Annotated in this window: 48 protein-coding genes (1 of these 48 only partly in view); 30 read left to right on the top strand and 18 right to left on the bottom strand. The window is 68.1% G+C overall.

What is annotated here, in order from left to right:
- The 3 genes in view from Q0P60_RS17720 to Q0P60_RS17710 are tightly spaced (at most 44 nt apart) and all read right to left on the bottom strand, a layout consistent with a single transcriptional unit that may run on beyond the window.
- Positions 1-2,211, bottom strand: the 5' portion of a protein-coding gene (locus Q0P60_RS17720; protein WP_294996649.1) for a hybrid sensor histidine kinase/response regulator. It extends 15 nt beyond the left edge of the window; only the first 2,211 of its 2,226 coding nucleotides appear in the window; its start codon is at positions 2,209-2,211; its stop codon lies beyond the left edge, outside the window.
- 1 nt (position 2,212) lies between these two features.
- A complete protein-coding gene (locus Q0P60_RS17715) occupies positions 2,213-4,099 on the bottom strand; it encodes an EAL domain-containing protein (RefSeq protein ID WP_294996646.1) in 1,887 nt (628 codons plus the stop codon).
- A gap of 44 nt (positions 4,100-4,143) precedes the next feature.
- Complete coding sequence (locus Q0P60_RS17710; protein WP_294996643.1) at positions 4,144-4,758, bottom strand: DUF4126 domain-containing protein; 615 nt, start codon at positions 4,756-4,758, stop codon at positions 4,144-4,146.
- Positions 4,759-4,937: 179 nt separating this feature from the next.
- Here Q0P60_RS17710 and Q0P60_RS17705 point away from each other — a divergent pair, with 179 nt between their 5' ends.
- From Q0P60_RS17705 to ampE, 5 genes are all read left to right on the top strand, one after another.
- Positions 4,938-5,681 (top strand): DUF6776 family protein, encoded by a 744-nt coding sequence (locus Q0P60_RS17705; protein ID WP_345780348.1) that lies wholly within the window; start codon positions 4,938-4,940, stop codon positions 5,679-5,681.
- Positions 5,682-5,685: 4 nt separating this feature from the next.
- A complete protein-coding gene (locus Q0P60_RS17700) occupies positions 5,686-6,150 on the top strand; it encodes a polymer-forming cytoskeletal protein (protein ID WP_294996640.1) in 465 nt (154 codons plus the stop codon).
- Positions 6,151-6,181: 31 nt separating this feature from the next.
- Entirely contained in the window at positions 6,182-6,574 is a 393-nt protein-coding gene (erpA, locus tag Q0P60_RS17695) for an iron-sulfur cluster insertion protein ErpA (protein ID WP_005419789.1), read from the top strand.
- Between the two features lie 225 nt (positions 6,575-6,799).
- The gene (gene nudC, locus Q0P60_RS17690) at positions 6,800-7,705 is read left to right on the top strand and encodes an NAD(+) diphosphatase (protein ID WP_294996637.1); all 906 of its coding nucleotides are present in this window, start codon (positions 6,800-6,802) and stop codon (positions 7,703-7,705) included.
- A 134-nt stretch (positions 7,706-7,839) separates the two neighbouring features.
- Positions 7,840-8,727: a regulatory signaling modulator protein AmpE gene (gene ampE, locus Q0P60_RS17685; RefSeq protein ID WP_294996634.1), complete on the top strand. Its 888-nt coding sequence runs from the start codon at positions 7,840-7,842 to the stop codon at positions 8,725-8,727.
- A 227-nt stretch (positions 8,728-8,954) separates the two neighbouring features.
- Here the strand turns inward: ampE and Q0P60_RS17680 are convergent, their stop codons facing one another.
- The 9 genes from Q0P60_RS17680 to Q0P60_RS17640 form a co-directional block, all read right to left on the bottom strand.
- Positions 8,955-9,380 carry a DUF2752 domain-containing protein gene (locus tag Q0P60_RS17680; protein ID WP_294996631.1) on the bottom strand — a complete coding sequence of 142 codons (426 nt, stop codon included), beginning with the start codon at positions 9,378-9,380 and terminating at the stop codon, positions 8,955-8,957.
- A gap of 43 nt (positions 9,381-9,423) precedes the next feature.
- Positions 9,424-9,702: a CD225/dispanin family protein gene (locus Q0P60_RS17675; RefSeq protein WP_019661492.1), complete on the bottom strand. Its 279-nt coding sequence runs from the start codon at positions 9,700-9,702 to the stop codon at positions 9,424-9,426.
- A 34-nt stretch (positions 9,703-9,736) separates the two neighbouring features.
- Positions 9,737-10,024 (bottom strand): CD225/dispanin family protein, encoded by a 288-nt coding sequence (locus Q0P60_RS17670; protein WP_005419784.1) that lies wholly within the window; start codon positions 10,022-10,024, stop codon positions 9,737-9,739.
- A 182-nt stretch (positions 10,025-10,206) separates the two neighbouring features.
- Positions 10,207-12,096: an MFS transporter gene (locus Q0P60_RS17665; protein WP_294996626.1), complete on the bottom strand. Its 1,890-nt coding sequence runs from the start codon at positions 12,094-12,096 to the stop codon at positions 10,207-10,209.
- A gap of 83 nt (positions 12,097-12,179) precedes the next feature.
- Entirely contained in the window at positions 12,180-12,974 is a 795-nt protein-coding gene (locus Q0P60_RS17660) for an SDR family oxidoreductase (RefSeq protein WP_294996623.1), read from the bottom strand.
- Between the two features lie 136 nt (positions 12,975-13,110).
- The gene (gene yccS, locus Q0P60_RS17655; protein ID WP_294996620.1) at positions 13,111-15,288 is read right to left on the bottom strand and encodes a YccS family putative transporter; all 2,178 of its coding nucleotides are present in this window, start codon (positions 15,286-15,288) and stop codon (positions 13,111-13,113) included.
- A gap of 114 nt (positions 15,289-15,402) precedes the next feature.
- The gene (locus Q0P60_RS17650) at positions 15,403-18,525 is read right to left on the bottom strand and encodes an efflux RND transporter permease subunit (RefSeq protein WP_294996617.1); all 3,123 of its coding nucleotides are present in this window, start codon (positions 18,523-18,525) and stop codon (positions 15,403-15,405) included.
- 31 nt (positions 18,526-18,556) lie between these two features.
- Positions 18,557-21,790, bottom strand: a complete 3,234-nt coding sequence (locus tag Q0P60_RS17645; RefSeq protein ID WP_294996614.1) for an efflux RND transporter permease subunit — start codon at positions 21,788-21,790, stop codon at positions 18,557-18,559.
- Between the two features lie 74 nt (positions 21,791-21,864).
- Positions 21,865-23,109 carry an efflux RND transporter periplasmic adaptor subunit gene (locus Q0P60_RS17640; protein ID WP_294996611.1) on the bottom strand — a complete coding sequence of 415 codons (1,245 nt, stop codon included), beginning with the start codon at positions 23,107-23,109 and terminating at the stop codon, positions 21,865-21,867.
- Between the two features lie 186 nt (positions 23,110-23,295).
- On the opposite strand from Q0P60_RS17640, the gene Q0P60_RS17635 reads away from it, so the two are divergent.
- The 11 genes from Q0P60_RS17635 (at position 23,296) to Q0P60_RS17585 (ending at position 35,085) form a co-directional block, all read left to right on the top strand.
- Positions 23,296-24,615 (top strand): M20 family metallopeptidase, encoded by a 1,320-nt coding sequence (locus tag Q0P60_RS17635; protein ID WP_294996608.1) that lies wholly within the window; start codon positions 23,296-23,298, stop codon positions 24,613-24,615.
- 535 nt (positions 24,616-25,150) lie between these two features.
- Positions 25,151-25,969, top strand: a complete 819-nt coding sequence (gene queF / locus Q0P60_RS17630; RefSeq protein WP_294996605.1) for an NADPH-dependent 7-cyano-7-deazaguanine reductase QueF — start codon at positions 25,151-25,153, stop codon at positions 25,967-25,969.
- 213 nt (positions 25,970-26,182) lie between these two features.
- Positions 26,183-26,476, top strand: a complete 294-nt coding sequence (locus Q0P60_RS17625; protein ID WP_294996602.1) for a LysM peptidoglycan-binding domain-containing protein — start codon at positions 26,183-26,185, stop codon at positions 26,474-26,476.
- A 45-nt stretch (positions 26,477-26,521) separates the two neighbouring features.
- Positions 26,522-27,034, top strand: coding sequence for a hypothetical protein (locus Q0P60_RS17620; protein WP_294996599.1), 513 nt, complete (start codon positions 26,522-26,524; stop codon positions 27,032-27,034).
- 320 nt (positions 27,035-27,354) lie between these two features.
- On the top strand, positions 27,355-29,577 hold the full coding sequence (locus Q0P60_RS17615) for an NADP-dependent isocitrate dehydrogenase (protein WP_294996596.1): 2,223 nt from the start codon (positions 27,355-27,357) through the stop codon (positions 29,575-29,577).
- A gap of 350 nt (positions 29,578-29,927) precedes the next feature.
- Positions 29,928-30,893: a hypothetical protein gene (locus tag Q0P60_RS17610; protein WP_294996593.1), complete on the top strand. Its 966-nt coding sequence runs from the start codon at positions 29,928-29,930 to the stop codon at positions 30,891-30,893.
- Entirely contained in the window at positions 30,886-31,434 is a 549-nt protein-coding gene (locus Q0P60_RS17605) for an ATP/GTP-binding protein (protein ID WP_294996590.1), read from the top strand. Before Q0P60_RS17610 ends, Q0P60_RS17605 begins: the two co-directional genes overlap by 8 nt.
- Positions 31,427-31,843: a roadblock/LC7 domain-containing protein gene (locus tag Q0P60_RS17600; protein WP_294996587.1), complete on the top strand. Its 417-nt coding sequence runs from the start codon at positions 31,427-31,429 to the stop codon at positions 31,841-31,843. Before Q0P60_RS17605 ends, Q0P60_RS17600 begins: the two co-directional genes overlap by 8 nt.
- Before the next feature lie 53 nt (positions 31,844-31,896).
- Entirely contained in the window at positions 31,897-32,256 is a 360-nt protein-coding gene (locus Q0P60_RS17595) for a hypothetical protein (protein WP_005419760.1), read from the top strand.
- 146 nt (positions 32,257-32,402) lie between these two features.
- A complete protein-coding gene (gene aceK / locus Q0P60_RS17590) occupies positions 32,403-34,133 on the top strand; it encodes a bifunctional isocitrate dehydrogenase kinase/phosphatase (protein WP_294996584.1) in 1,731 nt (576 codons plus the stop codon).
- 61 nt (positions 34,134-34,194) lie between these two features.
- On the top strand, positions 34,195-35,085 hold the full coding sequence (locus tag Q0P60_RS17585) for an energy transducer TonB (RefSeq protein ID WP_294996581.1): 891 nt from the start codon (positions 34,195-34,197) through the stop codon (positions 35,083-35,085).
- Between the two features lie 38 nt (positions 35,086-35,123).
- Here the strand turns inward: Q0P60_RS17585 and Q0P60_RS17580 are convergent, their stop codons facing one another.
- The 3 genes from Q0P60_RS17580 to trxA all read right to left on the bottom strand — a co-directional run bounded on the left by Q0P60_RS17580 (position 35,124) and on the right by trxA (position 39,220).
- Positions 35,124-36,698: a sensor domain-containing diguanylate cyclase gene (locus Q0P60_RS17580; RefSeq protein WP_294996578.1), complete on the bottom strand. Its 1,575-nt coding sequence runs from the start codon at positions 36,696-36,698 to the stop codon at positions 35,124-35,126.
- Positions 36,699-36,908: 210 nt separating this feature from the next.
- Positions 36,909-38,663 carry a transcription termination factor Rho gene (rho, locus tag Q0P60_RS17575; RefSeq protein ID WP_294996575.1) on the bottom strand — a complete coding sequence of 585 codons (1,755 nt, stop codon included), beginning with the start codon at positions 38,661-38,663 and terminating at the stop codon, positions 36,909-36,911.
- Between the two features lie 227 nt (positions 38,664-38,890).
- On the bottom strand, positions 38,891-39,220 hold the full coding sequence (trxA, locus tag Q0P60_RS17570; RefSeq protein WP_005411275.1) for a thioredoxin: 330 nt from the start codon (positions 39,218-39,220) through the stop codon (positions 38,891-38,893).
- Between the two features lie 511 nt (positions 39,221-39,731).
- On the opposite strand from trxA, the gene rhlB reads away from it, so the two are divergent.
- The 7 genes from rhlB (at position 39,732) to rpoH (ending at position 46,833) form a co-directional block, all read left to right on the top strand.
- Positions 39,732-41,456 carry an ATP-dependent RNA helicase RhlB gene (gene rhlB / locus Q0P60_RS17565; protein WP_294996571.1) on the top strand — a complete coding sequence of 575 codons (1,725 nt, stop codon included), beginning with the start codon at positions 39,732-39,734 and terminating at the stop codon, positions 41,454-41,456.
- Between the two features lie 186 nt (positions 41,457-41,642).
- Positions 41,643-42,386: a class I SAM-dependent methyltransferase gene (locus Q0P60_RS17560; protein ID WP_294996568.1), complete on the top strand. Its 744-nt coding sequence runs from the start codon at positions 41,643-41,645 to the stop codon at positions 42,384-42,386.
- A 96-nt stretch (positions 42,387-42,482) separates the two neighbouring features.
- Entirely contained in the window at positions 42,483-43,169 is a 687-nt protein-coding gene (gene ftsE / locus Q0P60_RS17555; RefSeq protein ID WP_049428993.1) for a cell division ATP-binding protein FtsE, read from the top strand.
- 2 nt (positions 43,170-43,171) lie between these two features.
- Positions 43,172-44,119: a permease-like cell division protein FtsX gene (gene ftsX / locus Q0P60_RS17550; RefSeq protein WP_294996563.1), complete on the top strand. Its 948-nt coding sequence runs from the start codon at positions 43,172-43,174 to the stop codon at positions 44,117-44,119.
- Between the two features lie 7 nt (positions 44,120-44,126).
- Complete coding sequence (locus tag Q0P60_RS17545) at positions 44,127-44,969, top strand: response regulator (protein WP_294996560.1); 843 nt, start codon at positions 44,127-44,129, stop codon at positions 44,967-44,969.
- Complete coding sequence (ung, locus tag Q0P60_RS17540) at positions 44,966-45,679, top strand: uracil-DNA glycosylase (RefSeq protein ID WP_294996557.1); 714 nt, start codon at positions 44,966-44,968, stop codon at positions 45,677-45,679. Before Q0P60_RS17545 ends, ung begins: the two co-directional genes overlap by 4 nt.
- Positions 45,680-45,957: 278 nt before the next feature.
- The gene (gene rpoH, locus Q0P60_RS17535) at positions 45,958-46,833 is read left to right on the top strand and encodes an RNA polymerase sigma factor RpoH (RefSeq protein WP_006473441.1); all 876 of its coding nucleotides are present in this window, start codon (positions 45,958-45,960) and stop codon (positions 46,831-46,833) included.
- 98 nt (positions 46,834-46,931) lie between these two features.
- On the opposite strand, the gene purD is transcribed toward rpoH, so the two are convergent.
- Genes purD through purH form a run of 3 tightly spaced genes read right to left on the bottom strand, consistent with a single transcriptional unit; the run spans position 46,932 to position 50,752 of the window.
- Positions 46,932-48,215: a phosphoribosylamine--glycine ligase gene (purD, locus tag Q0P60_RS17530; RefSeq protein ID WP_294996550.1), complete on the bottom strand. Its 1,284-nt coding sequence runs from the start codon at positions 48,213-48,215 to the stop codon at positions 46,932-46,934.
- Between the two features lie 58 nt (positions 48,216-48,273).
- Positions 48,274-49,152 (bottom strand): hypothetical protein, encoded by an 879-nt coding sequence (locus Q0P60_RS17525; RefSeq protein ID WP_294996548.1) that lies wholly within the window; start codon positions 49,150-49,152, stop codon positions 48,274-48,276.
- Between the two features lie 16 nt (positions 49,153-49,168).
- Positions 49,169-50,752 carry a bifunctional phosphoribosylaminoimidazolecarboxamide formyltransferase/IMP cyclohydrolase gene (gene purH / locus Q0P60_RS17520; protein WP_294996545.1) on the bottom strand — a complete coding sequence of 528 codons (1,584 nt, stop codon included), beginning with the start codon at positions 50,750-50,752 and terminating at the stop codon, positions 49,169-49,171.
- A gap of 183 nt (positions 50,753-50,935) precedes the next feature.
- On the opposite strand from purH, the gene Q0P60_RS17515 reads away from it, so the two are divergent.
- From Q0P60_RS17515 to Q0P60_RS17485, 7 genes are read left to right on the top strand one after another with little or no spacing between them, the layout of a single operon-like run.
- Positions 50,936-51,559 carry a hypothetical protein gene (locus tag Q0P60_RS17515; RefSeq protein ID WP_294996542.1) on the top strand — a complete coding sequence of 208 codons (624 nt, stop codon included), beginning with the start codon at positions 50,936-50,938 and terminating at the stop codon, positions 51,557-51,559.
- 46 nt (positions 51,560-51,605) lie between these two features.
- A complete protein-coding gene (locus Q0P60_RS17510; protein WP_294996539.1) occupies positions 51,606-52,226 on the top strand; it encodes a CDP-alcohol phosphatidyltransferase family protein in 621 nt (206 codons plus the stop codon).
- 38 nt (positions 52,227-52,264) lie between these two features.
- Positions 52,265-54,016, top strand: coding sequence for a bifunctional alpha/beta hydrolase/class I SAM-dependent methyltransferase (locus tag Q0P60_RS17505; protein ID WP_294996537.1), 1,752 nt, complete (start codon positions 52,265-52,267; stop codon positions 54,014-54,016).
- Positions 54,016-55,344 (top strand): phosphatase PAP2/dual specificity phosphatase family protein, encoded by a 1,329-nt coding sequence (locus Q0P60_RS17500; protein WP_294996534.1) that lies wholly within the window; start codon positions 54,016-54,018, stop codon positions 55,342-55,344. Before Q0P60_RS17505 ends, Q0P60_RS17500 begins: the two co-directional genes overlap by 1 nt.
- Positions 55,341-55,778 carry a hypothetical protein gene (locus Q0P60_RS17495; RefSeq protein ID WP_294996532.1) on the top strand — a complete coding sequence of 146 codons (438 nt, stop codon included), beginning with the start codon at positions 55,341-55,343 and terminating at the stop codon, positions 55,776-55,778. Before Q0P60_RS17500 ends, Q0P60_RS17495 begins: the two co-directional genes overlap by 4 nt.
- 13 nt (positions 55,779-55,791) lie before the next feature.
- Complete coding sequence (locus Q0P60_RS17490; protein WP_294996529.1) at positions 55,792-56,421, top strand: lysophospholipid acyltransferase family protein; 630 nt, start codon at positions 55,792-55,794, stop codon at positions 56,419-56,421.
- A complete protein-coding gene (locus Q0P60_RS17485) occupies positions 56,418-57,410 on the top strand; it encodes a phosphatidate cytidylyltransferase (RefSeq protein WP_294996526.1) in 993 nt (330 codons plus the stop codon). The genes Q0P60_RS17490 and Q0P60_RS17485 overlap by 4 nt, the downstream gene beginning before the upstream one ends.
- Positions 57,411-57,453: the final 43 nt, after the last annotated feature.

Here is a 57,453-nt window from a genome sequence, read left to right as displayed (position 1 = left end):
GGCACGATGCTGCGCCAGGTAGCCCGTCAGCGCCACGCGCGCGCGGGCGAATTCCGCAACCAGCAGCGCCACCGCCACTGCGGGGCGCTGCAGGCTGCCACTGCGGGCTTCGTGTTCGATCCGCTGCGCGACTGCCGACAGCGACAGTGCGCCGACGTTCGCACTTGATGACTTCAGGCTGTGCGCGACGGCCTGCAGGCGCGCTTCGTCGCCGCCCTGGGCGGCCTGCTGCAGCTGCTGCACCAGGGCTGGAGCATCTTCCAGGAACACCGAGATGATCTGGATGGCGGTATCGCCGATCACCGCGCGCAGTTCGTCCAGTACCTCGCGATCGAGCACCGGTTGCGTCACCGCTTGGCCTTTCGTCTGCTGCAGAGCCGAGCCCTGCTCGGCTGATGCAGCGCGACTGCTGTCGGCCGCCAGCCGAGCATGGCTCGGCTCTGCAGAAGGCCGTGCAGATGATGCGGCTTTACCGCCCGCCCAGCGCTGCAGCAGGGCGTGCAGGGTGGTGCGGGTGATTGGCTTGGACAGGTAGTCGTCCATGCCGGCCTGCAGGCAGCGTTCGCGGTCACCGGCCATGGCATTGGCGGTCATCGCGATGATCGGCAGCCGCGTGCACCCACGCTCGATTTCTTCCGCGCGCCAGTGGCGGGTGGCGGCATAACCGTCCAGCACGGGCATCTGGCAGTCCATCAGCACCACATCCACGCCGCCCTCGCGCAGGGCGAGCAGGGCCTGCTCGCCATCGGCGGCATTGCGGACCTCGCACTCGAACACGCGCAACAGCTGCTCGGCCACCATCCGGTTGACCGTGTTGTCCTCCACCAGCAGCACGCGCAGGTGCAATGGCGGCAAGGCGGGCGCGGCTTGCCCCTGGTCGGCGTGGGCCAGCAGCGCGGACGGACGCGCCTGCGCGACCGGCGCAGCCAGCAGTGCATGCAGTGCTGCGTCCTCGACGTGCGCAGGCAGCCGGTGCTGGCGCGGCCGCGCCGGAAGCGGATCGTCCTGCAGCCACAGTACCTGCAGCGCGTCGTCCATGCCGCGTTCGGCCAGGGCCTGCTGCAACGTGGCCTCGGCGCCGCGGCGCGCGCGTGCATCGACCAGCAGCCAGGCCGGCGCCGGTTGTCCCGGTCGCGGCACCGCGCGCAGGCGCTCGACCACTGCCTCGGGTTGCGCCAGTACCTGCACCTGCAGCGCATGATGGCCCGCGATGCGCTCGACCCGCGCCTGCAGCAGCGCATCGCTGCTGAACAGCAGCAGCGGGGCCGCAGCGCGCGCGATCGCCGGCAGGTCACCCGGCACCTTCAACAACGGAATCTCGAACCAGAACGTCGCGCCCTGGCCGGGCGTGGACTGCACGCCGATGCGCCCGTGCATCAGGTCGATGATGCGCTTGCAGATGGCCAGGCCCAGCCCGGTACCGCCGTAGATCCGGGTGGTGGAGGCATCGGCCTGGCTGAAGGACTGGAACAGGCGTGCCTGCAGCGTCCCGTCGATGCCGATGCCGGTGTCGATGATCTCGAAGCGCAGCTGGTGCTGCGCGGCACCTTCGCCCAGCCGCTGCACGCGCAGCTGTACCTGGCCACGCGCGGTGAACTTGATCGCGTTGGCCAGCAGGTTGCTCAGCACCTGGCGCAGGCGCACCGGGTCGCCACGCACCGGCAGGCGCACCGAAGGATCCAGCTGCAGGCCCAGCGACAGGCCCTTGGAATCGGCGGCGCGCTGCAACAGCTGCACCACACCATCGAGCAGGTCGCGCAGGTTGAAGCTGGTGATCTCCAGCTCCAGTGCCTGCGCTTCCAGCCGTGAATAGTCGAGGATGTCATCGACGATGCGCAGCAGCTGCTGGGAGCTGGCCGAGGCGGTGGCCAGCATCTGCCGCTGGTCCTCGCCCAGTGGGCCACGTGCGATCAGCTCCAGCATCGGCAGGATGCCGTTGAGCGGGGTGCGGATCTCATGGCTCATCGTGGCCAGGAACTCGCCCTTGGCCAGTACCGCCGCTTCCGCGGCCTGCTTGGCCTGCAGCAGCTGCTGTTCCAGCTGCCCCTGGCGTTCGGTGGTGCGGCGCAGCTGGTCGCGCTCGCTGGCCAGCGTACTGCGTTCGCGCTGCAGCACGGCCAGCGCACGATTGCGCGCGCGCAGGCGCAGCCCCAACAGCAGCAGGGCGACGGCGGCCGCGGCAAGGGCAGCCAGCGGCAGCCACAACGGCACGTCAGAGCACCGCGTTGTGGAAGTCGAAGTTCAGGTCGCTGCCTGCCGACTGCACCATGTTGCCCTGGATGTAGTCGACACCGCCGATCCACATCGCGGCGGCGGCCTGCGGATCCTCGATCTGCTGGCCGATGATCTGTTGCCCGGCCGCGTGCGCGCGCTCGATCGCCCGCCGCAGTTCCTCGCGCGTGGCCGGGTTGGAGTGGCTGCTGGAGAAGCGCGCAGCCATGCGCACGAACGACAGCGGCAGGTGGGTCAGCAGCGCATCGGCTTCGCCCCCCGGCTCGAACTGGCTCAGGCAGAAGCGTACGCCGGCACTGGCCATGCGCTGGCAGAACTGCAGCAGGGGCACGGTGTGGATCAGCGCGTCGGGCAGGCGCACATCGATCACCAGCGCGCTGCCGGGCAGGTCACGTTGCTGCAGCGACTCCAGCAGCCAGTCGGCGAAGGCATCGCGCTGCAGGGTGCGCAGCGACTGCGAGACGAACAGGTTCAGCGGCTGCGTAGCGTGCCGGTACAGGTCCAGCAGGCCCAGCGCGTGGTCCATCACCTGCTGGTCGAGGTCGGCGATGCGCCCGGCGGCTTCCGCGGCCGGAATCACCTGTCCGGCCGCCAGCACGGTGCCGTCGGCCTGGCGCAGGCGAAGCAGCAGCTGGTACTGCGCGGTGTCACCGCCGGCAACGGCGACGATCGGCTGGTAGGCCAGTTCGAGCTGGCCTTCCAGCAATGCCAGGTGTTCCTGTTCGCTGATCACGTCACGGTGAACGTGGCCGGCCACGCCGGCACTCAGCAGGCGCGCCTGCAGGGTGGTGCGCTCGACGGCTTCCAGCGCACTGCTGGCATCTTCGAAGCCCGACGACAGCGGCGCATAGCCGACCACGCCACGCAGGTGCACGGACTCGTCGTCGCGGATCACGAAGGCGCGGGCTGACAGCTGCTCGCGCAACGCGGCAGCGATGCCTTCCAGGCTGTCCTCATCAATATTGCGCGCCAGCAGCAGGAAGCTGTTGTCGTTCAGGCGTGCCAGCAGGTGCGGATGGCCGGCTTCGGCCAGGCGCTGCCCGGCCTGCACCATCAGGCGCTCGAAGGCGGCATAGCCGAAGCGCTCGCGCAGGCCCAGCGCACTGGAGATCTCCACGAACAGCACGCCGCCCTGGTCGCGATGGGCCAGCGCGGCGTTGAGCTGCTGCAGCACATGGTGCCGGGTCGGCAAGCCGGTTTCCGGGTTGCTGGTGGCCGGGGTGCCGGATGCACCGGGCAGGGTCGCGGCCTGCGCACGCGCGCGGCGGATGCGGTTGGCGACCGCCGCGATCAGGTGGCGTGGGCGGATCGGCTTGCTCAGGTAATCGTCGGCGCCACTGTCGAGCACTTCGAACTGGCGCTCCGGGTCCGGATCGCCACTGAGGAACACGATCGGCAGCAGTTGCAGGCCGGGCTGCTGGCGGATCAGCGCGGTCAGGCGCATGCCGTCCAGGCCGGGCAGGTGCAGGTCCATCAGGATCAGGTCGGGGCGATGCTGCTTGATCGCCTGCATCGCGCCGTCGGCATCGCTGTGCACGATCGCCTGCATGCCGGCGCCATGCAGCACGCTCTGCGCGAACAGGGCCTGGGCGCGGTCGTCCTCGACGATCAGCACACGATAGGGCGAATCGGAGGGTGACGGTGCGTGATCGTTGTTGCCGGCTTCGGCCTGCGCCAGCGGGCCAGGAAGCGGGGGCGGCGCACTGCCGGTGACGGCCGCAGTGTCGACCGCGGCCAGCGGCGTGGCCGCGAGCGGAGCCGCCGTGCCGGTGCTGGCCCGCTCAGCGGTCCAGCGTTGCCAATGATCGGCCGGAGGGGTTTCAGCGCGTCCCGGGCGGGCGCCCGCGGGGGATTCGTTTGCGGCCATCGGTGCTCCTGGTGTTCGCCTCCATTATGCGGCAAGCCCGGTGATCAACCGGTGCCGGGCTGCCGCGGCGGCGCCGATGCGGTGCGCGCCAGCCAGCGCACGCTCTTCCACAAGGTGCGCCAGACCAGCCACACCAGCAGCGCGCCGGCCAGGCTGCAGGCCAGCACCACCACCAGCGCGATCCACGGGTGCGCCAGTGCCAGCGCCAGCCCGCCGATCACCACGGTGTCTTCGGCGGCGGAGGCCACCCAGTTGCTCGCGGGTTCCGGCGAGGTGTTGAGCAGGGCACGGGTGCCGGCCTTCAGGCCATGACTGGCCAGCGCGACACCGGCGCCGGCAGCGAGCGCTCCGGTTCCCAGCTGGCCATCCGGCGACAGCGTGGCCGCGGCCAGGAAGGCGCCGGCAGGGACGCGTGCCAGGGTCTGTACCAGGTCCCAGACCGAGTCCACGCCGGGAATCTTGTCGGCGAAGAATTCGGTCACCGCCAGCGCCGCCGAAGTGCCCAGCACCCACCACGATTCGGTGGCCTGCAGGGCAGGCGGCAGGTCGACCCAGCCGAGCAGGCCGGCCAGGCCGACGCCGAACACGGTGAGGTAGACACGGATGCCGGCCAGCCAGGCCAGCAGGATGCCGATCACGAACAGGTGGGCTTCGGTCATGGCGGTGCTCCGGCGACGGAACTGTGCAGGGGGCCACACTATCGGCGATGGCGTGGCTGAACGCCACAGACCGGCGCCGGCCGCTGCGCAGGAAACCCACCCGTCCTGTCATACACTAGCCCGTCGTTTGCCACAGGGGCCGTACCGGTGTCGCCCTCGCGATGCCCCGGAATCCACCCATGAACAACCGTCCTCCCATGCGCGTGCAGGTGCGCCTGCCCGGCGCGCCGCAACCGCCGGCCGACCGTCGCCGCCTGCTGGTGATCGGCGGCATCTGGCTGCTCAGCCTGGTGCTGGCGGTGCTCGGTGGCTGCTGGATGGCCACGCCGCGCGATGCCCAGGGCCAGCGCCTGCAGGCCGCCGAGAAGCGTGCAGAGACGCTGCAGGCGCAGCTGACCGAGCTGCGCCAGAAGCAGGCCACGCTGGAAGCCTCCGACCGCATCAGCCGTGCCGCCAATACCGAGGTGCAGTCCTCGCTGGCCGAGCGCGATGAGGAAATCGCCGGTCTGCGGGCCGACGTCGCCTTCTATGAACGCCTGGTCGGGTCGACCAGCCAGCGCAAGGGCCTGAACACCCACTCGATCGAGTTCAGCCCGGAAGCGGCCGGCACCTGGCAGTACACCGCCGTGCTGACCCAGAACCTCAATCGCGGTGCCATCAGCCAGGGGCAGATGCGCTTCACCGTGGAAGGCGTGAAGAACGGCAAGCTGGCCACGATCAGCTGGGATGATCTGCACCAGCGCAGCAAGGTACCGGGGCAGGACTACTCGTTCCGGTACTTCCAGCAGATCACCGGCAGCGTGATGCTGCCGGCTGACTTCACCCCGCAACGCGTGCGGGTGACATTGGGGAGTGGTACGGGGGGTACCACCCAGGTATTCGACTGGAAACAGGCCGGTGCACCGGCCAGCAAAGGGGAGTAGGCAGATGTTCGGAAGCAGCAAATCCAACCGTGAAGGCCAGCTGGTGGTGGATGCCCTGATCGGCAACCAGGTGGTGATCCGAGGCGATGTGGAATTCAGTGGTGGCCTGTATGTGGAAGGCCGCATCCACGGCAAGGTGATCGCCGCCGAAGGCGCCAGCGGCGCGACCCTGACGGTCGCCGAGCATGGCGTGATCGAGGGTGAGATCCGGGCCCAGGTGGTGGTGATCAGTGGCCGCCTGGACGGCGACGTGCATGCCACGGAGAAGGTCGAGCTGACCCCGAGCGCACGGGTCAACGGCAACGTCCATTACCAGGTGGTGGAGATGAATGCGGGCGCCCAGCTGAACGGCCGCCTGATCCATGCCAGCGCCCCGCTCGCGGCGCTGCCGGCCCCGGAAGGCGACGACGCCAACGCCGGCAAGGGTGACACCGCCGCCCGTCGCAAGCTGGCCGAGGCGATGGCTTGAAAGCCATCGTCGGCACCCCCATGCTGACGGCATGAGCACGCTAGTCTCCCTGCCCGGCGCCACCCCGGTTGCCGCGCCCGATTACCAGTCGCTGGAGCGCCCGCTGAACTTCACCGAGTCGGCGGCCGCCAAGGTCAAATCCCTGATCCAGGAAGAGGGCAACCCCGACCTGGCCCTGCGCGTGTACATCGAAGGGGGTGGCTGTTCGGGTTTCCAGTACGGGTTCGAGTTCGACGAGAACCGTGCCGAGGATGACCTGGCGGTGCAGACCAGCGGGGTGACCCTGCTGGTCGACCCGCTGAGCCTGCAGTACCTGATGGGCGCCGAGGTGGACTACACCGAAAGCCTGACCGGTGCGCAGTTCGTGATCCGCAACCCGAACGCGAAGACCACCTGCGGCTGCGGCAGCAGCTTCAGCATGTAAAAGCCCTTGTGGCCGGGAGGTGCCAACCAGGGTTGGCACCCCAGTAGATCCACGCCATGCGTGGATGCTGTACCTGCGCGCCATGCGTGGATGCTGTACCTGCACGCCATGCGTGCATGCTGTGCCTGTACGCCATGCGTGGATGCTGTACCTGCACGCCCACAACGGCAGAGTGCGCACAGCGCCGACCTTGCCACCCGCAGCGATTGGCGGCACGCTTGCCGGATGCCCAATACTCCTTCGCCGCTTTCCGGTTTCGCCTTCGTTGGCGAACCGCTGGAGCGCGCCGATGCCCTGCGCGAGGATGCCGATGCATTGGCGCGCCTGTGGCCGGGCGCGCGCATTCTCGTGCTCGACCAGGACGGCAGCGCCTTCACCGGCGATGACGACCAGCCGCTGGCGCTGACCGGCGCCGACATCGGCGGTGGCCCCGGTGCCGCGATCTTCCTCGGCCTGCGTGGCGAGCAGGCCTGGTTCTCGGTCGAAGCCGCCAACGTGACGGTCACCGCGCCACGCCGCCTCGACCTGCGCCAGGCCGCACTGCTGTGGCCAATGGCCGATGCCACCGCCTTCAGCTACGCCCGCGGCATGTCCTACTGGCATTCGCGCACGCGCTTCTGCGGCGTATGTGGCGGTGCCGTGGCATTTGCCCGTGGCGGCTTTGTCGGCCGCTGCGCGCAATGCGCCACCGAACACTATCCGCGGGTGGATCCGGCGGTGATCGTGGCGGTGGAGAACCAGGGCCGGCTGCTGCTCGGCCGGCAGTCGAACTGGGCACCGCGGCGCTACTCGGTGCTGGCCGGATTCGTCGAACCCGGCGAGACCTTCGAGCAGACCGTGGTGCGCGAGGTCCATGAGGAAAGCAAGGTGCGGGTGACCGCCTGCCAATACCTCGGGTCGCAGCCGTGGCCGTTCCCGGGCGCGCTGATGGTCGGCTTCCGTGCGCAGGCACACGACGACCTGCCGAGCGTGGATGGTGAGCTGGAAGATGCGCGCTGGTTCAGCGCCGAAGAGGTGGGTGCCGCGCTGGCGCGCGATACCGAGGACGATGGCCAGGGCATCCGCCTGTCGCCGCCGATCTCGATCTCGCGCGGCCTGATCGAACACTGGTACCGGCAGCAGAAGGGTTGAGCCGGGTCGCCCGCAGCGCCTGTATTGCCGCCACCTGAACACGGCCCGGGTTACAGTGCGGTTCACCGCTGAGAGCACCGCTGCGACAGGTAAGGTAGCGACGCCGAGCGTTCTGTTTCGTAGGGAGACCTGCCATGTTCACCACTCTGGCCGCCGTGCTGGTGGCACTGGCCCTGGGCCATGTCGCCCCGGCCGCTGCCGCCTCGCTGCGCCGTTTCGACGGCTTCCGGCGTTGGCTGGGCTGGCTGGATGCGCGGGGCGGCAAGGCCTGGCAGGGGCCTGCGGGCGTGGCGCTGGCGCTGCTGCCGCCGGTGCTGCTGATGGCATTGCTGGCCTGGTTGCTGCGCGGGGTGCTGTTCGGCCTGCCGTCGCTGCTGCTGGGTGTGGCGGTATTGGCCTGGTGCTGGGGGCCGCGGGATCTGGACCGCGATATCGAGGCGATCATCGATGCCGACGACGCGGCCACACGGCAGGCCGCGGTACGCAACCTGCAGGCGGCCGGGGGCAGCCTGCGCGAGGACGTGCCGTCGCTGGTTGAAGCGACCGTGCTCAACGCGCTGCGGCGCTGGTTCGCGGTGCTGTTCTGGTTCCTGCTGCTGGGCCCGGCCGGTGCGCTGGGTTACCGGCTGCTGGCACTGATGGCGGAAAGCCCGATGCGTGCCCGCGTGCCGGTGGAGCCGCTGGCGCTGGCGCAGCGACTGCTGGGCTGGATCGAGTGGCCGGTGGCCCAGCTGATGGCATTCTCGATGGCGCTGGTGGGCAACTTCGATACGGCCTGGAAGGCCTGGCGCCAGGCCCATGGCGAGCGCCTGGCGGCGAACATCGGTTTTCTCGGCGCGGTGGCGCGGGCCAGCGTCAACGCCGAGCTGCGCGAAGACGCGCACGATTACACCGAGGCGGGACTGTTGCCGGTGTGGCAGCGGTTGCCGGACCTGCGTGACGCGATGAGCCTGGTGTGGCGGATGCTGCTGCTGTGGCTGGCCATCCTCGCACTGCTGGTGATCGCAGGCTGGGTGACGTAGTTGTATTGCAGGGTTTGCAGCCCCACCCCCGACAGTTTCCCGGTGACGGATGTTCTGTAGAGCCGAGCCATGCTCGGCTCCGAGCAAGCGCAGCGAAGCGATCCGCTTCCGCTTTTGATCTTCTTTTTCTTTTCCGTGGCGGACGCACACGGAACCGCCCGGCCAACCCCCAGGCTTTTGCCTTCAAAGGTCGCCCGCCACGAGGGGCTGCGCCGTTGGCCGGAAACCTAGACCGGAGCCAGCGCGGTGAACGGTGACCACGGCAGGTTGCGCAGCAGCGCATAGCCGGGCAGCACCCAGAGCCAGAACGTGGGATTGGCCAGTACCCGCATCAGCGGGTCGAGCACGCGCGGGCGGATGCCGGCGATGTTCAGCAGCATCAGCAGCAGGAACGGCAGGCTGATCACCAGCAGCGGGTTCATCGCCATCGCGCCCGGCAGGTCGAAGTGGATCAGCGAATACAGGCAGCGCGTGCTGCCACAGCCCGGGCAGTACAGGCCGGTCAGCGCGTACAGCGGGCAGCTCGGCAGCGGATTGCCGGCCACATACGGATTGACGTTGCACAGCACCACCGTGGCACCGGCGGCCAGGCCGGCAGAAACCAGCAGCGGCGCCCAGCGGGCGAGTCGGGAACGAGCGGGAAGCGTGGACATGCAACAACGGATCCGGCGCATGCGCCGGATCCGTCCAGGCGTATCAGTAGCCGCTGTTGCTCATCGCGCCCATGCCGCCGAGCACAACGAAGAACAGCACGTACAGCACGACCACCACGGCCCAGGCGATGGCCGACCAGATGGCCCACTTCTTGGCCTTGGCGGCGGAGTCCTGGGCACCGGCGATGTCGCCGGCAGCCAGCTTGCCGTTGACCTGGGCGGCGTAGACGATCGACACGATGCCGGCCGGCAGGCAGCAGAACAGGGTGGTCAGGATGGCCCAGACCAGGTTGTTCGGGACCTGCGGAGTAGCGGTATTCATGGGTTCAAGCTCCTTGATGGGTGGTGGTGGTGAATCATTGGTCGGAAAGAGCGCCCAGTACGGCCAAGCCGCCGAACAGCCCGAACCACAACAGCAACAGGACCGGCAGGGCCACGGCCGAAGCCACCGCCCACCAGCCCGCCTTGCGCGACGCGCTGTAAGCCCCGGGCAAGTCGCCGGCCGCGCGGCGGCCATCGACCTGGGAGGCATAGACGATCGACACCACGCCCAACGGCAGGCAGCAGAACAGCGTCGTCAGGATCGCCCAGACCAGATGGTTGGGGATGTAGACCGGACGGCTGAGCGGTGGTGGTTGATTCAAAGCGAGACTCCATTCCTTGGTGGCCGGCGACGATGAATCGGCCGGACCTCCCCCCTGTGGGTGCGTAATCTACCGCAACCAGCGTTGCATGTATGCGTTTACAGACACGACAGGTCGTATTCGCCACTTGACGGTGGCGTATGTGGGGAGGTCGCCCGGCCCGCCTGGCGAGCCGGTCTGCGTCAGGCGTGATCGCCCCGCAGGGCCCGTACCTGGGCCTCCAGCAGCGGCGCGGTGGAGGCATGGCCATCCACCGCCGGTGCCGCCACCACCTCGACGGTCGCACGGAATCGGCGCGGCACGCGCATGCGGCCAAGACGGCTGTCGCGCCGGCTCCACATGCTCGACCACATCCCGCGCAGCGCCATCGGTACCACCGGGACCGGGCGTCGCTCGAGGATCTTCTCGACGCCGGACTTGAACGGCGCCATCTGCCCATCGCGGGTCAGCGCACCTTCGGGGAAGATGCAGACCAGTTCGCCCTCGGCCAGCGCCGCGTCGATCTCGTCGAAGGCACGCTGCATCAGTGCCGGGTCTTCGCGCGCGCCAGCGATCGGGATCGCCTTGGCGGTGCGGAAGATCCAGCGCATCACCGGGATGTTGAAGATCTTGTAGTACATGACGAAACGCACCGGGCGCGGGATCGTCGCCGACAGGATCAGTGCATCCATGTAGCTGACGTGGTTGCAGACCAGCAGCGCCGCGCCTTCGTCGGGCACGTTGGCCTCGATGCCGTGCGGGCGCAACCGGTACAGGGTGCGCACCATCAGCCAGCTGAGGAAGCGCATCAGGAATTCGGGAACGATGGTGAAGATGTAGATCGCCACCAGCGCGTTGGCGATGGCCAAGGCCAGGAACTGCTGTGGAATGGTCCAGTGCAGCAGCTTGTGCGCGGCCAGCGACAACAGCGCCGCAGCGACGATGAAGCCGGAATTCTGGATGTTCAGCGCGGCGAACACGCGCGACATCTGTGCTTTCGGCGTACGGCTCTGGATCAGCGCGAACAACGGCACCACGAAGATGCCGGTGAACAGGCCGATGCCGACCAGATCGATGACGATGCGGATGCTGCCGGGCTGCTGCAGGAATGGGCCGATGGTCAGCCCATGCACGCTGGCCTCGCCACTGCGGGCGAAGTACAGGTCGAGCAGGAACGCGGTCATGCCGAACGCGCCCAGCGGCACCAGGCCGATCTCCACCGTGCGCGCCGACAGCTTCTCGCACAGCAGCGAGCCGATGCCGGTGCCGACCGAGAACAGGGCCAGGGCGAAGATGTAGAGGGTCGGTTCACCGCCCAGGTTGGTCACCGCGTAGGCCGGTAGCTGCGAGGTCAGCACGGTGCCGACGAACCAGAACCAGGACACGCCCAGGATCGCGTTGCGCACCGCCTTCTGCTGGCGCGCCATGCGCAGTACCGCCAGCGATTCGGGCAGCGGGTTCCAGTTGATCTTCAGGCCCGGGTCGCCGGCATCGACCTTGGGAATCAGCCGTGCGGCGATGTTGCCGCAGATCGCCAGGCCGATGATCGCGCACGCCGCCACCACCGTGCCGTGGCTGCCGGCCACGGTGAACACCAGGCCGCCGACGATCATGCCGGACAGGATCGACATCGAGGTGCCCATCTCGACCAGGCCATTGCCACCGGTCAGCTCTTCGGGCTTGAGTACCGACGGCAGCACCGAATACTTCACCGGGCCGAACAGGGTCGACTGCATGCCGGTGCAGAACAGCGCGACCAGCAGCACCGGCAGGCTCTGGGTGAGGAAGCCGGTGGCCGCCAGCGACATGATCACGATCTCCATGGTGGTGGTGATCACGATCAGCCGCGATTTCTCCAGCTTGTCGGCAATCTGCCCGGCCAGTGCCGAGAACAGGAAGTAGGGCAGGATGAAGATGGCCGGTGCCAGCGTGGCGTACAGGCCCAGTTCTTCCTCTGGCACGGCCATGAACAGCAGCATGCTGATGATCGCCTGCCGGTACACGTTGTCGTTGAACGCACCCAGCGCCTGGACCACGAAGAACGGCAGGAAACGGCGCTGGCGCAGCAGGGCGAACTGGTTGTGACCGGACATGGAGCCTCCTTGACCGGCGCAGCCTAGCATTCCTGCCCATCTGCTGTGGGTGCGGACCGTGGGTCCGCACACATTGAAAGGCCTCAGACGATATCGTCGACCACGCCGCCATCCACGCGCAGCGCAGCGCCCGACGTGGCCGAAGCCTGCGGCGAAGCCAGGTACACCACCATGTTCGCTACTTCCTCGACCGTGGCAGTGCGCTGGATCAGCGAAGACGGCCGATGCGCCATCACGAACTCGCGGCCGATCTGTTCCAGCGGCTTGCCACTGCGCTGGCGTTCATCTTCGAACATCGCGGCGAAGCCATCGGACAGGGTCGGGCCGGGCAGTACCGCGTTGACGGTGACCCCGCTGCCGGCCACGCGCTTGGCCAGGCCACGCGACAGCGACAGCTGTGCGGTCTTGCTGACCCCGTAATGGATCATGTCGGCCGGAATGTTGCGCGCCGATTCCGAGGAGATGAACAGCACGCGGCCCCAGCCGGCCTGGACCATCGCCGGCAGCAGTGCACGCGACAGCCGCACGCCGGACATCACGTTGGTCTGCCAATAGCGTTCCCAGGTCGCATCATCGGTTTCGAAGAAGTCTTCGGGGCCGAAGATGCCGGCGTTGTTGACCAGGATGTCGACCCTGGGCAGGGCGGCCAGCAGCGTTTCGGCACCGCTGGCGTCAGACAGGTCAGCGGCGACGCCGAGCACGTCGGCCCCGGGTACGGCGGCGAGCAGGTGCTGGCGGGCGCGTTCGACGCTGGCGGTGCTGCGGCCATTGACGATGACCCGCGCACCGGCCTCGGCCAGGCCCTGGGCAATGGCGAGGCCGATGCCGGCGGTGGAGGCGGTGACCAGCGCGGTGCGGCCACTGAGTTCGATCTTCATGGGGGAGGATCCGGGGCGGGGATGGGCCAGTATCCCCGCGCTCAGGTGATCGGAATGCAGCGCCGGATGCAACGCGATGTTGCAGCCATCACACTGCCCCGGTGACTGCCGGACCCACGCCGTCGAAGCAGGCAATTCACGTCAGGCTGCGCACTGCCTCATTGGCCGCGGCGCGCACCTTGGGCAGCAGCCGCAGCACCAGCGCCATCTGGGTGCGGATCAACTGCAGCTTCGGCGGCATCGCATCGTCGATCTGTTCCAGCTCGGCCGCCACCGCACGGTCGGCGTCGTTGTGGTCTTCCGCGACCGGCTGCCGTGCGCTCAGCGCCGTGGCCAGCTGCTGCAGCGCCTTGCGCACCCGTTCACCGGCCGCCAGCGCCAGCGGATCGCCGGCATAGCTGTCCACCTGGTCGCGGTGCGCGCCGAGCGCCGACAGATGGCCGAGCAGGGTGTTGGACAACGCCAGGAAATGGAAGCCGGCATCGAGGTTGCGGCGGACGTGGCCGGGTTCGCGCAGCATGTTGGACAGCGCAGTGGACAGTGCGGCGTCGGCGTTGTGCATGTCGCGGCGGGCGATGCGGTACGCCAGGTCGTCGCGCATGCCGCTGCGGTACTGGCCCAGTACCGAGTCCAGGTAGCGCGCGGCGGTGTCCAGCACGCGTGCCAGCACCCGGTGCAGCTGGCGGCCCTGCCAGTCGGGCAGGATCAGGAACGCGGCAGCGGCGGCGATCGCACAGCCCAGCAGCGTATCGACCATGCGCGGCACGATCAGCACGAAGCCGTCGCCGATCAGGTTGAAGCAGGTCAGCGCCATCACCGTGATCGCCGCCGATGCCACCAGGTATCGGTCGGTCCGGGTGAAGAAGAACAGCAGCGCCGACAGCAATGCGATGAGCAGCTGCACATGCAGCTGCGGGAACAGTTGCAGCAGCGCCCAGGTGAGCACGAGGCCGGCCACGGTGCCGACGATGCGTTGCGCCAGGCGCTGGCGGGTGGCGCCGAAATTGGGCCGGCACACGAACACGATGGTCAACAGCACCCACGAGCCGTTCTGCGCATTGAACAGCCGGATCGCCGCAAAGCCGGCAATCAGGGCCAGGGCCATGCGCAGGCCGTGGCGGAACAGCACCGAGCCGGGCGTCAGCTGCTGGCGCAGGCGCACGCCCATCTCGCGCAGGGTGTGTGGATTGCTGTCGCGCAGGCGGGTATCGACGTTGTCGAGGCTGGCCTCGGAGCGCTCGGCATCCAGCAGGCGGCGCTCGATGCTGCGCAGGTTGTGCACCAGCAGGTCCAGCGAGCCGAGCAGGCGTTGCCATTGCGGCCGCTGCTGGTCGCGCAGGTAGGCCAGTGCATCGGCCAGGTCGCGCCCGGCCTGCTGGTTGCTCTCGCCATACACGAACGGGCGGCGCAGGCGGATCGCCTCGCCCAGCCGCGCGCAGGCCTGGCCCTGCAGGTCGAGCAGGCGCTGGCAGCGGTACAGCACGTCGCTGTGGAAGAAGGCGTCCACCAGCGCGCCGTATGGGTAGTGCGAGGAGCTGGCGCGCTCATGGAAATCCTGTGCCATGTAGTACAGCCGCAGGTACAGGCCGGAGTTCACGCCGGGGCGCCCGGAGCGGCCGAAGCGGGCCAGGATCGCGGTCTTGGCTTCGTTCAGGGCGCCGACCACGCGCCGGTTCTGCTCGGCCAGGTCAAGCTGGCGGCGCTGCAGGTCGGCCTCGCGCACCGGTTCGAACAGCGCGGCTTTCAGCTGCAGGTAGCGGCCCAGTTCCAGGTACAGCCGGGCCACCCGCTCGCGCACCGGCCGGTTGGCGAACAGCGCGGTCCACAGGATCGACAGCAGGCCGTACCAGGCGGCACCGGCCAGCAGGTGGCTGACCGCGTCCAGCGCGCTGTGCAGGTCGCTGGCGCCGTGCTGCTCCAGGCCGATCATGGTGTAGATCGCGAGCGTCACCGTGGCCTGGGCGATCGACGCATAGCGCTCGCCGAGCGCGCCGAGCAGGGTCAGGGCAAAGGTCGACAGCGCCAGCGCAGCGATGAAGATCCACGGCCACGGGAACAGCCAGATCACCGAGGCCGCGGCGATGCAGAAGCACAGCAGCGACAGCAGCACCGCCTTGGTCCGGCCCCACCAGTTGTCGTCGGTTTCGGCGATGGCGCTGGCGATGATGCCGAGGAACACGCCGGGCAGGGCCGGCAGTGCGTCCAGCTGCCAGCACACGGCAAGCGCCGCGGTCAGGGCGATGAATACCCGCAGGCCATAACTGGCCTTCTCGTGGGCCCACAGGCGGCTGAGGCGGGATTCGCGGGCGGACATGCAGGCTCGAGGGGAGGAGTGGCCTCCATTATTGCGGGCGTCGCGTGAAATAGGGGGCCGGCGTGCGGACCAACGGTCCGCAGCCACCTCAGGCAGCCCCTTGGCCAGCCACCCTCAGGCGCGCTGTGCGCGCTTGAGCAGTTTCGCTTCGCGTCGGCGCGCGCGGCGGGCGCGCCAGCGTTCGGCGAGGCAGGAGAAGATCACGTACAACGCCGGCGTGCTGAGCAGGGTCAGGCTCTGCGAGAACAGCAGGCCGCCGATCATGGCGATGCCGAGCGGACGGCGCAGCTCGGAGCCCTCACCCAGGCCGATCGCCAGCGGCACCGCCGCCAGGATCGCCACCATCGTGGTCATCATGATCGGGCGGAAGCGCACGATGCTGGCCTCACGGGCGGCGTCGCGCGGTGCCAGCCCGTGTTCGCGCTGTGCCACCAGGGCGAAGTCGATCATCATGATCGCGTTCTTCTTGACGATGCCGATCAACAACACCAGCGCGATCATCGAGATCACCGACAACTCGGTATTGGTCCCGAACAGGGCCAGCAGCGCGCCGACGCCCGCCGCCGGCAGTGTGGACAGGATGGTGACCGGGTGGATCAGGCTCTCGTAGAGCATGCCCAGCACCAGGTACACGGTCAGGATCGCCGCCAGCACCAGGATCAGCATGTCGCTGGGATCGGAATTGAACCCGAAGCCGGCGTCATCGGCCAGGCGGATGTCACCCGGCATGCGCATGCCGGCCACGGTCGCATCGATGATCGCCTTGGCCTCGCCCATGCTGACGTTGGGCGCCAGGTTGTAGCTGAGGTCCATCGTCGTGTACTGGTTCTCGTGGGTGATCTGCGACGGCGCCAGGCCGGGCACCTGGGTGGCCACCGCGGTGATCGGCACCATGTCGCCGCTGCGTGCGCGTACATACACCTCATCGAGGGCCGCCGGCGTGGCGGTCTGCGAGGGCAGGGCGTTGACCACCACGCTGTACTGGTTGATGTCCGAGTAGATGGTCGAGATCTGGCGCTGGCCGAACGCACCGTACAGCGCGCCGTCGATGGCGCCGACGGTGATGCCCAGCCGCGCGGCCTTGGCACGGTCGATCTGGATGTTCTGGCGCAGGCCTGCATTGTCCACGTCGGTGCCGACGTCGCGCAGCTTCGGGTTCTTCTTCAGCTCCGCCTGCAGCTTGGGCAGCCATTCCTGCAGCGCCGCAAGGTCATTGCCCTGCAGCGAGATGCGGTACTGCGCGCCCTGGCTGGAGCCGCCGCCGTCATTGCTGGGCAGGTCCTGGATCGCACGCAGGCGCAGCTGCAGGTCCGGGTAGCGGTCGGCCTTGGCACTCAGCCGCGCCAGCGCATGCGCGGTGGTTTCGCGGCGGCCGTCGCTGCGCGACTTCAACTCGATGTTGAACTGCGCGCTGGAGCCCTGGCGGCCGCTGCCAAGGCGAACGCCCACGGTCTTCACCGCTGGATCGGCCATCAGCATGTCGGTGATGCGGCGCTGGCGGGCGACCATGTCCTCGAAGGAGACGGTGGCACTGGAGTTGGCGCGGCCCCAGATCAGGCCGGTGTCCTGCGGCGGGAACGCGCCCTTCTTCACCGCGCCGAACAGGAAGACGGTGACGCCGATCAGGATCAACGGGGTCAACGACATCAGCAGCGCATGGCGCAGCGAGAAGTCGAGGAACAGGGTGTAGACGCGCAGCATGCGTTCATGGCCGGCATCGAGCCAGCGGCCGAACCGCGACGGCGGTGCGCTGTGGTCATGGGCGCTGAGGAAGCGGCTGCAGAGCGCCGGGGTCAGCGTCAGTGAGACGATCATCGAGACCACGATGGCGGCCACCAGGGTAACGGTGAACTCGCGGAAGAACGCACCCATCATGCCGCTGGCGAACAGCAGCGGAATGAACACCGCCACCAGCGAGGCGGTGATCGAAACGATGGTGAAGCCGATCTCGCGCGCACCGGTCAGTGCCGCCTGCATCCGTGGCATGCCCTCGTCGAGGTGGCGCATGATGTTCTCGATCACCACGATCGCATCGTCGACCACGAAGCCGATCGCGATCACCAGCGCCAGCAGGCTCAGGTTGTTCAGGGTGAAGCCCATCACGTACATCACCAGCGCCGCACCGGCCAGCGACAGCGGCACGGTCACTGCGGCGATCAGCGTCGGCGCCAGCCGGCGCAGGAACAACGCCATGGTCAGCACCACCATCGCCAGGCTGATCAGCAGGGTGATCTGTACTTCATGCAGCGACGAGCGGATGGTCGGGGTGCGGTCGAAGTAGGGGGTCAGCGTGGTGCCCGGCTGCAGGTAGTCGCGCAGGGTCGGGATCTGGGCCTTGACCCGGTCCACGGTCTCCACGATGTTGGCGCCGGCGCGGGTGAACACATACATCACCACCGCCGGCTTGTGGTCGAACCAGGCCGCCTGGTAGGCGTCCTGCTGGCCGTCGTAGACGTTGGCGATGTCCTTCAGGCGGATCACCCGGCCATCGCCCTGGGTCTTGACCACCAGGTCGGCGAAATCGGCGGCGCGTGCCACCGAATCGTTGGCGATGATCGCCGTGGTGGTGTTGCCGTCGCTGAGGAAGCCGGTCGGCGAGGTCACGTTGGCGGCGCGCACCGCGTTGCGCAGGTCATCGGCGGTCAACCCCAGTGCATTCATCAGCCGCAGGTTGACGTCCACGCGCACCGCCGGCGTCGAGGCGCCAGCGATGTCGACCGAGGCCACGCCGCTGATCTGGCGGATGCGCTGCGCCAGCAGCGAGTCGGCCACGTTGTACAGTTCATCGGCCGACTGCGTCTGCGACGTCAGCGCGATGGCGATCACCGGATCGTCGTTCGGGTTCGCCTTCTGGTACATCGGCGAGCCCATGCCCGAGGGCAGGTCGGCCTGCGCCGAGTTGATCGCGGTCTGTACGTCGAGCGCGGCCGAATCGATGTTGTGGCCGCTCTGGAAGATCATGAACACCAGCGAGCTGCCTTCCGAGCTCGACGAGCGCATGCGATCGATGCCGGGCAGCTGGCCGAGATGGCGTTCCAGCGGCGCAGTGACGGTGGAGGCCATGGTCGCCGCATCGGCACCGGACTGGCTGGCGTGCACGAAGATCACCGGGATCTCGATGTTCGGCAGCGCCGATACGCCCAGGCGCAGGTAGCAGATCAGGCCGACCATGAACAGGCCGATGGCCAGCAGGGCGGTGCCGATCGGACGGCGGATGAAGGGACCGGACAGGTTCATCGTGCGGCCCCCCGCAGCAGCGGGGCGGGAATCATGCCTGCGGCTCCTGCAGCGAACCATTGCGCAGGGCGCGCTGTTCGCGGCGGCGCGCCAGCCATTCGGAGAAGCGCTCCATGTACAGGTAGATCACCGGCGTGGTGTACAGGGTCACCAGCTGCGACAACAGCAGGCCGCCGACAATGGCGATGCCGAGCGGTCGGCGCAGTTCCGAGCCGATGCCGGTGCCCAGTGCCAGCGGCAGCGCGCCGAGCATGGCCGCGGCGGTGGTCATCATGATCGGGCGGAAGCGCAGCAGGCAGGCGCGGCGGATCGCTTCATGCGCATTGGCACCGGCACGGCGTGCCTCGATCGCGAAGTCCACCATCATGATGCCGTTCTTCTTGACGATGCCGATCAGCAGCACGATGCCGACGATGCCGTCCACCGACAGGCTCAGCCCGCACAGCATCAGCGCCAGCAGCGCGCCGACGCCAGCCGGCGGCAGCGTGGAGATGATCGTGATCGGGTGGATGTAGCTTTCGTACAGCACGCCCAGCACGATGTAGATCACCACCAGCGAAGCCAGCAGCAGCCACACCACGTCGGTCTGGCTGCCGGTGAACTCGGCCGCCTTGCCGATGAACTCGGCATGCAGGTGGCTCGGCATGTCCAGGCTGTCCTTGGTTTCCTGGATCGCGCGCACGGCTTCGGACAGCGAATAGCCCGGTGCCACGTTGAACGAGACCGTCACCGCTGGCAGCTGCTGCTGGTGGCTGACCACCAGGGGGGCGCTGCTGACCTTGCCCTCGGCCAGCGCCGACAGCGGGATGATGTTGCCGGCACCGACCGTGATGCCGGTGTTCTGCGCGCCGATGCCGGTGGCGGTCGACGAGTTGGACGAGGTGACCTGGCCGAAGCTGGTGGCATTGGTGCCGGTCAGTGCGCCGGCACCGTTGGAGGCGACCGCCAGCTGCTCCATCAGTGCGGTGCTGGTGCGGAACTCCGGCGCCACTTCCAGCACCACGCGGTACTGGTTGAGCTCGGTGAAGATGGTCGAGATCTGGCGCTGGCCGAACGCATCGTAGAGCGTGTCGTCGATGGTCTGCATCGGCACGCCCAGCACGCTGGCCTTGTCGCGGTCGATGTTCAGCTCCAGGGCGCGGCCCTGGTTGGACAGGTTGTTGTCGACATCGGCCAGTTCCGGGCGCTTGCGCAGCGCATCGGTCAGGCGCGTGGCCTGGCGGGCCACTTCATCACTGTCCACGTCCGACAGCGAATACTGGTACTCGGTGGCGGCCACGCGGGTATCCAGGGTCACGTCCTGCACCGGCTTCAGGTACAGCGCAACGCCCGGAATGCCGGCCACCGCGTTCTGCAGGCGGGGTAGGATCTGCTCCAGCCCGTCGCGCTGGCTGCGCTCCTTCAGCACGATCGACAGCTGGCCCTGGTTGAGCGTGGGATTCATGCTGCCGGCGCCGATGAAGGCGGACACGCCGGTCACGTCCGGGTCCTTGCGCAGTGCTTCGGCGACCTGCTTGGTGCGCTGCTCCATCTGCGGGAACGCGATGTTCTGGTCAGCCTGGACCACGCCGGTGATCAGGCCGGTGTCCTGCTCGGGCAGCAGGCCCTTGGGAATCAGCACGTACAGCAGCACGGTCAGCACCAGCGCGCCTGCGGCCACGGCCAGGGTCAGGCGCTGGTGGCCGAGCACCCAGTCCAGGCTGTGCTCGTACAGGCCGACGGTGCGCGTCCACAGGTTCTGCTTGCCGGCGGCGGCCGCACGCTCATGCGCATCCTCGCCCTCGGGCAGGGCATCGGGCTTGAGCAGGTAGGCGCACATCATCGGAGTGAGCGTCAGCGAGATCAGCATCGACAGCACCACCGCGATGCTCAGCACCCACGCGAACTCGTGGAACAGGCGGCCGGTGACGCCGGGCATCAACAGCAGCGGCAGGAACACCGCCACCAGCGAGACGGTCAGCGACAGCACGGTGAAGCCGATCTGGCGCGCACCGATCTCGGCCGCTTCCTTGCCGCTCTTGCCCTGCTCGATGTAGCGCACGATGTTCTCGATCATCACGATCGCATCGTCGACCACGAAGCCGGTGGCGACCACCAGCGCCATCAGCGAAAGGTTGTCCAGCGACATGCCGGCGAAGGCCATCACCGCGAAGGTGCCGGCCAGCGACAGCGGCACCGCCACCGAGGGAATGATCGTGGCCCACAGGCGGCGCAGGAACACGAAGATCACCGCCACCACCAGGCCGATGGTGAGGATCAGGGTGAACTGCACTTCATGCACCGATGCGCGGATGGTCTCGGTGCGGTCGTTGAAGATCTCCAGGTGCACGTCGGCCGGCAGCACGCCCTGCAGCTGCGGCAAAATCGCGCGGATGCGCTCGACGGTCTGCACGATGTTGGCGCCGGGCTGGCGGCGCACTTCCAGCAGCACCGCCGGCTTGCCATCGGCCCAGGCGGCCAGCTGGTCGTTCTCCACGCCATCGACCACCTCGGCCACGTCCGACAGCCGCACCGGGCGGCCGTTCTTGTAGCTGATGATGGTGTCGCGGTACTCGGCGGCGCTGGCCAGCTGGTCGTTGGTGCCGATGCTGTAGGACTGGGTCTTGCCGTTCAACGAGCCCTTGGGTGCGTTGACGTTGGCCTGGGTCAGCGCGCTGCGCAGCTGTTCCAGGGTCAGGCCCATGTTCGACAGCTGCGCCGGGTTGACCTGGATGCGCACGGCCGGGCGCACGTTGCCGGCGATCGAGACCAGGCCCACGCCCTGCACCTGTGACAGGCGCTGGGCCAGGATCGAGTCGGCGTAGTTGTTGACGTCGCGCAGCGGGCGCGTGTCGGAGGTCAGCTTGAGGGTGACGATGGCCGCATCGGCCGGGTTCACCCGGTTGTAGACCGGCTGGTATGGCAGCGACGAGGGCAGGGTGGCCTGGCGGATCGCCGCCTGCACGTCCTGCGCGGCAATGTCGATGTCGCGGTCCATCGAGAACTGCAGGATGATCGTCGACAACCCGGCCGACGAGTCGGAGGTCATCAGTTCCAGCCCGGAGATCTGCCCGAACTGGCGCTCCAGTGGCGTGGTGACCAGCGAGGCCATGGTGGTGGCGTTGGCGCCGGGGTACTGGGTGGTGACCACCAGGCTGGGGGCATCGATTTCCGGCAGCGCCGACACCGGCAGCTTGCGGTAACCGAGGATGCCGAGCAGCAACAGGCCCGCCATCAACAGCGAGGTGGCGATCGGGCGGCGGATGAAGATCGTCGAAAAGCCCACGGACTGATCCTTGCTGGCACTTCAATGTCGGCGCCGGCAGGGATGCCGGCGCGGGGAGGGTCAGTGGCCTGCGCTCAGCGCGGGCCACCACCACGACGGCCACCGCCGCCCGCGTTCTTCTGCTCGGCGGCCTTCAGTTCGGCCTCGGTCGGCGCGGCCGGGGTCTCGCCCGGCTTCAGCGCGGTGACCTTGCTGCCCGGCTTCAGGCGGAACTGGCCCTCGCTGACCACGCGCTCGCCGCCCTTCAGGCCTTCGGCGATCTGCACCTGGCTGTCGCCGACTTCCACGCCGCTGCGCACGGTCTGCATCTTCACCGTGTTGTCGCCCTGCACCACATAGACGTATTCGCCGTCCGGGCCACGCAGCACCGCCTGGGTCGGGATCACCACGCCGCCGCCGATGGTGCGCAGCTGCATGCGCACGTTGACGAACTGGCCCGGCCACAGGCCGTTGTCGGTGTTGTCGAACAGGGCGCGTGCCTTGAACGTGCCGCTGTCGGCGCTGATCAGGTTGTCGACCACGTCGAGCTTGCCGTCGCCGGACAGCACATGCGAATCGGCGCGGTCCAGCGCTGCCACCGGCACCGTGCCGGCGGCCTGCGCCTGGCGCACATCGCCGAGCTGGCGCTCGGGCAGGTTGAACAGCACGTGGATCGGATGGATCTGGGTCAGGGTGACCAGCGCGGTGCCGGCGTTGACCACGTTGCCGGCGTCGACCGCACGGATGCCGGCAATGCCGGAGATCGGTGCGGTGACCTTGGTGTACTGCAGCTGCACCTGCGCCGAACGCATGCTGGCCTCGTTGGCGGCCACTGCGCTTTCGTACTGTGCCACTTGGTTTCGTTGTGTATCCAGATCGGTCTTGGCGACGTACTGGCGATACTCCGGCGCGTTCGAGCGCTGGAAGTTGGAGCGTGCGGTGGCCAGCAGCGCCTCGTTCTGGCGCTTGGCCGCCGCAGCCTGGTCATAGCTGGCCTGCGCGGTGCGCGGATCGATCACCGCCAGCACATCGCCCTGCTTCACTTCCTGGCCTTCGCGGAAATTCAGGCTCATCAACTGGCCGCCGACCTGCGGACTGACCGTAACAGTGTTCATCGCGGTCACCGTGCCCAGTGCGCTGGCATACACCGGCACGTCCTGGCGCGTGGCGTCGACCACGGTCACCGGGACCGGGCCTGCATCCGGGTCTTCGCCGCCCTGGCGCGCGCCTGCAGCGGGTTTTCCAGCCTTGTCCTTGCCTCCGCCGATGACGCGCAGGCCGACCACGGCCAGCACCAGTACCGCCACGACCAGCAGCACGATCTTCCAAACACGTGACATTACGAGGACTCCAAGAGGGCTGGACCGGGCGGGACCCCGGGGGCAATGCGCAAAGCATACCTGTGCCACATCACGTTTCCTGCATGACGGATGGGACGGGCGCTAAGACCGGATCCAGCCGCGGAGGTTCCCGTGGCCGCAGTGTTGCCCTACATTCAGCTGGAACCCTTTGCCGTGGAGATTGCGATGCGCCGTTCGCTGCTGCTGTCCGCCCTGCTGCTGGCCCTGCCGGCCCTTGCCCACGCCCAGGACGGGGAACGTCCGGAAGTGACCGCCGCCGCACAGCGGCTGCAGGCGCGGGTGGTCGAATGGCGGCGTGATTTCCACCAGCATCCGGAGTTGTCCAACCGCGAGGCGCGCACCTCGGCCGAGGTCGCCAAGCGCCTGCGCGCGATGGGCCTGAAGCCGAAGACCGGCATTGCCCACCACGGCGTGGTGGCGATCATCGAAGGCGGCAAGCCGGGCCCGAAGATCGCCCTGCGCGCGGACATGGATGCACTGCCGGTGACCGAGCAGACCGGCCTGCCGTTCGCCTCCAAGGCCACCGACCAGTACCGCGGCCAGACCGTGGGCGTGATGCATGCCTGTGGTCATGACGCGCACACCGCCACCCTGCTCGGGGTGGCTGAAGCGCTGGTATCGATGAAGAAGGACCTGCCGGGCCAGGTGATGCTGATCTTCCAGCCGGCCGAGGAAGGAGCGCCGCCGCCGGAAGAGGGCGGTGCCGCCTTGATGCTGAAGGAAGGGCTGTTCGCCGATTTCAAGCCCGAGGCCGTGTTCGGACTGCATGTGTTCTCCAGCGTGCAGGCGGGGCAGATCGCGGTGCGCGGCGGCCCGCTGATGGCGGCTTCGGACCGTTTCGGTATCAAGGTGATCGGTCGCCAGACGCACGGCTCGGCACCGTGGAACGGCGTTGATCCAATCGTTGCCACCGCCGATCTGGTCGGCACCGCGCAGACCATCGTCAGCCGCCGCGCCAACCTGTCCAAGCAACCGGCGGTGCTGACCTTCGGTGCGATCAACGGTGGCATCCGCTACAACATCATTCCCGACGAAGTGGAAATGGTCGGCACCATCCGCACCTTCGACGAAGGCATGCGTCAGCAGATCTTCGCCGACCTGCGCAACGTGGCCGAACACACGGCCGCCGCGCACGGGGCGAAGGCGGTGACCGACATCTACGAGTCGGAAGGCAACCCGGCCACGGTGAATGATCCGGCGCTGACGGCGAAGATGCTGCCGAGCCTGCAGGCGGTGGTAGGCAAGGACAACGTGTACGAGCCGCCGTTGCAGATGGGCGCGGAGGACTTCTCGCTGTACGCGAAGGAGGTGCCGGGCATGTTCTTCTTCGTGGGCTCCACCCGCGTCGGCATCGATCCGGCGACGGCACCGGCCAACCATTCACCGAAGTTCCTGCTGGATGAAAAGGCACTGGACGTGGGCCTGCGTGCGCTGCTGCAGGTGAGCCTGGATTACCTGCACGGCGCCGGCACCCCGGCGGGGTGAGGGTTTGCGGCAGGGCTGCGCCCTGCACCCGCCGAAGCAAGGGCAAGGTCAACGGCAAAAGCAGTGCTGGATTTCTGCTGGTTGGGCGGGGCAGTGTGGGCCTGCAGGACACGCCGTAAACCCGTCCATGGGGGCTCGATGGCGCCATCCATGGCGCCAACGGTCCTGCAGGCCCACACCGCCCCGCCCCCGACAGGTTCACGCGGCTGTTGGTAGGTGTCGACCTTGGTCGACACGCTGGCGTGGATGGCGGATATCAGGAATTTCTGAAGGATCGGTTTCTGCTTTTGATCTTGATTTTCCTGATCTTTTCCGTGGTGGCGCGGGAAATTGTCCGTGGCCGGGAGGGTGGGTTGGCTGGGGGCGTGAGCCGCATGGATGCGGCGACCGAGCTTACATGGACGTACTTGCAGCGGCCCCCAGCCAACCCACCCTCCCGGCCGACCCCGAGATACTGCCCTGAACCACCACGGAGGGGCTCCGCCGTTGGCCGCGCAGGCCGAAGGCCTGCCCCCGCCGCGATACAATAAGCAGCATGAACACCCCACAGGATTCCAGCCTCGGTCGCGAGGTCAGTTACCCGTCGCAGTACGATCCCGGCCTGCTGTTCCCCATCCCCCGCAGCGGCGCCCGCGCCGAGATCGGCCTCGATGACGCCGCGCTGCCGTTCGTCGGCCACGACCGCTGGCATGCCTTCGAGCTGAGCTGGCTCGATCCGCGCGGCAAGCCGCAGGTCGCCGTCGCCACCGTGCAGGTGCCGTGCACCTCGCCGCGGCTGATCGAATCGAAGTCGTTCAAGCTGTACCTCAATTCCCTCAACAGCACCCGCATCGACAGCGCCGAGGCGCTGCGCACGCGCATCGTTGCCGACCTGTCGGCCTGCGCCGGTGCGCCGGTGCAGGTCGAGTTCGGCCTGCCGGGCCTGCGCGAGACGCCACTGGGTGAGTCGATCGACGGGCTGGAGCTGGACATCGACTGCTATGGCCCGCCGCAGGCCGGCTTCCTTGCCGCCGATGCCGGCGAGGTGGTGGAGGAAACGCTGGTCTCGGCGCTGTTGAAGTCCAACTGCCCGGTGACCGGCCAGCCGGACTGGGCGACGGTCAGCCTGCGTTACCGCGGGCCGAAGATCGACCGCGCCGGCCTGCTGCGGTACCTGGTCAGCTACCGCGAGCACGCCGAGTTCCATGAGCAGTGTGTCGAACGGATCTTCAGCGAGGTGTCCGCGCGCTGCCAGCCGCACTGGCTGGAAGTGGAGGCGCGCTATACCCGCCGCGGCGGCCTGGACATCAATCCGTGGCGGGCCAGCCCCGGCATCGCCGCCCCGGCCGCAACCTACCGCGAACTGCGCCAGTAACCGCCGCAGGCGGTTGCGGTAATGGCGGCCGCTGGCCGGCTGCGCCTGCGGGCAGATTCCTCGCGGTTGCCGGCCAGCGGCCGGCACTCGTGGGCGCCTGCACGCCTCGATTGTTCAGCCGCCCCCCGGGGCGGCTTCACATCTGCACCATCCCCATTTAACAACCGTCATGGCACCGTGCGAGCCACGTAGTCATGCAGACGGGAGTTGTGGATGAGTACCGAGAAGAAAGCCGATTTCTCCGGCGTCAGTGCCAGCGTCGACAGTACCGCCGAGCAGGTGCCGAAGGCGGACTTCTCCGGCGTCAGCGCTTCGGTGGACAGCACCGCTGAAATCGTCGGCGGCGGCACCTACACCGTGCAGAAGGGTGATTCGCTGTCGAAGATCGCCAAGCAGCACCTGGGCGACGCCAACGCCTGGAAGAAGATCTTCGAAGCCAACCGCGATGTGCTCGACGACCCGGACAAGATCTTCCCGGGCCAGACCCTGAAACTGCCGCCGAAGTAAGCCGGCGATCGAACGCCGTCCGACAATCCCTGGGAGGAACCCCGAATGATCAAGACCACCCCGCTCCAGACCGCCCTGATCGCCGCCCTGCTGGGCAGCGTTGCCCTGGTCGGTTGCAAGAAGAAGGAAGAGTCGACCGACAGCAACGCCGCTCCGGCTGCGACCGCCCCGGCCGAGCCGGCCGCACCGGCGCCGATGACCGGTGCACCGCCGCCGATGGCGGAAGCCGCCGGGGTCAGTGTCTCCGCCGTGACCGTGGGCAAGACCGCCGCCGCCGACAAGTCGGTCGCTCCGGCCGCCCTGTTCGCGCCGAAGGATGATGTCATCGTCTCGATCAAGACCGATGGCACCGCCAACAACACCAGCGTCGCCGCCAAGCTGACCTTCCAGGACGGCCAGGTGGCGGGCGAACAGACCGCCACCCTGAATGCCAGCGGTGCGGAGACCACCAACGTCACGTTCAAGAATGCGAAGGGCTGGCCGGCCGGCAAGTACCGCGCCGAGGTCATGGTCGATGGCAAGGCGGCCGGAACGCCGCAGGAGTTCGAGGTCAAGTAAGTCCTGCCGACTCTCTCCCGGCAGGGCTCACGATGGACGCAGCCGCGAGGCTGCGTCCTTTTTTATTGGGCAGAGGCCAGGCCTGCTCAACGCAGGGCGTGGATGGATCACAGCGTTGCCGGGATGCAGTACCCGCGCGTATGGCGCGGCTTTGCCCCGCGCGGCTGAAAACGCGACAATGCAGGGGTTTCCCCGCCGCGCGCCCACCCTGACGGCGACGGGGAAAGCGCGGGGCATGGCCCCGCGCGCGACACGGTTGCACGTGGCCCGGCGCTGGCGCCGGCCTTCCCCTGAGCACTGCTACAGAGTCCAAGTCCCCCATGTCCAAGATCCTCTACACGCTGACCGACGAAGCCCCGTTCCTGGCCACCCAGTCGCTGCTGCCGATCGTCGATGCCTACACCGCCACTGCCGGCATCGTGGTGGAAACCCGCGACATCTCGCTGTCCGGCCGCATCCTGTCGCAGTTCCCGGAACTGCTGGCCGATGCGCAGAAGGTCAGCGACGACCTGGCCGAGCTGGGCCAGCTGGCGACCACCCCGGACGCCAACATCATCAAGCTGCCGAATATTTCCGCCTCGGTGCCGCAGTTGAAGGCGGCCATCAAGGAACTGCAGGACCAGGGTTACCCGCTGCCGGATTACCCGGAAACCCCGGCTGACGACCAGCAGCGCGACTACAAGGCGCGCTACGACAAGGTCAAGGGCAGTGCGGTGAACCCGGTGCTGCGCGAAGGCAATTCCGATCGCCGCGCGCCGCTGTCGGTGAAGAACTACGCACGCAAGCACCCGCACCGCATGGGTGCCTGGGCCTCGGATTCGAAGTCGCACGTCGCGCACATGGACGCTGGCGATTTCTACGGCAGCGAGAAGTCGGCAACGCTGGCCAACGCGGGTTCGCTCAGGATCACCCTGCATGGCAACGACGGCAGCACCGTCGTGCTGAAGGAAAAGACCGCGGTCAAGGCCGGTGAGATCGTCGATGCCGCGGTGATGAGCCGCAAGGCGCTGGCCACCTTCATCGAAGCGCAGATCGCCGATGCCCGGAGCCAGGGCGTGCTGTTCTCGCTGCACCTGAAGGCGACCATGATGAAGGTCTCCGACCCGATCATGTTCGGCGTGGTCGTCGAGGAGTTCTACAAGGATGTGCTGGCCAAGCACGCCGATGCCATCAAGCAGGCCGGCTTCGATGCCAACAACGGCATCGGTGACCTGGTCGCGCGCCTGCCGTCGCTGCCGGAAGCCACCCGCACCGCCATCGAGGCCGACCTCAAGGCCGAATACGCGCAGCGCCCCGCGCTGGCGATGGTCAACTCGGACAAGGGCATCACCAACCTGCATGTGCCGAGCGACGTCATCGTCGATGCCTCGATGCCGGCGATGATCCGCGACTCCGGCAAGATGTGGAATGCCGAAGGCAAGCTGCAGGACACCAAGGCCGTCATTCCGGACCGCTGCTACGCCGGCGTCTACCAGGCGGTGATCGACGACTGCAAGGCACACGGTGCCTTCGACCCGGCCACCATGGGCTCGGTGCCCAACGTCGGCCTGATGGCGCAGAAGGCCGAAGAATACGGCTCGCACGACAAGACCTTCCAGATCGCTGCCGACGGCGTGGTCAAGGTCACCGACGAGGCGGGCGACGTGGTGTTCGAGCATGCGGTGGAGGCCGGTGACATCTGGCGCATGTGCCAGACCAAGGACGCGCCGATCCAGGACTGGGTCAAGCTGGCAGTGGAGCGTGCGCGCCTGAGCAGCACCCCGGCCGTGTTCTGGCTGGATGCCGCCCGCGCCCATGACGCGCAGGTCATCGCCAAGGTCGAGCAGTACCTGAAGGACCACGACACCAACGGCCTGGACATCCGCATCCTGCCGCCGGTGGAGGCCACCGCGTTCTCGCTGGCCCGCATCCGCAAGGGCGAAGACACCATCTCGGTGACCGGCAACGTGCTGCGTGACTACCTGACCGACCTGTTCCCGATCATGGAGCTGGGCACCAGCGCCAAGATGCTGTCGATCGTGCCGCTGATGGCCGGTGGCGGCCTGTTCGAGACCGGTGCCGGTGGTTCGGCCCCGAAGCACGTGCAGCAGTTCGTCGAAGAGGACTACCTGCGTTGGGATTCGCTGGGTGAATTCCTGGCTCTGGCCGCTTCGCTGGAACACCTGGGCAACCGCTACGACAACGCGGCCGCCCGCGTGCTGGCCAAGGCGCTGGACGAAGCCAACGGCCAGTTCCTGGACAACGACAAGTCGCCGTCGCGCAAGCTCGGTGGCATCGACAACCGTGGCAGCCACTTCTACATCGCGCTGTACTGGGCGCAGGCGCTGGCCGCGCAGGACGAGGACGCCGCGCTGAAGGCACGCTTCGCGCCGCTGGCCAAGGTGCTGACCGACAACGAGCAGAAGATCGTTGACGAGCTGATCGCGGTGCAGGGCAAGGCGGTGGACATCGGCGGCTACTACCGTCCGGACGTGGCCAAGGCCAGCAAGGCGATGCGCCCGAGCGCAACCTTCAACGCCGCGCTGGAGCAGCTGCGCGGCTGATCCAGCGCCGACCTGCTGTGACATCGGAACCCGCGCTTCGGCGCGGGTTTCTTTTTGGGGTCGGGGGTCAGATCCCTTTTGCTGCGCAAAAGGGATCTGACCCCGGCGGAGACTCCCGCGCAAAAGGGATCTGACCCCCAGCACAGACCCCGCAAAACCGTGAAATCCGTCGGCTGTCGGAATGCCGTCAAAGGGGCATGAAACTTGCCCACGATGGTTGTCGCAGAACCGATACGAGCGCGTCCTGGGTCGCACTCAATCTGAGCAGTCGATCACGATGGTCGCCGCGGGCGATGCCCTAGCCTTGGCAGCGCGAGGCCACCGGGGAGGTGGCCGCACGGGGAACACCGATGGCACGCGTGCTGGTAGTGGGAACCGACATCCAGGGCGAGCAGGCCCTGCTGCAGCGGCTGCGCGTGGCCTCGGCCCTGCCCGATGGCCAGATCCGCCGCAGTCAGGACCTGGACGATTGCGACCTGCTGGTGATCCGCGATACCCCGGCGTTGCGCAACGCGGCCCAGCGCATGCGCCAGCAGCGCCCGCGCCTGCAGTGCTGGATCGAGGACCTGGGCGGCCAGCTGCGCGACGACGATGGCCAGCAGGGCGTGCTCGACGATGGCGCCATTGGCCGCGCGCTGCGTGGCATGCACCTGGCAGCGGAGCCTCTGGCCATGCACGTACCTGCACCGATCCGCCTGGCCGATGGCGCGCATGCCATCACCCGCCTGCTGCGCGAGCGGCTGCCGTTGCGCCAGGGCCAGGCAATGCTCAGTGATGCTGGCGAGCCGGTCCTGCTGATGGACCTGGAGCATGACCAGGCGGTGCTGCTGCAGGAGCCATCGGCTGCGCTGGTGGAGCGCCTGGCCGAGGCCTTTGAACGCCTGCAGCTGGACGCGCTGACGCCGGCACGCCTGCAGGCGCTGGCCGCGGAACGGCCACGCCAGCCGCTGCGGCCCCTGCTGTGGCAGTGGGCGCAACGCAGCCGCCACTGGCAGTCGCTCGACGAGCGCCTGCGCAGCGCCTCGGTGAAGCTGTTGCGCTGGCCTGATTTCCGCGTGCTCGGCCATGATCACGATGGCTTCCGCCTGTGTTCGCTGCTGCTCAAGCGCGCCTGCACAGTGGACGAGTGCGCGATGCTGCTCGAACTGCCGGCCGCGGCCGTGCGCGATTTCATCCACGCCGCCTATCTGTGCGGCTATGCCCAGCTGCAGGCTGCACCGTCGCCGGCGGTGATGGCGATGCGCGGTGCTGCCGCCGATACCGGCCTGCTCGCCCGCCTGTGGCGGCACCTGCGCGGGAGCGAGCGCAATGCGTGAGCACAAGGTGGTGGTGCTGGGTGGCATGGGCAGTGGCAAGTCGACCCTGGTGCGCAGCATTGCGGCCGGTGCGGTGATCGACACGGATGTGGCCAACAGTGATCGGCTCGGCGCCGACAAGGCCTCCACCACCGTGGCGCTGGACTATGCCGATATCGACCTGCCCAACGGCGAGCGGCTGCGCCTGTACGGCACGCCCGGCCAGCAGCGCTTCGACTTCCTGTGGCCGATCCTGTTGCAGGGCGCACGTGGCGCGGTGCTGCTGCTGGACGCACGTCGGCCCAGCCTGGCCACCGAACTGGAGGACTACCTGCAGGTACTGCAGCCGTTCGCGCCGCAGCTGGCCCTGGTGGTGGCGGTCACCCATCTCGACCAGGCGCCGCATGCTGCGCTGGAGGACTGGGCCGAACGTGCCCGCCTCGACCGGCAGCCGCTGCCGTTGCTGGCGGTGGATGCACGTGACCGCGAACAGGGACTGCTGCTGATGGACGTACTGATGGGCGAGATGGAAGCGCATGCCCTGGTGGCGGCGCATGGCTGACGGGCAGGTGGCGGTGCTGCCCGACGCCGGCCAGCGCGAGCGCCTGCAGCCGTTGCTGCAGGACCTGCAGCAGCGGGTGGAAGGCGTGCGCACGGTGGTGCTGGCCAGCGTTGATGGGTTTGCGCTGGTCTGCGCCGGTGCCGACGGGCGTGGCGAACGGCTGGCGGCGATGACCAGCGCGATGCTTGCACTGGCCGCAGCGGTCGGGCGCGAGCTGGTGCTGGGCGAGCTGCAGACGCTGATGCTGGAGGCTGCGGGCGGAAAGGTGCTGATGCTGGCGATCCAGGCCGACGGACGCGCGCCGCTGCTGCTGATGGCGGCCTGCGACCAGCGCAGCGTGATCGGCCAGGTGCTGTGGCAGAGCAGGGAATGTGGCCAGGCGATCCTGGCCGAACTCGGCGGAAGGTGAGCCCGGCCGCAGGGGAACGAGGGGCTCGAACCAACATCGACAAGGGGTGCGACGTGGCTGGATTGAATGAATCGTTGAACGCACTGATGGGCATCGACGGCGCGCAGGCAGTGGCGCTGGTCGACTACGAGAGCGGCATGCTGCTGGGCGAGGCCGGTGCCGGCATGGACATGGAAGTGGCCGCCGCCGGCAACACCGAAGTGATCCGCGCCAAGATGAAGACCGCTGCGTCGCTGAACCTCAACGACAGCATCGAGGACATCCTGATCTCGCTGGGCAAGGCGTACCACATCATGCGCCCGGTGGCGAAGAAGAAGGGCCTGTTCTTCTACATCGTGCTGGACCGCACCAAGTCCAACCTGGCGCTGGCACGGCGCAAGGTACAGGACGTGGAAGCCGAGCTGGCGATCTGAACCGGTCGTGCCGGCCGCTGGCCGGCATCTGCATCGATCCCTCGACGAACCAGGTAGTGCCGGCCAGCGGCCGGCACTACCTTCGCGCTCGACGGCATCACACACGCCAGCGTATGGTGTAGGCGGTCCTCTCCGCTGAGCCGTGCATGTCCGAACCTGACATCGCTGCTGTGCTGGCGCCGCGTATCGCCGGCGCCATCCGTGATGGTTTCGAGCAGTACCACGCCCGCTTCGCGGCGATCACCGCCCGGGCCAGGCAGCGCTTCGAGCAGCGCGACTGGGCCGGTGCACGCCAGGACGCGGTCGAGCGCATCGGACTGTACGACCTGTGCATCGCCGAGCAGATGGATGCGTTGCGCCGCCTGGCCGGCGAAGCCATCGGCGAGCGCGCGCTGTGGCTGCAGGTGCATGCCCGCTACAGCGCCCTGCTGCAGGGGCTGATCGACGCCGAGCTGTACAAGACCTTCTACAACACGCTGTCGCGGCGCCTGTTCGCCACCCGTGGCGTGGACCCGGCGCTGGAGTTCATCGCTTTCGATGTTGAACCCTCGGATGCGATCACCCATCCGGTGGCGCGGCATACCTACGCGGTTTCGCCAACGCGGCCGGTGGAAGCGCTGCAGCGGGTGCTGGCCGACTACCGCTTCGATATCCCCTATGCGCACCAGCTGCGCTGCGCGGCGGCTATTGTGGTGCGCCTGCAGGATGATCTTGCCCATTGGGGTGACACACCGGTCCGCAGCATCGAGCTGCTCGACACCGTGTTCTACCGCGAACGCCGCGCTTACCTGGTCGGCCGCGTGTTTGGCGAGCACCGCTTTTCGCCCTGCGTGATCGCCCTGGTCAATGATGACCGGGGCCTGCGTGCCGACGCGGTGTTGACCCGGCGCCGTGATGTCGCCCACCTGTTCGGTGTCTCGCGCAGCTATTTCCAGGCCAACCTTGGCACCGTCGGTGATGCCGTGGTGTTCCTGCGCAGCCTGCTGCCAGGCAAGCCGATCGATGAGATCTACACCGTGCTGGGCCGTGCCAAGCAGGGCAAGACCGAGCGTTACCGTACTTTCTTCCGCCACTTCAACGAGCATGCGCAGGAGCGGCTGGTGCATGCCGAAGGCACGCCGGGCATGGTCATGGCGGTTTTCACCCTGCCCAGCTATCCGCTGGTGTTCAAGCTGATCCGCGATCGCTTCGCATGGCCCAAGTCGATGTCGCGGCAGCAGGTGGAAGAGAAGTACGCGCTGGTATTCAACCTGGATCGTGTGGGCCGCCTGCTCGATGCACAGCCATACCGCCACCTGCGCTTCCCGCGTGACCGTTTCGCACCGGCGCTGCTCGATGAGCTGTTGCAGCAGTGCGCGCAGAGCGTGCGCATCGATGGTGACCAGGTGGAAGTGGCGCTGTGCTATGTGCAGCGCCGCTTCCGCCCGTTGAACCTGTACCTGCGCGAGCAGGGCGCGGATGCGGTGCGTGCGGCGGTGCTGGACTACGCGCAGGCGATCACCGACATGGCGCGCAACAACATCTTCCCGGGTGACATGCTGCCGAAGAATTTCGGTGTGTCGCGGCATGGCCGTGCGGTGTTCTACGACTATGACGAGCTGTGCCTGGTCAGCGACTGCGTGTTCCGCGCCTGGCCGCAGCCACGCACGCCGGAGGACGCGATGGCCGATGAGCCGTGGTTCCATGTGGGGCCGCGCGACGTGTTTCCCGAGCGCTTTGGCCCGTTCATGGGGTTGCCGGCAGTCGAGCTGGCAGCGGTGCGCGAGCATTACCGGCACCTGTTCGATCCGGGCTGGTGGCAGGGCCTGCAGCACCGCTTCGCCCGCGGTGACTATCCGGACACGCCCCCGTATGCGGGCGCGCACCGCCTGGCCTGACCGGGGTGTCATTGGCGTGGGGGCTGGGATACCCTCGGCGTTCATCACCAAGGATCCGGCAATGATGCGCTCCCCCCTGTTTCTTGCTCTCGCCCTGGCCGCAGGCTGCGGCGCCCCGCTGCTTGCAGCCGATGCCAACGCCCAGACCGCGCGGGCCGTCCGCGCCACCGCTGAAATGAGCATGGTGCTTACCGGCCGTATCGAGGTCACCCCGGAAGGCGCGGTCAGCGCACTGGTGCTGGACCAGAAACCGGCACTGGCGCCGAGCATCGCCTCCTTTGTCGAAGGCACCATCGGTGGCTGGCGCTTCGAGCCGATGCTGCGTGATGGCAAGGCGGTGGCGGCGCAGGCGCCGCTGCGGGTGCGCCTGCGGGGCACGTCGATGGCCGATGGTGGCTACGAAGTCAGCATGACCAGCGTCGACTTCAGCGATTACGATCCCAAGGCCACTGATTCAGTGACCCGGGGCCGCGTGACGCCACCGCGCTATCCCGAAGAGGCGTATCGCAACGGCGGGCAGGGCGAGGTGCTTCTGGCGGTCAAGGTGGCGCGTGACGGCACAGTGGCCGATGTCATCGCCGAGCAGGTGAACATGACCGTGGTTGGCCCGGAGCGGGTCATGGCCAAGATGCGCGACATCCTGGCCAAGGCCAGTATCAGCAGCGCCCGCAGCTGGACCTTCAATCCGCCGACCACCGGCGAGGACAGCAGCCGCGACAGCTGGACGGTACGCGTCCCGGTGAACTTCGCCCTGGGCAATGACCGCAACGCGGGGCTGGAGCGCTACGGCCGCTGGCGCGCCTTCATTCCGGGGCCGCGCCAGGCCGTGCCGTGGCGCAAGGCGGACCCGATCGAGCAGGCCGGCGGCGACCTGCTGCCGGAGGGCGGCGTCTACATGGTCGATGGTGCCAAGCGTGGCCTGCGCCTGCTGACCCCGCTGCAGCAGGGCTGACTACAGGGGGGCGGGGCCGGGCCAGAGCCGGCTCTGCCTCAGTCGGCGTAGGGGTAGACCACCACCCGGTTGCGGCCCTGTTCCTTGGCCATGTAGAGGGCCTTGTCGGCCAGCCGCAGTGCCTGCTCGGCATCGACATGGAAGCTCGGGAAGTGGGCGACGCCCAGCGAGACGGTGATGGTGCCCACCGGCGCGAACGGATGATCGGCGATGTGCTGGCGCAGGCGCTCGCCGGCCTGGCGCGCCGAATCGGTGCTCACCCCGGGCAACAGCAGCAGGAACTCCTCGCCGCCGGCGCGGCAGAGGATGTCGCTGTCGCGCGAGTAGCGGCGCATCTGGTCGGCGATGTGGACGATGGCGGCATCGCCGATGTCATGGCCATGGCCGTCGTTGATCGACTTGAAGCGATCGATGTCCAGCGCCAGGATCGCGAACGGGATGCCCTGCACCTGCAACGCATCCAGCGCCTGCTGCAGGCCACGGCGGTTGAGCAGGCCGGTCAGCGGATCGGTGCGGCTGGCGCGGTTGAGCGTGCCGATCCGGTCCTGCAGCGCATTGAAGCTGTGCAGCACGGCCTGCTTCAGCTGTGCGACCTCGAAGTACCAGGCGCGGATGCCACTGACATGGTTGATCGCGTTGCCGGTGTCCTCGCCGCCCTGCACGTTGCGCGCCAGCTGCCACAGCGGCATCGAAATGCGGCGGGCGAACCACCAGGTGACCAGCAGTGACAGCAGGCCAAGCGGGATCGCATTCCAGATCACTGCGGTCATCAACCGCGACAGCGGCTGCAGGGTGGCCTCGGTCGGGCGCTGGGCGATGATGCCCCAGCCGGTGGCCGCCACCGGGGCATAGCCGGCCAGCATCGACACGCCGCGGTTGTTGCGCACCTGCTGCGCGCCGCGTTCGCCACGCACCACGGCCTTCACCGCCGGGTTGCCGACCACGTAGTCGCCGACCCGCTTGCCGTCGGCGTGGTACAGCAGCCGGCCATGGCGATCGACCACGTACAGGTAGGAGCCGTCGCGGTAGTAATGCTTGCCGAGCAGCGTATGCAGCGCGCTGCGCTGGCGCAGGTACAGGGTGCCGCTGACGTAACCGCGGTAGCGGCCCTGGCGATCGAAGATCGGGTGCGACAGCGAAACCAGCAGCTTGCCGGTGGCGGACTGGTAGGGATCGCTGATCATCGGCTGGCGCGCCGCCAGCGCGGCGTTGTTGCCGACACTGTGCAGCACTTCGCCCTGCAGCTGCAGGGTCTGTGGCGAGGTGGCGATCACCAGGCCATCGGCATCCACCACCAGCGAGGAGTTGAAGCTGTTGGTCTGCAGCTGCAGGCGGCTGGCTTCATCCTGGGCCTGCGCAGGGTCAAGGCCGCCCTGGCCCAGCCGGGTGGCGGCATAGGCCAGCTCCTGCTGCGCGGCCAGCAGGAAGTTCTGGGTGGTCTCGGCCAGCTTGGTGGCGTAGACGCGGTTGGCTTCCAGGGTGTTGCCGACCAGCTGGTCGCGCTGCACCCGGTAGCTGGCCAGCAGCGTATTGGCCAGGGCGACGATGGCGCTGAGCAGGGCCAGGGCGAGGATCAGCTTGCCCAGGTTGAGGCGGGGAGACAGCGTTCGCATGCGTCGACGGATCCGGCAGGAGGCTGGACCCGACCGGTTCTCCGGTAGGGGCGACAGCGGGAATTCGGTGGCCAGGCGCGCAGGGCCGGGCAGGGTACCGGGCGGATTATCGCCAAAAGGCGGCGGCGGCATAGTGAAGTGGGTCGCCTTGCAGGCAAAAAAAAACCTGCCGCAGCGAGCGGCAGGCTTCTTCCGGTGCAGCGCCGGTGATCAGCGCTTCATCGAACCGAAGAACTCGTCGTTGGACTTGGTGTTCTTCATCTTGTCGAGCAGGAATTCCATCGCGGCCATTTCATCCATCGGATGCAGCAGCTTGCGCAGGATCCAGATCTTCTGCAGCAGTTCCGGTTCGATCAGCAGGTCTTCGCGGCGGGTGCCGGAACGGTTGATGTCGATGGCCGGGAACACGCGCTTTTCAGCAATGCGGCGGCTCAGGTGCACTTCGCTGTTGCCGGTGCCCTTGAACTCTTCGTAGATCACCTCGTCCATCTTCGAGCCGGTATCGACCAGCGCGGTGGCGATGATGGTCAGGCTGCCGCCTTCTTCCACGTTACGCGCGGCACCGAAGAAGCGCTTCGGGCGGTGCAGGGCATTGGCGTCCACGCCGCCGGTCAGCACCTTGCCCGAGCTCGGCACCACGTTGTTGTAGGCACGGGCCAGGCGGGTGATCGAGTCCAGCAGGATCACCACGTCCTTCTTGTGCTCGACCAGGCGCTTGGCGCGCTCGATGACCATTTCGGCCACCTGCACGTGGCGCGCGGCCGGTTCGTCGAAGGTCGAGCTGATGACCTCGCCGCGCACGGTGCGCTGCATTTCGGTCACTTCTTCCGGGCGCTCGTCGATCAGCAGCACGATCAGGTGCACGTCCGGATGGTTGGTGGTGATGGCGGTGGCGACCTGCTGCATCATCATCGTCTTGCCGGCCTTCGGCTGCGACACGATGAGCGAGCGCTGGCCCTTGCCCTGCGGCGCCATCAGGTCGAGGATGCGGCCGGTGATGTCTTCCGACGAACCGTTGCCACGCTCCAGGGTGAAGCGGCGGCGCGGGAACAGCGCGGTCAGGTTCTCGAACAGCACCTTGTTCTTCGATGCTTCGATCGGCTCGCCGTTGATGGTGTCGACGATGTTCAGCGCGAAGTAGCGCTCGCCGTCCTTCGGGAAGCGGATGCGGCCGGAGATGTGGTCACCGGTACGCAGGTTGAAGCGGCGGATCTGGCTGGGCGAGATGTAGGTATCGTCCGGGCCGGCCAGGTAGCTGGCTTCGGCGGCACGCAGGAAGCCGAAGCCGTCCGGCAGGATTTCCAGCACGCCGTCGGCGGCGACGCCGTCACCGTGGCGGGTCAGCACCTTCAGCAGGGCGAAGATCACATCCTGCTTGCGGGCGCGGGCCACGCCTTCGGAGATCTGCAGCTGCTCGGCGATTTCCAGCAGCTTCTGTGCCGGCATGCGCTTGAGGTCGCTCAGCGAATAGACCGGGAAGCCTTCCGGCACGTTGGCGTGCGGGCGCGGCACGAAGGGCTGCTGCTCGCCGCCGTCGTTGGGCATGCCGTCGTCGCGGAAGCGGTTGTTGCGGTCACGGTCACGGTCGCGGCGGTTGCGGAAGCGGTCACGGCGGTTGCCCTGGCCCTGCCCCTGGCCCTGCTGGCCGTTCTGGTTGTACGGGTTCTGGCCCTGGTTCTGGCCGCCCCCCTGGTGATTCTGCTGGCGCGGCTGGCCGGATTCGCGGCCCTCACCCCCTTCGCCACCGCCACTGCTGGCAGGGGCCTCGGCGGCGGGCGCGCTCGGCGCAGGTGCGGATGCCGGCGCCGGCGCTTCGGGCGCGGCGGCCAGCGGCAGGGTCGGCTGCGCCGGAGCGGCGCTGGTTTCGGCGGCTGCCGGAGCGGCGGCCTTGCTCACGCGGGGCTTGCGCACGCGCTTTTCGGCGGGCGCATCGGCGCTGCCGGTTTCGGAAGTGTTATCGGACAAGAGCGTTATTCCTCGCTTGAAGGTGCGAGCGCCCGGCGGGGCGGCGAACGTTGGGAATGGGTCTGGAAGAAACTGCGTCCAGAAGGTGCGGCACGCGAACGCGGCCGGATATGCCGACACTATCATCGGCCCGCGGCGCCGTGCAAGGGTCGCCGGGAACAGCATTCATCATGGGCGCGGGGCGCCCGCCGGCAGCCGCGGGCGGCGGCTGCCGGGGAACAGCAGGGTCAGGCCAGGGCCTTGTCCAGCAGGCCGGCCAGCTGGGCCTTGCCCACCGCACCGATCTGCTCGCCGACCTTCTCGCCGTCCTTGAACACGACCAGGTACGGAATCGAACGCACGTGGTACTTGGCGGCCAGCGCACGGTTGTGGTCGACGTTGACCTTGGCGATCTTGGCGCGGCCCTGGTAGGCATCGGCCAGTTCGTCCAGCGCCGGGGCGATCATCTTGCACGGGCCACACCACTCGGCCCAGAAATCGACCAGCACCGGTTCCTTGGAATTCAGCACTGCGCTATCAAAGTCGGCGTCGCCGACATGTACAACCTTGTCGCTCATCTTGGTTTCTCGTCTTGGATTGCACCCGGCCATGCCGGAGGTGGGTGAACTGGGCCATGCCCGGTGGCGCGACCCTCGTCGTTGCCTCGCGGCGCACTGCCGCGGTGCGTTCGGCGGGATGCCTGGACGCTCACGGCCGGCAGTGTACCCCTATCGCAGGGCAGGGACAGGCGCCGGCTGGAACCCAGCGTATCGTGATCGCTTCGATGCCCGGTATGTGTCGGATTTCACTGTCTTCCTGTACATGGGGCTGGCAGTGGGGGACACCAGTGGTCCCACCCGGGCCGTTCAAGTCCGGTGTGGCTGGGTGAAGGCGGGTTGTCTCCGGGAGCTGTGAGACGGCGCATTCCAGTTTGCCCGCCCGAGTGCGTTAAACTGGGGCATTGTGCGGCGCACGGACCGGGTGGTCCCAGCCTGCCAACCCGCCGCAGGGGCCGCAGTTTGCGACGGTGCCCCTAGACGATGAAGTGCCAGCCGCCCCACGGGCCGGCGGCCATACCAAGACGGACTCATGAGCGACAAACCGCTGACCGATTTGACCTTCTCCTCCTTCGAGCTGCATCCGGCCCTGCAGGCCGGCCTTGAAGGAGCCGGATTCACCCGCTGCACCCCGATCCAGGCGCTGACCCTGCCGGTCGCGCTGGCGGGCGGTGATGTCGCCGGCCAGGCCCAGACCGGCACCGGCAAGACCCTGGCCTTCCTGGTCGCGGTGGTGAACCGCCTGCTGAGCCGGCCGGCCCTGGCCGACCGCAAGCCGGAAGACCCGCGCGCGCTGATCCTCGCCCCGACCCGCGAACTGGCCATCCAGATCCACAAGGATGCAGTGAAGTTCGGTTCCGATCTGGGCCTGCGCTTCGCGCTGGTCTACGGCGGCGTCGACTACGACAAGCAGCGCGAGATCCTGCAGCAGGGCGTGGACGTGATCATCGCCACCCCGGGCCGCCTGATCGACTACGTCAAGCAGCACAAGGTGGTCTCGCTGCATGCCTGCGAGATCTGCGTGCTGGACGAAGCCGACCGCATGTTCGATCTCGGCTTCATCAAGGACATCCGCTTCCTGCTGCGCCGCATGCCGGAGCGCACCACCCGCCAGACCCTGCTGTTCAGCGCCACCCTCAGCCACCGCGTGCTGGAGCTGGCCTATGAGCACATGAACGAGCCGCAGAAGCTGGTGGTCGAGGCCGAGACGGTGACCGCCGCGCGCGTGCGCCAGAAGCTCTACTTCCCGGCCGACGAAGAGAAGATCCCGCTGCTGCTGGGCCTGCTGTCGCGCAGCGAAGGCGCCCGCACCATGGTGTTCGTCAATACCAAGGTGTTCGTCGAGCGTGTCGCCCGCGCGCTGGAAAAGGCCGGCTACCGTGTCGGCGTGCTGTCCGGCGACGTGCCGCAGAAGAAGCGTGAGAGCCTGCTCAACCGCTTCCAGAAGGGCCAGCTGGAAATCCTGGTGGCCACCGACGTGGCCGCGCGCGGCCTGCACATCGACGGCATCAAGTACGTCTACAACTACGACCTGCCGTTCGACGCCGAAGACTACGTGCACCGCATCGGCCGTACCGCCCGCCTGGGCGAGGAAGGCGATGCGATCAGCTTCGCCTGCGAACGCTATGCGATGAGCCTGCCGGACATCGAGGCCTACATCGAGCAGAAGATCCCGTCCGAGCCGGTCACCAAGGAACTGCTGACCCCGCTGCCACGCCCGGAACGTCCGGCCCCGGCCCCGGGTGAGGAAGGCGAAGAGAACGAGAGCGTCGGCCAGATCTTCCGTGAGGCACGCGAAGCCCGCGCCGCCGAGGAAGAGCGTCGTGGCGGTGGCCGCAGTGGTGGCCGCTCCGGCGGTGGCCGTGGCGAGCGCCGTGACGGTGAGCGCAGCGGCGAGCGCCGTTCGCGTGGCCCGCGCAAGCCGCGCGTGGAAGGCGAGCAGGCTGCCGCCGCGCCGGTTGCCGCGGCCGAAGGCGAAGCCGCCGTCGCGCAGGCTCCGCGTCCGCCGCGCCCGCCGCGTGCCGAAGGCGCACCGGAACGGGCCGTGGATGGCGAGCGCAAGCCGCGCAAGCGTCGTCGTCGTCGCCATGGCCGTCCGGTCGAGGGTGCCGAGGGCGTGCAGGCCAACGCCGGCAACGGCGCCAGCCCGGTGACCCCGGTGCAGGTGGTGGCCAAGCCGGTGCGTAGCACCGATGCCGGCGACTCGTTCCTGACCCGCATCGGCCGCAAGATCCGCCGGATGCTGTCCGGCAGCTGATCGGCGCTGCCGATCAGCGGGTAGCCCCCGACCGTTGGTCGGGTGGCTTTGATTTGAAAGGTGTGCCGACCAACGGGCGGCACCCACCAACGGGCGGCCGCACCTTCGCCGATGTCGCTTCTGACTCTGGCGGCGCCTGATGGCGTCCGGCCATGCTGATGCCTCCTGCATCCGGAGGCACCTGGCATGGCATCCGTCCCTTGTTACGACGCATTCGATCTGCACTACGCGCAGCACGTGGCGGCATCCGCATCGCGGCCGCTCGAGCGGCGGACCCTGCTGGAGCTGGCCGGTCCGTTGCAGGGGCGTGCTGTCATCGATCTGGCCTGCGGCTCTGGTGATTTCGGCCGTCACTTCCTGCTGCACGGCGCGGCCAGTGCGCTCGGGATCGATCTGTCCGTGGCAATGATCGAACAGGCGCGGCAGCTGTCCCGGCAACGCGGCGACGCGATGCAGTTCGTGCAGGGTGATGCCACCCGCCTGGATATGCCGGGCTGCTTCGACATTGCCGTGGCGGTCTGGTTGTTCAACCATGCCGATACGCTGCAGGAACTGGAGCGCATGTACCGCGCCGCTGCCCGCCTTCTCAGGCCCGGCGGACTGCTGCTGGGCATCGTGACCCATCCCGCCTTCCGCCTGGCCAAGGGTGATTTCTCGCGTTACGGGGCGCGCATCGTCCGCCAGCAGAGGCTGGCCGACCACCAGCAGGTGGAGGTGGAATTCGCCGATGCTGCGGTGGCCCGCGTGATCGACCATCAGTGGCGCGCGGACCAGCATGAGCTGGCGGCCGCCCGCGCCGGTCTGCCAGCACTGCAATGGCAGGCGCCGCTACCGACCGCGGCGGAGTGTCAGGATCGGCCTGCCGGCTTCTGGGATGAATATCGGGACAACAATGCGCTGGTGGTCCTGCATGCCCGCCGGGAAGGGTAGCGCCCGCCAGGGCCGGCCTGGCCGCGGAGTGGGTGCAGGGGCCGGGTCATGGCCCGGTGCTACCGATAGGCCGCGCCGGTCCTGCATAATCGGGGCATGAGTGTCCTGCGCTTCGACAATGTCAGCAAACAGTACGCCGGTGGCCACGAGGCGCTGATCGATGTCAGCTTCGAGGTCGCGCCGGGCGAGATGCTGTTCGTCACCGGCCATTCCGGTGCGGGCAAGAGCACCCTGCTCAAGTTGATCCACCTCGACGAGCGGCCCAGCCGCGGCGCGGTGGTGTTCGACGAGCGCAACCTGCTGAAGGTGCGCGGTGGCGATGTGCCCCGGCACCGTCGCGCGGTCGGTGCGGTCTATCAGGACCACCGCCTGTTGATGGACCGCTCGATTGCCGAGAACGTGGCGCTGCCGCTGATCCTGCGCGGTACCCGCCGCGGCGACATCGGCAAGCGTGTGCGCTCGGTGCTCGAGCGGATGGGCCTGGGCCACCGGGAGAAGGCGCTGCCATCGCAGCTGTCGGCCGGCGAGCAGCAGCGCGTCGGCATCGCCCGCGCCATCGTCGGTGAGCCCAAGCTGCTGGTCGCCGATGAGCCGACCGGCAATCTCGACCCGACCCTGGCGGCGGAGATCATGGCCCTGTTCGCCGAGCTGCCCTCGCGCGGCACCAGCGTGCTGGTGGTCAGCCACGACCTGCCGCTGCTGCGCCGCATGCGCAAGCGCGTGCTGATCCTCGACCACGGCCGGCTGGTGGATGACATCTCGCCGCAGGACCTGGCGGAGTAATCATGGCGAAGAACGAAAACAGCGAAGCCGCCGCCCCCTCGCGCGTGGGCGTCTGGTTCCAGCACCACGTGCACAGCGTGGTGTTCAGCCTCGGCCGCGCCTGCCGCAAGCCGTGGGCGACCCTGCTGACGGTGATGGTCATGGCGTTGGCGCTGGCCCTGCCGCTGGGCCTGTCGATCGCGCTGGACAACCTCAAGCAGTTCGCCGGCAGCGTGCAGCAGTCGCGCGACATCAACCTGTTCCTGAAGGGCACCGTCGATGGCCCCGCTGCGTTGCGCCTGGCAGGCCAGCTGCGCGACCGCGACGATGTTGCCGAAGTGAACGTGCGCACGCCCGAGCAGGGCCTGCAGGAACTGCGCGATGCCGGCCTCGGCGAAGCGATCGATGCACTCAACGACAATCCGCTGCCCTCGCTGCTGGTGATCACGCCGGGGCAGGGCAAGGACGATGCACGCCTGGCGCGCGCGCTGGAGAGCCTGCCCGAGGCCGACCTGGTGCAGCACGATGCGCTGTGGCGCCAGCGCCTGGATGCCTGGCTGGCGTTCGGCGCGCGGCTGGTGCAGGTGCTGTCGGTGCTGCTTGGCCTCGGTGCCGCGCTGGTGGTCGGCAATACCGTACGCCTGGACATCCAGGCCCGCCGCGAAGAGATCGGCGTGCTGCAGCTGCTCGGCGCCAGTGATGGCTTCATCCGCCGCCCGTTCCTGTACCTGGGCGCGTGGTACGGCCTGGGTGCCGGCGCGGTCGCGCTGGCCCTGATCGGCGCCGCCGGCGCTGCGCTGCGCGTGCCGCTGGCCGAACTGTCGCGCAGCTACGGCAGCCCGTTCGTACTGCATGGCCTGGATCTGCTGCACGGTGGACTGGTCCTGCTCGGCACGCTGGTGCTGGGCTGGCTGGGTGCCTGGCTGGTGACCGGCCACTTCCTCCGCCAGACCCGCCCGACCGACACCTGAGACCGGCATGCAACCGCAAGCGCTGAAGCACCTGGATGGGCCCGCGACGCGGGTGATGGTGGTCGATGGCTCGAAGCTGGTGCGCAAGCTGATCGCCGATGTCCTGAAGCGTGACCTGCCAGGCGTCGAGGTGATCGGCTGCGACAGCATCGAGGAGGCGCAGCAGGCCCTGGCACAGGGCCCGGTGGACCTGGTGACCACGTCGCTGACCCTGCGCGATGGCGACGGCCTGGCGCTGGCGCGGATGGTCCGTGAAGCCGCGGGCCAGGCCTATGTGCCGGTGATCGTGGTCTCCGGCGACGCCCAGCAGCACCTGGAGCAGCGCCGCTTCACCGAGTACGTCACCGACTATTTCGACAAGGCGCTGGGCCACGAGGCACTGGCGACCTTCATCCGCGGCTACGTGCAGCCGCAGACCATTCCCGGTGCGACCATCCTCTACATCGAGGACAGCCGCGTGGTGGCCGAGGCCACCAAGCGCATGCTGGAGCGCCAGCAGTTGAACGTGCTGCACGTGGTCAGTGCCGAAGAGGCATTCACCCTGCTCACCGCCGAGTCGCTGGGCCGCAGCCGCCACCGCATCGACCTGGTGCTGACCGACGTCACCCTGAAGGGCGAACTGAGCGGCCGCGACGTGGTGCAGCGCGTGCGCGTGGACTTCGGTTACGGCAAGCGCCGCCTGCCGGTGCTGGTGATGACCGGCGACGGCAACCCGCACAACCAGACCGGGCTGCTGCAGTCCGGTGCCAACGACCTGGTGCTCAAGCCGATCGAAGAACGGCTGCTGGTCACCAAGGTGCTGTTCCAGCTGCGCCTGGCCCGATTGAATGATGGACCCCTGTTGCGATGATCGATGACGTAGTGGACACCCCGACGATCCAGCTGGAACCGAGCTGGAAGCAGCATGTCGGTGATTACCTGTTGCAGCCGCAGATGCGCGAGCTGTCCACCTTCCTGCGCCAGCGCAAGGCCAGCGGTGCAGCGGTGTTCCCGCCCGGCCCGCAGATCTTCGCCGCGTTCGACGCCACGCCGTTCGAGCAGGTGAAGGTGGTGATCCTGGGCCAGGACCCGTACCACGGCCGTGGCCAGGCGCATGGTCTGAGCTTCTCGGTGGCGCCGGGCGTGCCGGTGCCGCCCTCGCTGCTGAACATCTACAAGGAGATCGAGAGCGATCTCGGCCTTCCGCGCCCGGACCACGGCTGCCTGATCCCGTGGGCGCAGCGCGGCGTGCTGCTGCTCAACGCGGTGCTGACGGTGGAAGAGGGCAAGGCTGGCGCGCACCAGGGGCGGGGCTGGGAAGGTTTCACCGATCATGTGGTGGATGTGCTCAACCGCGAGCGCGAAGGGCTGGTGTTCATCCTGTGGGGCGCCTACGCACAGCAGAAGGGCAAGGTCATCGATACCCGCCGCCACCGCGTGCTGAAGTCGCCGCACCCTTCGCCACTGTCGGCGCACCGTGGCTTCCTCGGCTGCCGGCATTTCTCGATGGCCAACGAGTACCTGCAGCGCCGCGGCCAGGCGCCGATCGACTGGTCGCTGCCGCCGCGTTCGGCGCTCTGAGCGTGGCCGGGTGCCGGGGCTGAACGGCCGGCAACGTTCCCCGGCCCTGAATGGGCCGGAGGACCGGCCCGTTCAGCTCCGCTTGGCGGGAATCGGCCGGCTTTCCGCAGGTAATTGGTTGAATTCCAAGGGATTGTGAATCCCGAAAAGCATGCTCGCCACTGTCATCAAATCGCGCTACGGTAGGGCTCTGTTTGGGACCAGTGTTGCATCAATGGGACGCTGGAACTTTTTCCTCCTTTAGCAGTCCAAATCCCGGACTGCTAAGATGGGTGCCTATGAGCCAGAACACCTCTACTGCCCTTGTGGCAAACAATCTCCCGATTCCCAGTGCGCTCGGTTCGCTGGACGCCTACATCGGTGCCGTGCACCAGATCCCGGTGCTGTCGGTCGATGACGAACAGGACCTGGCCCGTCGCTTCCGCGACGGCAACGATCTGGACGCCGCCCGCGAGCTGGTGCATTCGCACCTGCGCTTCGTGGTGCACGTGGCCCGCGGCTACAACGGCTACGGTCTGGCGCTGGGTGACCTGATCCAGGAAGGCAATATCGGCCTGATGAAGGCGGTCAAGCGCTTCGACCCGGACATGGGCGTGCGCCTGGTCTCCTTCGCCGTGCATTGGATCCGTGCCGAGATGCACGAGTTCATCCTGAAGAACTGGCGCATCGTGAAGGTCGCCACCACCAAGGCGCAGCGCAAGCTGTTCTTCAACCTGCGCAAGTCGAAGACGCGCCTGGGCTGGATGAACGCGGCCGAAGTCAGCGCGGTGGCCAAGGACCTGAACGTGTCCGAGCGCGAGGTCATGGAAATGGAATCGCGCCTGTCGGGTCGCGATATCGGTTTCGATGCACCGACCGATGAGGACAACGAACACGCACCGCCGTCGCCGGCCGCGTTCCTGGTCGCCAATGACGAAGATCCGTCGATGGCCTATGAGCGTGCGGACAGCGAAGACAACCAGATGCAGCTGCTGCGCGAAGGCCTGGCCGAGCTGGATGCGCGTTCGCGCGACATCATCCGCCGCCGCTGGCTGGATGCGGACAGCAAGGTGACGCTGCAGGAGCTGGCCGACGAGTACGGCGTGTCGGCCGAGCGCATCCGTCAGGTCGAGGCGAACGCGCTGAAGAAGATGAAGGCGCTGTTCACCGCCTAAGCGGAGAGGCGTTGCAGTGACGAAAGGCCCGGCAGCAATGCCGGGCCTTTGCGTTTGGGCGGCTCATCCACCCACGGCGCGGATCTACCTGGCCGGGCTCATTCCTCGCGTGCGATCGCCCGCCAGCCGATGTCGTTGCGGTGGAACTCGTTGGCCCAGGTCACCTTGGCCACGCCCGCATAGGCCTTGGCCTGCGCGTCGCGCACGCTGTCACCCAGCGCCGCCACGCACAGCACGCGGCCGCCTGCGCTGACCACCTGGCCCTGCGCGTCCAGCGCGGTGCCGGCATGGAACACCTTGGCACTGGCCGGCACCTGGTCGAGGCCGGAAATCACATCGCCGCTGATCGGCGACTCCGGATACGGCTTCGCGGCCAGCACCACGCCCAGCGACGGGCGCGTGTCCCACTGCGCTTCAACCTGGTCCAGGCGACCATCGATGGCGGCCTCCACCAGCTCCACCAGGTCCGACTGCAGGCGCAGCATCACCGGCTGGGTTTCCGGGTCGCCGAAGCGCACGTTGAATTCGATCACCTTGGGCGCGCCGCTGGCGTCGATCATCAGACCGGCATAGAGGAAGCCGGTGAACGGGATGCCATCGGCGATCATGCCCTGCACGGTCGGGTTGACCACCTCGCGCATCACCCGTGCGTGCACATCCGGGGTGACCACCGGGGCCGGCGAGTACGCGCCCATGCCGCCGGTGTTCGGGCCGGTGTCGCCGTCGCCGACCCGCTTGTGGTCCTGCGAGGTGGCCATCGGCAGCGCATGCACGCCGTCCACCATTGAAATGAAGCTGGCTTCCTCGCCGTCGAGGAATTCCTCGATGACCACGCGCGCACCGGCATCGCCGAACGCGTTGCCCGAGAGCATGTCGCGCACGGCGTCTTCGGCCTCGGCCAGGGTCATCGCCACGATCACGCCCTTGCCGGCGGCCAGGCCATCTGCCTTGACCACGATCGGTGCGCCCTTCTCGCGCACGTAGGCCAGCGCGGCGTCCACATCACTGTGCACGGCGTAGAACGCGGTGGGAATGTTGTGGCGGGCCAGGAAATCCTTGGCGTAGGCCTTGCTGCCTTCCAGCTGCGCGGCGGCGGCGGTCGGCCCGAAGATGCGCAGGCCGGCGGCGCGGAAACGGTCGACCACGCCGGCCACCAGCGGCACTTCCGGCCCGACCACGGTCAGCGCAACACCCTCAGCCTGGGCCAGCGCCAGCAGGCCGTCGATGTCGGTGACCTTGACCGCCACGTTGCGGCACTTGCCTTCGCTGGCGGTACCGGCGTTGCCGGGTGCCACGAGCACTTCACTGACGCGGGAGGACTGGGCCAGCTTCCATGCCAGGGCGTGTTCGCGGCCGCCTGAGCCGATGACAAGTACGTTCATCACGAGATTCCAGATTGCGAGGGAAGGGAAGGTCGATGCCCCCGGCGGCGCGCGTGGTTCACTCGCAGCCTTCGCGTTGCAGCGATTCGGGGAAGGAATAGGTCCAGGTCTTCGGGTCCAGGGTGAAGCGGTGCTGCTGCTGGACCTGCTTGCCGCCGCAGGTGCTGCCGGTTTCCTCGATCAGCAGCGGCCAGATGCGCGCGCTGCGGTCACTGTCGTCGAAGCGCAGGGCGAAGTCGATGCTGAAGCGCCGGCTGCGGCAGTCCTCGGCGGTTTCGGCATCGGTGCCGGCCTCGACGCCGTCGCACTCGTACTGCGCGTCATTGTCGATGTGGCTGCGCACGCTGCCACTGACCACCAGGCCGTTCGGGCCCGGCAGGATCAGCGATTGCGAGAGCAGCGAGAAGCCCTGCCCGAACCAGCCATCCTCGACGCGGAAACCATAGAAGTCGCTGCCGGCGCGGATGATGCTGGCGGTGCCGGGCTGGCCACCACTGCCGAAGCGCTCGCCGGTCAGCTCGCTGGCCACCTCCAGGCTCTCGCCCTTGGGTCGCAGCACGAAGAACTCGATGGTGCCCGGGTCGATGTGCGCGCCATCAACCAGTGCACCGCACACCGCCAGCAGCTGCTGCCAGCTGTCACCGGTCAGCACCGGCTGCTCGGCGCAGACGTGCCAGTTCATCGCATGGGTGTCGCCATCGTCGGTCCAGCTGCCGCGCCATTCACCGGAGAGGGTGGCATTGCTGCCGTAACGCTGGACCAGGAAGGCCTGCAGCCGCGCCGTGCGGCTGACATGCTGTGCCGGTAAGGCGGACGCCATCGCAGGCGCATCCGCCTTCGGGCCCGCGCTGGGCGCGGCAGCAGGCTTGCAGCCGGCCAGCGCGACCGTGCCCGCGAGGGCGAGCACGGCCAGGGATTTCGTCGAGACTGCGAACATCCCTGTCGCTCCAGTGTCAGTGGCGGAAGTGGCGGACGCCGGTGAACACCATGGCCAGGCCATGTTCGTCGGCGGCGGCGATCACTTCGGCATCGCGCATCGAGCCACCCGGCTGGATCACCGCCTTGATGCCGGCGGCAGCGGCGGCGTCGATGCCGTCGCGGAACGGGAAGAACGCATCGGAGGCCATCACCGAACCCTCGACCACCAGGTTCGCATCGGCGGCCTTGATGCCGGCGATGCGGGCCGAGTAGACACGGCTCATCTGGCCGGCACCGACACCGATGGTGCGGTTGTCCTTGGCATAGACGATGGCATTGGACTTCACGAACTTGGCCACCTTCCAGGCGAACAGCAGGTCGGTGAACTGCTTGTCGGTCGGCGCCAGCTTGCTGACCACCTTCAGTTCGTCGCGGGTCATGCCGCGGTTGTCCGAGGACTGCAGCAGCAGGCCCGAGCCGACGCGCTTGCTGTCGAAGTTGTTCAGGCCATCCCCATGCGGGATGCGCAGCACGCGCACGTTGGCCTTCTTCTGTGCGTACTCCAGCGCCGCCGGCTCGTAGTCCGGGGCGATCAGCACTTCCACGAACTGGCGGTCCAGGATCACCTTCGCGGTGGCCGCGTCGAGCGGCTTGTTGAAGGCGATGATGCCGCCGAAGGCGCTGGTCGGATCAGTGGCGTAGGCCAGCTCGTAGGCATCGCCGTTGCCGGCACCGACGGCGACGCCGCAGGGGTTGGCGTGCTTGACGATGACGCAGGCCGGCGCATCGAACTGGCGCACGCATTCCCATGCGGCATCGGCGTCGGCCAGGTTGTTGTAGCTCAGCTCCTTGCCCTGCAGCTGCTGGAAGGTGGCCAGCGTGCCCGGTACCGGGTACAGGTCGCGGTAGAACGCGCCGCTCTGGTGCGGGTTCTCGCCGTAGCGCAGGTCCATCACCTTGACGAAGGTGGAGTTCATCTGCGCCGGGTACTCGGCACGCGCCGGCACTGCGGCGTCGGTGGCGGTGACCGCCGACAGGTAGTTGCTGATCGCGGCGTCGTACTGGGCAACGCGGTTGAACGCGGCCACCGAGAACGCGAAGCGGGTGGCAGCCGACAGCTGGCCGTTGTTGGCCTCCAGCGACGCCAGCAGTTCGGCGTACTGCGAGGGATCGGTGGCCACGGCCACGCGGGCGAAGTTCTTGGCTGCCGAGCGCAGCATCGCCGGACCGCCGATGTCGATGTTCTCGACCGCGTCGGCCAGGGTGCAGTCGGCCTTGGCGGTGACCGATTCGAACGGGTACAGGTTCAGCACCAGCAGGTCGATGGCGCCGATGCCGTGCTCGGCCATCACCGCATCATCCAGGCCGGACCGGCCCAGCAGGCCACCGTGCACCATCGGGTGCAGGGTCTTGACCCGGCCGTCCATCATTTCCGGGAAGCCGGTGACGTCGGCCACGTCCTTCACCGCCAGGCCCGCATCGCGGATCGCCTTGGCGGTGCCGCCGGTGGACAGCAGCTCCACGCCGCGTGCGGCCAGCGCAGTGGCCAGCTCGACCAGACCGGTCTTGTCGGAAACGGAGAGGAGGGCCCGGCGGACGGGCAACAGATCAGCAGTCATGGGACAGAATCGGCAGCGGAGCGGGGCCGATATTGTAGGCGGTGGGCGGCGGTGGCGGGTGCGGTAACGGCAGATTTGCCGTGGCCCGGGCCGGCTTGGCCGCAATGGGCACAGCCGGCGGGCTTGCCAGCGGCCGCCGGGCACGGCACGGTGCCGCCTGTTCCACGCGCAGGATGCCACCCCATGACCGTCGCCACCCGCCTGCAGGCCGCCCTTGATGCCGAGGGCACGCTGCTGTTCCTGGCCCGCTATGTGCGCCATGCGCGCTGCGGGCAGGGCGCGCCCTGGTGCGCCGGGATCGACGTGCCGGCGCTGCAGGCCGGATGCGATGAGCGCTGGGGCGAGCAGGCCGAGATCCTGTCCTGGGACGTGCAGCGCCGCGAGCGGCGGTGCTGGCGGCGGCTGGAGTTCAAGGTCTATCTGGATGAGGACAAGCGCTGGCACGGCGATGCCATTGCCGTTCACCGGCGTGCGCCGGGCCTGGCCGGGCTGCTGCAGGTGATGCAGGCGCAGCGCTGGCTGCAGCCATTCGAGCTGTACCTGTACGCCGATGGCCGCGATGAAGGCGCGATCGTGTTGCCCGCTGGCGGCGTCATCCACTTCCAGCGTTCACCCGGTGGCGTGTACCGCCTGCGCGCACTGCAGGCCGGGTTCGCCGATGCAGGGGCGCGGGAGCGGACGCTGCAGGCGCTGCGCACTGCCCTGCAGCGCAGCCACGACGTGGCCTGGCTGCGCCGGTGCATCGATCCGGCGCTGCCGTGGCAGGACTGGCTGGGTGCGCCGGAACTTGCCGGTACCGGTATTTGATGGAGTAGGCTGTGCCCGCACTGCCAAGGATTAGCGGGTACAGATCGTGTCGATCTATGCATTGAAAGGACGTTTCCAGGACCTGTTGCGTCCGGCCGTACGCGGTCTGTACCGCATGGGGGTCACTGCCAATGCGGTGACCGTGGCCGCCGCCGTGGTCTCGCTGCTGGTCGCGGCCGGGGTCTGGCGCTGCGCACCGGCACAGCCGCTGCTGTACCTGGCCCTGCCGCTGTGGATGCTGCTGCGCATGGCGCTCAACGCGGTGGACGGCATGCTGGCGCGCGAATTCGGGCAGCAGTCGCGGCTCGGCGCCTATCTGAACGAATTATGCGACGTGATGGCCGATGCGGCGCTGTATCTGAGCCTGCTCAGCGTAGCGGGCGTGCGCCCGGAAGTGCTGTGGCTGCTGGCCTGGACCGCGGCATTGAGCGAGTACGCCGGCGTGCTGGGGCTGATGGTCGGCGCCAGCCGCCGCTATGACGGCCCGATGGGCAAGAGCGATCGCGCCTTCGTCATCGGCGTGCTCGGCCTGCTGCTGGCGTTCGGCTGGATCGGCGCGGCGGTGGTCAGTGGCGTGGCCTGGGCGATGTCGATCCTGTGCATGATCACCCTGGGCCGCCGCGTGTGGCAGGGACTGAAGGAATCGGCGGCAATGCCGCCGCGATAACACGATACGACTACACGCCATACCAATACGGAGATTGCATGCGTCAGGCGCAGGAACGGGAATTCCACAGCTTCGACCAGGTACCGCTGTTCTACCGGTACTGGCCAGGCACCACCGCAGGCCCCGCCCCCCGGGCCATCGTGCTGCTGCATCGCGGCCACGAGCATTCCGGCCGGGTCACCCACCTGGTCGATGAGCTGGACCTGCCCGAGACCGCCTTCTTCGCCTGGGATGCACGTGGCAATGGCCGTTCGCCGGGGCCGCGCGGCGATGCGCCCGGATTCCCGGCGCTGGTGCGCGACCTGGACAGCTTCATCGCCCACATCGGCGCCGAGCACGGCATCGCGGTGGAAGACATCGTGGTGATCGCGCAGAGCGTGGGTGCGGTGGTCGCTGCAACCTGGGTGCACGACTACGCGCCGCGCCTGCGCGCGCTGGTGATGGCCTCGCCGGCATTCAAGGTCAAGCTGTACGTGCCGTTCGCCCGCCCGGGCCTGGCCCTGATGCAGAAGCTGCGGGGCAATTTCTTCGTCAACAGCTACGTCAAGCCGCAGTGGCTGACACATGACCCGGCGCGGGTACAGAGCTACCGCACCGATCCCTTGATCACCCGGCCGATCTCGGTACGCGTGCTGCTTGGCCTGTACGAGGCGGCCGACCGCATCGTGGCCGATGCGCAGGCGATCAGCGTACCGGTGCAGCTGCTGGTATCGGGCTCGGATTTCGTCGTGCACCGGGGCCCGCAGGATCGCTTCTACGAGCGCCTGTCGAGTCCGGTGAAGGAACGCGTGCACCTGCCGGGTTTCTTCCACGACACCCTGGGTGAGCGCGACCGTGCGCCGGCCCTGGCGCGCATCCGCGGCTTCATCCAGGCCCGGTTCGCCGAACCGCTGCGCGAACTTTCGCGGCGCGATGCACATCGCCACGGACCGACCTTCGAGGAATCGGAGATCCTGGCCTGGCCGCCGCAACGCAACAGCCTGGCTGACCTGCGCTGGCGCGTGGTGCGGGGCGGCCTGCGCTTCGGCGGCACGCTGTCCGATGGCATCGCGCTGGGCCTGCAGACCGGGTTCGATTCCGGCAGCACGCTGGACTACATCTACCGCGACCAGGCCCACGGCAAGGGACCGCTGGGGCGGATGATCGACCGCAACTACCTCGATGCGATCGGCTGGCGCGGCATCCGCATACGCGGCCAGCACCTGCAGGAACTGCTGCGCGACGCCGCCCAGCGCCTGCGAGGGCAGGGCGCGCCGGTACGCGTACTGGACGTCGCCGCCGGTCATGGCCGCTACGTGCTGGAAGCGCTGGGGCAGGGCCCGCAGCGCGCTGACCGCATCGTGCTGCGTGACTTCAGCGATCTGAACGTGAGCCAGGGGCAGGCGCTGATCGAACGCCTGGGGGCCGCCGACATTGCCCGCTTCGAGCAGGGCGATGCGTTCGATCCGGCGCAGCTGGCCAGGGTCGATCCGGCGCCGACGCTGGCGGTGGTGTCCGGCCTGTACGAACTGTTCCCCGACAACGATGCGGTGCTGCGCTCGCTGCAGGGCATTGCCGCCACGGTGCCGGTGGGCGGCTACCTGGCCTACACCGGCCAGCCGTGGCACCCGCAGCTGGAATTCATCGCGCGTGCGCTGACCAGCCACCGCGGGGGCGCGGCCTGGGTGATGCGCCGCCGTACCCAGCAGGAGATGGACGAGCTGGTACGCCTGGCCGGGTTCGAGAAGGTGGCGCAGCGCATCGATGCGTTCGGCATCTTCACCGTGTCGCTGGCGCGACGGACCGCGTGATGGCGACGTTGGCGGCAACCCGGTTGGCCGCGCAGCCGCGTCCGTGGCGGCGCGCGCTGCTGTGGCTGGTCCTGCTGGGGCCATTCTTCTTCGCCAGCTATGGCTTCGCCAACTGGATGGCCAGCCGCCATGCGGAACTGCCGGTGATGGCGTTCGCGTGGGAGACGCGCATTCCGTTCGTGCCGTGGACGATCGTCCCGTACTGGTCGATCGACCTGTTCTACGCGATCTCGTTCTTCCTGTGCCGGCACCGGCTGGAACTGGACCGGCACGCGCTGCGGCTGCTCAGCGCACAGTTGATCGCGGTGGCCTGCTTCCTGTTGTGGCCACTGCGCTTCAGCTTCGAGCGGCCCGAAATTTCCGGTGTGTTCGGCTGGCTGTTCGATGTACTGCTGGGCTTCGACAAGCCGTTCAACCAGGCGCCATCACTGCACATCGTGCTGCTGATCGTGCTGTGGGTGAAATTCGCGCAGTACCTGCACGGCGCCTGGCGCCTGCTGCTGCACGTGTGGGCGGTGCTGATCGGTGTCTCGGTGCTGACCACCTTCCAGCACCACTTCATCGATATCCCGACCGGCCTGCTGGCCGGATGGGTGTGCGTCTGGCTGTGGCCGGAACAGGGCACGCCGCCGCTGCGCGCGTGGCATGCCGTACGCGATGCCAGGCGCTGGCGGTTGGCGGCGCTGTACCTGCTCGGCGCAGCGCTGCTGCTGGTACCGGCGGTGCTGCTGCGCGGGGTAGCGCTGTGGTTGTTGTGGCCGGTGGTGTCACTGCTGCTGGTGGCGTTGGCCTATGCGGGGCTGGGTACGGCCGTATTCCAGAAGCGCGCCGACGGCCGCCTGGGCATGGCCGCGCGCTGGCTGTTGGCGCCTTACCTGGGCGCGGCATGGGTCAACTCACGGCTGTGGACGCGCCGCGTGCCGCAGCCGGTGCCGGTGATGGATGGGGTGTGGCTGGGACGCATGCCGTGCGCTGCGTTGCCGGCACCGCTGGTGGCGACGGTGGACACCTGCGCCGAGCTGTCCTGCCGGGCGCCGGGCACGGAGTACGCGAGCGTGCCGATGCTGGATCTGGTGGTGCCCGCAGCCGGACAGCTGCGCGAGGCTGCGGAGGCGATCGAACGCCTGCGCGTGCAGGGGCCGTTGCTGGTGTGCTGCGCGCTGGGCTATTCGCGCAGTGCCGCGAGCGTAGCGACCTGGCTGGTGCGCAGCGGCCGTGCAGCCGATGCCGACGCGGCGGTGGCGATCGTGCGCGCCGCGCGCCCCGGTATCGTGCTGGGCATGGCACATCTGCGGGCGATCCGCGTGGCAGCGGGAGACCACCGGTGAGTCCGGTGCCCGACCTGGCCGCCATGCAGCTGCTGCTGCGGCAGGGCCGTTGGCCGGCATGCCTGTCGCTGGGCCTGTTGCTGGTGGCCCTGTTGTTGCTCGGCACCGAGCCTGGCCTGGCGATGATCGGTGCCGGCCTGCTGCTGGCCAGCGCAGCGGTGGGGCTCGCGCAGGCGTACCACGCCTGGCGGGTGGGGCTGGATGCCAGCCTGCTGCAGCTGCTGCGTGACGAAGGCCTGCAGGGCGAGGCCGCCGCGCATCGGATCGACCAGCTGCTGCATGACAGCGGGCTGCGCCGCAGGCCGTCCGATGCCGAGCCACGTGGCTGGGATCTGCGCTGGGCCGGCATGCGCCGCCTGCTGCTGCGCCAGTACCTGCTGACCGGGGTGCAGGTCGTGCTGGTAGTGCTGGCCGTGTTGTGGCCGCAGACGTGAACAGGAGCGACCGATGTTCGCCGAACTGATTGCCCGCGCCTGCAGTGGCGCGATCCATGTGGTGACCGGTGCACGTGCGCTGTGGATCGGCTGCGCGCCCTCCAGCGAGCGCCGCGTCTATTACGGCAACCATGCCAGCCACGGCGACTTCGTGCTGATCTGGTCATCGATGCCACCGGCATTGCGGCGCCAGGTGCGTCCGGTCGCGGCAGCCGAGTACTGGCAGCGTGATGGCCTGCGCCGTTACCTGATCGATGCGGTGTTCAACGGCGTGCTGGTCGAGCGCGAGGCCGGCCAACGCCAGCAGGATCCGCTGCAGGCATTGCGCGACGCGGTGGACGAGGACTGCTCGCTGATCCTGTTCCCGGAAGGCACCCGCAACGTGGGTGACGAGCCGCTGCTGCCGTTCAAGAGCGGCATCTACCACCTGGCGCGGCAACGCCCGGAGCTGGAATTCGTGCCGGTGTGGATCGACAACCTGAAGCGGGTGATGCCCAAGGGCCGGTTCCTGCCGCTGCCGCTGCTGTGCACCGCGACCTTCGGCACGCCGTTGCGGTTGCAGGCCGACGAGGACAAGGCCGCATTCCTGGCCCGCAGCCGCCAGGCGCTGCTGGACCTGGCGCCGAATGGAGGACGCGGATGAGCTACCTGATGGATGTCTCCGGCGACCTGGCCGCGCGCAGCGTGGGCCAGCAGACAAGCCTGCTGTTCGCCGGCGTCGGCGCGGTGCTGGTGCTGGCCACGCTGGTGGCTGAGACCCTGCGCTGGCGCCAGCGCGGCCGGCCCAGTGCGGTGATCGCCAACCTGGTCTCGCGCATCCGTGCGTGGTGGGTGATGGCGGTCGTGGTCGGGCTGGCGCTGTTCTTCGGCCGTGCCGGGGTGATCGTGCTGTTCGCGGTCATCTCGCTGTTCGCGCTGCGCGAATTCATCACCCTGGCGCCGACCCGCTCAGGCGATTACTACGCGCTGCTGGCCGCGTTCTACATCGTGCTGCCGTGGCAGTACTACCTGGTCTGGATCGACTGGTACGGCATGTACACGCTGTTGATCCCGGTCTATGCGTTCCTGTTCCTGCCGATCCTGTCGACCATCGGCGGCGACACCACGCACTACCTGGAGCGCACGGCGAAGGTGCAGTGGGGGCTGATGATCTGCGTGTTCTGCATCTCGCACGTGCCGCTGCTGCTGAACCTGCATGTGCCCGGCCACGATCCGTCGCGCAACGTGCTGCTGTTCGCCTTCCTGGTGATCGTGGTGCAGTCCTCGGACGTGCTGCAGTACATCTGGGGCAAGCTGCTGGGCAGGCACCTGATCGCGCCGAAGCTGTCGCCGTCGAAGACGGTGGAGGGCTTCGTCGGCGGCGTGCTGAGTGCCAGTGCGCTGGGCGCGGCGCTGTGGTGGATCACCCCGTTCACGCCGCTGCAGGCGTTCGGCCTGTCGCTGCTGATCAACCTGATGGGGTTCTGGGGTGGCCTGGTGATGTCGGCGATCAAGCGCGACCGCGGCATCAAGGACTGGGGCCACATGATCGAGGGCCATGGCGGCATGCTCGACCGGCTGGATTCGGTGTGCTTCGCAGCACCGGTGTTCTTCCACGTGGTGCGGTATTACTGGAAGGCTGGCGGCGGTTGATACCGAGGGGGTTTCCCATCCACGCGTGGCGTGGATCTACCGG

This window comes from uncultured Stenotrophomonas sp., assembly GCF_945952405.1.
In the GTDB taxonomy this organism is placed as follows: Bacteria; Pseudomonadota; Gammaproteobacteria; order Xanthomonadales; family Xanthomonadaceae; genus Stenotrophomonas.
The sequence above is the reverse complement of the archived record's forward strand: the minus strand, read 5'-3'. Positions and strand labels throughout refer to the sequence as shown.

What these genes read in the sequence shown, in the direction of transcription:
- Q0P60_RS17715 (WP_294996646.1), bottom strand. Translation starts at nt 4,099, where the DNA reads ATGGCCGCAAACGAATCCCCCGCGGGCGCCCGCCCGGGACGCGCTGAA.
- Q0P60_RS17490 (WP_294996529.1), top strand. Translation starts at nt 55,792, where the DNA reads ATGTTCGCCGAACTGATTGCCCGCGCCTGCAGTGGCGCGATCCATGTG.
- erpA (WP_005419789.1), top strand. Translation starts at nt 6,182, where the DNA reads ATGAGCACGCTAGTCTCCCTGCCCGGCGCCACCCCGGTTGCCGCGCCC.
- Q0P60_RS17620 (WP_294996599.1), top strand. Translation starts at nt 26,522, where the DNA reads ATGATCAAGACCACCCCGCTCCAGACCGCCCTGATCGCCGCCCTGCTG.
- Q0P60_RS17585 (WP_294996581.1), top strand. Translation starts at nt 34,195, where the DNA reads ATGATGCGCTCCCCCCTGTTTCTTGCTCTCGCCCTGGCCGCAGGCTGC.
- Q0P60_RS17640 (WP_294996611.1), bottom strand. Translation starts at nt 23,109, where the DNA reads ATGTCACGTGTTTGGAAGATCGTGCTGCTGGTCGTGGCGGTACTGGTG.
- Q0P60_RS17580 (WP_294996578.1), bottom strand. Translation starts at nt 36,698, where the DNA reads ATGCGAACGCTGTCTCCCCGCCTCAACCTGGGCAAGCTGATCCTCGCC.
- Q0P60_RS17505 (WP_294996537.1), top strand. Translation starts at nt 52,265, where the DNA reads ATGCGTCAGGCGCAGGAACGGGAATTCCACAGCTTCGACCAGGTACCG.
- Q0P60_RS17605 (WP_294996590.1), top strand. Translation starts at nt 30,886, where the DNA reads ATGCGTGAGCACAAGGTGGTGGTGCTGGGTGGCATGGGCAGTGGCAAG.
- Q0P60_RS17610 (WP_294996593.1), top strand. Translation starts at nt 29,928, where the DNA reads ATGGCACGCGTGCTGGTAGTGGGAACCGACATCCAGGGCGAGCAGGCC.
- ampE (WP_294996634.1), top strand. Translation starts at nt 7,840, where the DNA reads ATGTTCACCACTCTGGCCGCCGTGCTGGTGGCACTGGCCCTGGGCCAT.
- queF (WP_294996605.1), top strand. Translation starts at nt 25,151, where the DNA reads ATGAACACCCCACAGGATTCCAGCCTCGGTCGCGAGGTCAGTTACCCG.
- Q0P60_RS17680 (WP_294996631.1), bottom strand. Translation starts at nt 9,380, where the DNA reads ATGTCCACGCTTCCCGCTCGTTCCCGACTCGCCCGCTGGGCGCCGCTG.
- rpoH (WP_006473441.1), top strand. Translation starts at nt 45,958, where the DNA reads ATGAGCCAGAACACCTCTACTGCCCTTGTGGCAAACAATCTCCCGATT.
- Q0P60_RS17705 (WP_345780348.1), top strand. Translation starts at nt 4,938, where the DNA reads ATGAACAACCGTCCTCCCATGCGCGTGCAGGTGCGCCTGCCCGGCGCG.
- Q0P60_RS17650 (WP_294996617.1), bottom strand. Translation starts at nt 18,525, where the DNA reads ATGAACCTGTCCGGTCCCTTCATCCGCCGTCCGATCGGCACCGCCCTG.
- purD (WP_294996550.1), bottom strand. Translation starts at nt 48,215, where the DNA reads ATGAACGTACTTGTCATCGGCTCAGGCGGCCGCGAACACGCCCTGGCA.
- Q0P60_RS17675 (WP_019661492.1), bottom strand. Translation starts at nt 9,702, where the DNA reads ATGAATACCGCTACTCCGCAGGTCCCGAACAACCTGGTCTGGGCCATC.
- Q0P60_RS17560 (WP_294996568.1), top strand. Translation starts at nt 41,643, where the DNA reads ATGGCATCCGTCCCTTGTTACGACGCATTCGATCTGCACTACGCGCAG.
- Q0P60_RS17635 (WP_294996608.1), top strand. Translation starts at nt 23,296, where the DNA reads ATGCGCCGTTCGCTGCTGCTGTCCGCCCTGCTGCTGGCCCTGCCGGCC.
- Q0P60_RS17625 (WP_294996602.1), top strand. Translation starts at nt 26,183, where the DNA reads ATGAGTACCGAGAAGAAAGCCGATTTCTCCGGCGTCAGTGCCAGCGTC.
- Q0P60_RS17710 (WP_294996643.1), bottom strand. Translation starts at nt 4,758, where the DNA reads ATGACCGAAGCCCACCTGTTCGTGATCGGCATCCTGCTGGCCTGGCTG.
- ftsX (WP_294996563.1), top strand. Translation starts at nt 43,172, where the DNA reads ATGGCGAAGAACGAAAACAGCGAAGCCGCCGCCCCCTCGCGCGTGGGC.
- Q0P60_RS17700 (WP_294996640.1), top strand. Translation starts at nt 5,686, where the DNA reads ATGTTCGGAAGCAGCAAATCCAACCGTGAAGGCCAGCTGGTGGTGGAT.
- nudC (WP_294996637.1), top strand. Translation starts at nt 6,800, where the DNA reads ATGCCCAATACTCCTTCGCCGCTTTCCGGTTTCGCCTTCGTTGGCGAA.
- Q0P60_RS17615 (WP_294996596.1), top strand. Translation starts at nt 27,355, where the DNA reads ATGTCCAAGATCCTCTACACGCTGACCGACGAAGCCCCGTTCCTGGCC.
- Q0P60_RS17500 (WP_294996534.1), top strand. Translation starts at nt 54,016, where the DNA reads ATGGCGACGTTGGCGGCAACCCGGTTGGCCGCGCAGCCGCGTCCGTGG.
- Q0P60_RS17485 (WP_294996526.1), top strand. Translation starts at nt 56,418, where the DNA reads ATGAGCTACCTGATGGATGTCTCCGGCGACCTGGCCGCGCGCAGCGTG.
- yccS (WP_294996620.1), bottom strand. Translation starts at nt 15,288, where the DNA reads ATGTCCGCCCGCGAATCCCGCCTCAGCCGCCTGTGGGCCCACGAGAAG.
- ftsE (WP_049428993.1), top strand. Translation starts at nt 42,483, where the DNA reads ATGAGTGTCCTGCGCTTCGACAATGTCAGCAAACAGTACGCCGGTGGC.
- Q0P60_RS17525 (WP_294996548.1), bottom strand. Translation starts at nt 49,152, where the DNA reads ATGTTCGCAGTCTCGACGAAATCCCTGGCCGTGCTCGCCCTCGCGGGC.
- Q0P60_RS17545 (WP_294996560.1), top strand. Translation starts at nt 44,127, where the DNA reads ATGCAACCGCAAGCGCTGAAGCACCTGGATGGGCCCGCGACGCGGGTG.
- Q0P60_RS17515 (WP_294996542.1), top strand. Translation starts at nt 50,936, where the DNA reads ATGACCGTCGCCACCCGCCTGCAGGCCGCCCTTGATGCCGAGGGCACG.
- aceK (WP_294996584.1), top strand. Translation starts at nt 32,403, where the DNA reads ATGTCCGAACCTGACATCGCTGCTGTGCTGGCGCCGCGTATCGCCGGC.
- rhlB (WP_294996571.1), top strand. Translation starts at nt 39,732, where the DNA reads ATGAGCGACAAACCGCTGACCGATTTGACCTTCTCCTCCTTCGAGCTG.
- ung (WP_294996557.1), top strand. Translation starts at nt 44,966, where the DNA reads ATGATCGATGACGTAGTGGACACCCCGACGATCCAGCTGGAACCGAGC.
- trxA (WP_005411275.1), bottom strand. Translation starts at nt 39,220, where the DNA reads ATGAGCGACAAGGTTGTACATGTCGGCGACGCCGACTTTGATAGCGCA.
- purH (WP_294996545.1), bottom strand. Translation starts at nt 50,752, where the DNA reads ATGACTGCTGATCTGTTGCCCGTCCGCCGGGCCCTCCTCTCCGTTTCC.
- Q0P60_RS17600 (WP_294996587.1), top strand. Translation starts at nt 31,427, where the DNA reads ATGGCTGACGGGCAGGTGGCGGTGCTGCCCGACGCCGGCCAGCGCGAG.
- Q0P60_RS17660 (WP_294996623.1), bottom strand. Translation starts at nt 12,974, where the DNA reads ATGAAGATCGAACTCAGTGGCCGCACCGCGCTGGTCACCGCCTCCACC.
- Q0P60_RS17665 (WP_294996626.1), bottom strand. Translation starts at nt 12,096, where the DNA reads ATGTCCGGTCACAACCAGTTCGCCCTGCTGCGCCAGCGCCGTTTCCTG.